The organism is Streptomyces sp. NPDC033178, assembly GCF_055577685.1.
On the sequence record NZ_JBVIPT010000017.1, the window covers coordinates 170,702 to 226,938 of the forward strand.

51 protein-coding genes and 1 tRNA gene (1 of these 52 cut by a window edge) are annotated in these 56,237 nt (G+C 70.6%); 25 read left to right on the forward strand and 27 right to left on the reverse strand.

Annotated features, from left to right (window positions below; genetic code table 11):
- The 6 genes from ACZ5VQ_RS35620 to ACZ5VQ_RS35645 all read left to right on the forward strand — a co-directional run.
- On the forward strand, positions 1-2,266 hold the 3' portion of the coding sequence (locus ACZ5VQ_RS35620; protein ID WP_469108545.1) for a bifunctional SulP family inorganic anion transporter/carbonic anhydrase. 110 nt of this gene lie to the left of the window's left edge; the window shows 2,266 of its 2,376 coding nt (coding positions 111-2,376); its start codon lies off the left edge, out of view; the stop codon is at positions 2,264-2,266.
- Positions 2,267-2,570: 304 nt separating this feature from the next.
- The gene (acs, locus tag ACZ5VQ_RS35625; protein ID WP_469108546.1) at positions 2,571-4,586 is read left to right on the forward strand and encodes an acetate--CoA ligase; all 2,016 of its coding nucleotides are present in this window, start codon (positions 2,571-2,573) and stop codon (positions 4,584-4,586) included.
- A gap of 246 nt (positions 4,587-4,832) precedes the next feature.
- Positions 4,833-6,239, forward strand: coding sequence for a Na+/H+ antiporter NhaA (gene nhaA / locus ACZ5VQ_RS35630; protein ID WP_469108626.1), 1,407 nt, complete (start codon positions 4,833-4,835; stop codon positions 6,237-6,239).
- A gap of 137 nt (positions 6,240-6,376) precedes the next feature.
- Positions 6,377-6,865: a phage holin family protein gene (locus tag ACZ5VQ_RS35635; protein ID WP_469108547.1), complete on the forward strand. Its 489-nt coding sequence runs from the start codon at positions 6,377-6,379 to the stop codon at positions 6,863-6,865.
- Positions 6,862-7,812, forward strand: a complete 951-nt coding sequence (locus ACZ5VQ_RS35640) for an alpha/beta fold hydrolase (RefSeq protein WP_469108548.1) — start codon at positions 6,862-6,864, stop codon at positions 7,810-7,812. The genes ACZ5VQ_RS35635 and ACZ5VQ_RS35640 overlap by 4 nt, the downstream gene beginning before the upstream one ends.
- A 165-nt stretch (positions 7,813-7,977) precedes the next feature.
- Entirely contained in the window at positions 7,978-8,157 is a 180-nt protein-coding gene (locus ACZ5VQ_RS35645) for a hypothetical protein (RefSeq protein WP_079053496.1), read from the forward strand.
- 73 nt (positions 8,158-8,230) lie between these two features.
- On the opposite strand, the gene ACZ5VQ_RS35650 is transcribed toward ACZ5VQ_RS35645, so the two are convergent.
- The 3 genes from ACZ5VQ_RS35650 to nth form a co-directional block, all read right to left on the reverse strand.
- The gene (locus tag ACZ5VQ_RS35650; protein WP_469108549.1) at positions 8,231-9,430 is read right to left on the reverse strand and encodes a MarP family serine protease; all 1,200 of its coding nucleotides are present in this window, start codon (positions 9,428-9,430) and stop codon (positions 8,231-8,233) included.
- A gap of 119 nt (positions 9,431-9,549) precedes the next feature.
- A complete protein-coding gene (locus ACZ5VQ_RS35655) occupies positions 9,550-10,254 on the reverse strand; it encodes an NUDIX hydrolase (RefSeq protein ID WP_469108550.1) in 705 nt (234 codons plus the stop codon).
- A 52-nt stretch (positions 10,255-10,306) separates the two neighbouring features.
- Positions 10,307-11,362, reverse strand: coding sequence for an endonuclease III (gene nth / locus ACZ5VQ_RS35660; RefSeq protein ID WP_469108551.1), 1,056 nt, complete (start codon positions 11,360-11,362; stop codon positions 10,307-10,309).
- Positions 11,363-11,402: 40 nt separating this feature from the next.
- Here nth and ACZ5VQ_RS35665 point away from each other — a divergent pair, with 40 nt between their 5' ends.
- The 4 genes from ACZ5VQ_RS35665 to ACZ5VQ_RS35680 all read left to right on the forward strand — a co-directional run bounded on the left by ACZ5VQ_RS35665 (position 11,403) and on the right by ACZ5VQ_RS35680 (position 14,834).
- A complete protein-coding gene (locus ACZ5VQ_RS35665; protein ID WP_469108552.1) occupies positions 11,403-11,966 on the forward strand; it encodes a hypothetical protein in 564 nt (187 codons plus the stop codon).
- 192 nt (positions 11,967-12,158) lie between these two features.
- Positions 12,159-12,833, forward strand: coding sequence for a Crp/Fnr family transcriptional regulator (locus tag ACZ5VQ_RS35670; RefSeq protein ID WP_016642758.1), 675 nt, complete (start codon positions 12,159-12,161; stop codon positions 12,831-12,833).
- 729 nt (positions 12,834-13,562) lie between these two features.
- Complete coding sequence (locus tag ACZ5VQ_RS35675) at positions 13,563-13,991, forward strand: hypothetical protein (RefSeq protein ID WP_469108553.1); 429 nt, start codon at positions 13,563-13,565, stop codon at positions 13,989-13,991.
- A 36-nt stretch (positions 13,992-14,027) separates the two neighbouring features.
- Positions 14,028-14,834: a nucleotidyltransferase gene (locus ACZ5VQ_RS35680; protein ID WP_469108554.1), complete on the forward strand. Its 807-nt coding sequence runs from the start codon at positions 14,028-14,030 to the stop codon at positions 14,832-14,834.
- 48 nt (positions 14,835-14,882) lie between these two features.
- Here the strand turns inward: ACZ5VQ_RS35680 and ACZ5VQ_RS35685 are convergent, their stop codons facing one another.
- The 4 genes from ACZ5VQ_RS35685 to ACZ5VQ_RS35700 all read right to left on the reverse strand — a co-directional run bounded on the left by ACZ5VQ_RS35685 (position 14,883) and on the right by ACZ5VQ_RS35700 (position 17,486).
- Entirely contained in the window at positions 14,883-15,722 is an 840-nt protein-coding gene (locus ACZ5VQ_RS35685; RefSeq protein WP_469108555.1) for an MBL fold metallo-hydrolase, read from the reverse strand.
- Positions 15,719-16,588, reverse strand: coding sequence for an NUDIX hydrolase (locus ACZ5VQ_RS35690; protein ID WP_469108556.1), 870 nt, complete (start codon positions 16,586-16,588; stop codon positions 15,719-15,721). Before ACZ5VQ_RS35690 ends, ACZ5VQ_RS35685 begins: the two co-directional genes overlap by 4 nt.
- Positions 16,589-16,860: 272 nt before the next feature.
- Entirely contained in the window at positions 16,861-17,328 is a 468-nt protein-coding gene (locus ACZ5VQ_RS35695; RefSeq protein WP_143640281.1) for a RidA family protein, read from the reverse strand.
- Positions 17,325-17,486 (reverse strand): DUF4177 domain-containing protein, encoded by a 162-nt coding sequence (locus ACZ5VQ_RS35700; RefSeq protein WP_107099910.1) that lies wholly within the window; start codon positions 17,484-17,486, stop codon positions 17,325-17,327. Before ACZ5VQ_RS35700 ends, ACZ5VQ_RS35695 begins: the two co-directional genes overlap by 4 nt.
- A 142-nt stretch (positions 17,487-17,628) precedes the next feature.
- Here ACZ5VQ_RS35700 and bagA point away from each other — a divergent pair, with 142 nt between their 5' ends.
- Both bagA and bagB read left to right on the forward strand, forming a co-directional pair.
- Positions 17,629-18,606, forward strand: a complete 978-nt coding sequence (gene bagA, locus ACZ5VQ_RS35705) for an ATPase BagA (protein ID WP_189843232.1) — start codon at positions 17,629-17,631, stop codon at positions 18,604-18,606.
- Positions 18,603-20,081, forward strand: a complete 1,479-nt coding sequence (bagB, locus tag ACZ5VQ_RS35710; RefSeq protein WP_469108557.1) for an ATPase BagB — start codon at positions 18,603-18,605, stop codon at positions 20,079-20,081. The genes bagA and bagB overlap by 4 nt, the downstream gene beginning before the upstream one ends.
- A 130-nt stretch (positions 20,082-20,211) precedes the next feature.
- Here bagB and wblA read toward each other — a convergent pair whose 3' ends face one another.
- Positions 20,212-20,550 (reverse strand): transcriptional regulator WblA, encoded by a 339-nt coding sequence (gene wblA, locus ACZ5VQ_RS35715; RefSeq protein WP_055515737.1) that lies wholly within the window; start codon positions 20,548-20,550, stop codon positions 20,212-20,214.
- Positions 20,551-20,958: 408 nt separating this feature from the next.
- Here wblA and ACZ5VQ_RS35720 point away from each other — a divergent pair, with 408 nt between their 5' ends.
- Entirely contained in the window at positions 20,959-23,253 is a 2,295-nt protein-coding gene (locus ACZ5VQ_RS35720; protein WP_469108558.1) for a transglycosylase domain-containing protein, read from the forward strand.
- A gap of 191 nt (positions 23,254-23,444) precedes the next feature.
- On the opposite strand, the gene ACZ5VQ_RS35725 is transcribed toward ACZ5VQ_RS35720, so the two are convergent.
- Complete coding sequence (locus ACZ5VQ_RS35725) at positions 23,445-23,909, reverse strand: GatB/YqeY domain-containing protein (protein WP_200397394.1); 465 nt, start codon at positions 23,907-23,909, stop codon at positions 23,445-23,447.
- 153 nt (positions 23,910-24,062) lie between these two features.
- Between ACZ5VQ_RS35725 and ACZ5VQ_RS35730 the strand changes: the two genes are divergently transcribed.
- The 3 genes from ACZ5VQ_RS35730 (at position 24,063) to ACZ5VQ_RS35740 (ending at position 26,281) form a co-directional block, all read left to right on the forward strand.
- Positions 24,063-24,995, forward strand: coding sequence for a metallophosphoesterase (locus tag ACZ5VQ_RS35730; RefSeq protein WP_469108559.1), 933 nt, complete (start codon positions 24,063-24,065; stop codon positions 24,993-24,995).
- Positions 24,996-25,352: 357 nt separating this feature from the next.
- Complete coding sequence (locus ACZ5VQ_RS35735; protein ID WP_469108560.1) at positions 25,353-26,156, forward strand: Pr6Pr family membrane protein; 804 nt, start codon at positions 25,353-25,355, stop codon at positions 26,154-26,156.
- A gap of 51 nt (positions 26,157-26,207) precedes the next feature.
- Positions 26,208-26,281, forward strand: a tRNA-Pro gene (locus tag ACZ5VQ_RS35740).
- 271 nt (positions 26,282-26,552) lie between these two features.
- Here ACZ5VQ_RS35740 and ACZ5VQ_RS35745 read toward each other — a convergent pair.
- The 4 genes from ACZ5VQ_RS35745 to ACZ5VQ_RS35760 form a co-directional block, all read right to left on the reverse strand.
- The gene (locus ACZ5VQ_RS35745) at positions 26,553-27,542 is read right to left on the reverse strand and encodes an SMP-30/gluconolactonase/LRE family protein (protein WP_469108561.1); all 990 of its coding nucleotides are present in this window, start codon (positions 27,540-27,542) and stop codon (positions 26,553-26,555) included.
- 151 nt (positions 27,543-27,693) lie between these two features.
- Complete coding sequence (locus tag ACZ5VQ_RS35750) at positions 27,694-28,629, reverse strand: TIGR03943 family putative permease subunit (RefSeq protein WP_469108562.1); 936 nt, start codon at positions 28,627-28,629, stop codon at positions 27,694-27,696.
- Positions 28,626-29,636, reverse strand: a complete 1,011-nt coding sequence (locus tag ACZ5VQ_RS35755) for a permease (protein ID WP_469108563.1) — start codon at positions 29,634-29,636, stop codon at positions 28,626-28,628. Before ACZ5VQ_RS35755 ends, ACZ5VQ_RS35750 begins: the two co-directional genes overlap by 4 nt.
- 159 nt (positions 29,637-29,795) lie before the next feature.
- Positions 29,796-30,314, reverse strand: coding sequence for a spore germination protein GerW family protein (locus ACZ5VQ_RS35760; RefSeq protein WP_469108564.1), 519 nt, complete (start codon positions 30,312-30,314; stop codon positions 29,796-29,798).
- 183 nt (positions 30,315-30,497) lie between these two features.
- Between ACZ5VQ_RS35760 and ACZ5VQ_RS35765 the strand changes: the two genes are divergently transcribed.
- Both ACZ5VQ_RS35765 and ACZ5VQ_RS35770 read left to right on the forward strand, forming a co-directional pair.
- Complete coding sequence (locus tag ACZ5VQ_RS35765) at positions 30,498-32,627, forward strand: potassium channel family protein (protein ID WP_469108565.1); 2,130 nt, start codon at positions 30,498-30,500, stop codon at positions 32,625-32,627.
- Between the two features lie 75 nt (positions 32,628-32,702).
- Positions 32,703-33,089 (forward strand): DUF6191 domain-containing protein, encoded by a 387-nt coding sequence (locus tag ACZ5VQ_RS35770; protein WP_469108566.1) that lies wholly within the window; start codon positions 32,703-32,705, stop codon positions 33,087-33,089.
- 28 nt (positions 33,090-33,117) lie between these two features.
- Here the strand turns inward: ACZ5VQ_RS35770 and ACZ5VQ_RS35775 are convergent, their stop codons facing one another.
- Complete coding sequence (locus tag ACZ5VQ_RS35775) at positions 33,118-33,501, reverse strand: nuclear transport factor 2 family protein (RefSeq protein WP_362087103.1); 384 nt, start codon at positions 33,499-33,501, stop codon at positions 33,118-33,120.
- A 161-nt stretch (positions 33,502-33,662) separates the two neighbouring features.
- Between ACZ5VQ_RS35775 and ACZ5VQ_RS35780 the strand changes: the two genes are divergently transcribed.
- Together ACZ5VQ_RS35780 and ACZ5VQ_RS35785 are read left to right on the forward strand one after the other, a co-directional pair.
- On the forward strand, positions 33,663-35,531 hold the full coding sequence (locus ACZ5VQ_RS35780) for a S9 family peptidase (protein WP_469108567.1): 1,869 nt from the start codon (positions 33,663-33,665) through the stop codon (positions 35,529-35,531).
- 85 nt (positions 35,532-35,616) lie between these two features.
- Entirely contained in the window at positions 35,617-36,492 is an 876-nt protein-coding gene (locus ACZ5VQ_RS35785; protein WP_469108568.1) for an SURF1 family protein, read from the forward strand.
- Between the two features lie 41 nt (positions 36,493-36,533).
- Here the strand turns inward: ACZ5VQ_RS35785 and ACZ5VQ_RS35790 are convergent, their stop codons facing one another.
- The 4 genes from ACZ5VQ_RS35790 to ACZ5VQ_RS35805 all read right to left on the reverse strand — a co-directional run bounded on the left by ACZ5VQ_RS35790 (position 36,534) and on the right by ACZ5VQ_RS35805 (position 41,341).
- The gene (locus ACZ5VQ_RS35790) at positions 36,534-37,898 is read right to left on the reverse strand and encodes a hypothetical protein (RefSeq protein WP_469108569.1); all 1,365 of its coding nucleotides are present in this window, start codon (positions 37,896-37,898) and stop codon (positions 36,534-36,536) included.
- Positions 37,895-38,563, reverse strand: a complete 669-nt coding sequence (locus ACZ5VQ_RS35795) for a SigE family RNA polymerase sigma factor (protein WP_079053095.1) — start codon at positions 38,561-38,563, stop codon at positions 37,895-37,897. Before ACZ5VQ_RS35795 ends, ACZ5VQ_RS35790 begins: the two co-directional genes overlap by 4 nt.
- Before the next feature lie 409 nt (positions 38,564-38,972).
- Positions 38,973-40,067 carry an aspartate-semialdehyde dehydrogenase gene (locus ACZ5VQ_RS35800; RefSeq protein WP_469108570.1) on the reverse strand — a complete coding sequence of 365 codons (1,095 nt, stop codon included), beginning with the start codon at positions 40,065-40,067 and terminating at the stop codon, positions 38,973-38,975.
- The gene (locus ACZ5VQ_RS35805) at positions 40,067-41,341 is read right to left on the reverse strand and encodes an aspartate kinase (RefSeq protein ID WP_200397355.1); all 1,275 of its coding nucleotides are present in this window, start codon (positions 41,339-41,341) and stop codon (positions 40,067-40,069) included. Before ACZ5VQ_RS35805 ends, ACZ5VQ_RS35800 begins: the two co-directional genes overlap by 1 nt.
- 286 nt (positions 41,342-41,627) lie before the next feature.
- Between ACZ5VQ_RS35805 and ACZ5VQ_RS35810 the strand changes: the two genes are divergently transcribed.
- Together ACZ5VQ_RS35810 and ACZ5VQ_RS35815 are read left to right on the forward strand one after the other, a co-directional pair.
- Positions 41,628-42,377 carry a response regulator transcription factor gene (locus tag ACZ5VQ_RS35810; protein ID WP_469108571.1) on the forward strand — a complete coding sequence of 250 codons (750 nt, stop codon included), beginning with the start codon at positions 41,628-41,630 and terminating at the stop codon, positions 42,375-42,377.
- Positions 42,374-43,753: a sensor histidine kinase gene (locus ACZ5VQ_RS35815; RefSeq protein WP_469108572.1), complete on the forward strand. Its 1,380-nt coding sequence runs from the start codon at positions 42,374-42,376 to the stop codon at positions 43,751-43,753. The genes ACZ5VQ_RS35810 and ACZ5VQ_RS35815 overlap by 4 nt, the downstream gene beginning before the upstream one ends.
- Here the strand turns inward: ACZ5VQ_RS35815 and ACZ5VQ_RS35820 are convergent.
- On the reverse strand, positions 43,716-44,237 hold the full coding sequence (locus ACZ5VQ_RS35820; protein WP_469108573.1) for an SgcJ/EcaC family oxidoreductase: 522 nt from the start codon (positions 44,235-44,237) through the stop codon (positions 43,716-43,718). The two genes, ACZ5VQ_RS35815 and ACZ5VQ_RS35820, sit on opposite strands and share 38 nt — an antisense overlap.
- A 152-nt stretch (positions 44,238-44,389) precedes the next feature.
- On the opposite strand from ACZ5VQ_RS35820, the gene ACZ5VQ_RS35825 reads away from it, so the two are divergent.
- On the forward strand, positions 44,390-45,121 hold the full coding sequence (locus ACZ5VQ_RS35825) for a sulfite exporter TauE/SafE family protein (protein ID WP_469108574.1): 732 nt from the start codon (positions 44,390-44,392) through the stop codon (positions 45,119-45,121).
- Positions 45,122-45,312: 191 nt separating this feature from the next.
- On the opposite strand, the gene ACZ5VQ_RS35830 is transcribed toward ACZ5VQ_RS35825, so the two are convergent.
- The 3 genes from ACZ5VQ_RS35830 to ACZ5VQ_RS35840 all read right to left on the reverse strand — a co-directional run bounded on the left by ACZ5VQ_RS35830 (position 45,313) and on the right by ACZ5VQ_RS35840 (position 46,762).
- Positions 45,313-45,918, reverse strand: a complete 606-nt coding sequence (locus tag ACZ5VQ_RS35830) for an RICIN domain-containing protein (protein ID WP_469108575.1) — start codon at positions 45,916-45,918, stop codon at positions 45,313-45,315.
- Positions 45,919-45,944: 26 nt separating this feature from the next.
- Complete coding sequence (locus ACZ5VQ_RS35835; protein ID WP_469108576.1) at positions 45,945-46,310, reverse strand: peptidoglycan-binding domain-containing protein; 366 nt, start codon at positions 46,308-46,310, stop codon at positions 45,945-45,947.
- A gap of 89 nt (positions 46,311-46,399) precedes the next feature.
- On the reverse strand, positions 46,400-46,762 hold the full coding sequence (locus ACZ5VQ_RS35840) for a peptidoglycan-binding domain-containing protein (protein ID WP_469108577.1): 363 nt from the start codon (positions 46,760-46,762) through the stop codon (positions 46,400-46,402).
- A 264-nt stretch (positions 46,763-47,026) separates the two neighbouring features.
- On the opposite strand from ACZ5VQ_RS35840, the gene ACZ5VQ_RS35845 reads away from it, so the two are divergent.
- Positions 47,027-49,594, forward strand: a complete 2,568-nt coding sequence (locus tag ACZ5VQ_RS35845; protein ID WP_469108578.1) for an ATP-binding protein — start codon at positions 47,027-47,029, stop codon at positions 49,592-49,594.
- Positions 49,595-49,854: 260 nt separating this feature from the next.
- Here the strand turns inward: ACZ5VQ_RS35845 and ACZ5VQ_RS35850 are convergent, their stop codons facing one another.
- The 3 genes from ACZ5VQ_RS35850 to ACZ5VQ_RS35860 all read right to left on the reverse strand — a co-directional run bounded on the left by ACZ5VQ_RS35850 (position 49,855) and on the right by ACZ5VQ_RS35860 (position 51,693).
- Entirely contained in the window at positions 49,855-50,514 is a 660-nt protein-coding gene (locus tag ACZ5VQ_RS35850) for a DUF5063 domain-containing protein (RefSeq protein ID WP_362087138.1), read from the reverse strand.
- Positions 50,515-50,606: 92 nt separating this feature from the next.
- Complete coding sequence (gene recR / locus ACZ5VQ_RS35855) at positions 50,607-51,206, reverse strand: recombination mediator RecR (protein ID WP_055613476.1); 600 nt, start codon at positions 51,204-51,206, stop codon at positions 50,607-50,609.
- Between the two features lie 145 nt (positions 51,207-51,351).
- Complete coding sequence (locus ACZ5VQ_RS35860; protein ID WP_079053092.1) at positions 51,352-51,693, reverse strand: YbaB/EbfC family nucleoid-associated protein; 342 nt, start codon at positions 51,691-51,693, stop codon at positions 51,352-51,354.
- 326 nt (positions 51,694-52,019) lie between these two features.
- On the opposite strand from ACZ5VQ_RS35860, the gene ACZ5VQ_RS35865 reads away from it, so the two are divergent.
- Positions 52,020-52,880 carry an SLATT domain-containing protein gene (locus tag ACZ5VQ_RS35865; RefSeq protein WP_469108579.1) on the forward strand — a complete coding sequence of 287 codons (861 nt, stop codon included), beginning with the start codon at positions 52,020-52,022 and terminating at the stop codon, positions 52,878-52,880.
- Positions 52,881-53,081: 201 nt separating this feature from the next.
- On the opposite strand, the gene ACZ5VQ_RS35870 is transcribed toward ACZ5VQ_RS35865, so the two are convergent.
- Positions 53,082-54,593 (reverse strand): M20/M25/M40 family metallo-hydrolase, encoded by a 1,512-nt coding sequence (locus tag ACZ5VQ_RS35870; protein ID WP_469108580.1) that lies wholly within the window; start codon positions 54,591-54,593, stop codon positions 53,082-53,084.
- A gap of 73 nt (positions 54,594-54,666) precedes the next feature.
- The gene (locus ACZ5VQ_RS35875; protein WP_469108581.1) at positions 54,667-56,199 is read right to left on the reverse strand and encodes a substrate-binding domain-containing protein; all 1,533 of its coding nucleotides are present in this window, start codon (positions 56,197-56,199) and stop codon (positions 54,667-54,669) included.
- Between the last annotated feature and the right edge of the window lie 38 nt (positions 56,200-56,237).

The window sequence follows — 56,237 nt, forward strand, 5'->3', positions numbered from 1 at the left end:
CCCTCGGATCGCCGGCGCCGATCTGTCCGCCTCGATCGCCGTCTTCCTGATCGCCCTTCCCCTGTCCCTGGGCATCGCCCTCGCCACCGGAGCTCCGCTGCAGGCGGGGCTCGTCGCCGCCGCCGCGGGCGGACTGGTGGTCGGCCGCCTCGGCGGCGCACCGCTCCAGGTGAGCGGCCCCGCCGCCGGGCTCACGGTGGTCACCGCCGACCTCATCCAGAAGTTCGGCTGGCGCACGACCTGCGCCATCACCGTCCTCGCCGGTCTCGCCCAACTCGCCCTGGGCTTCCTGCGGGTGGCCCGTTCCGCCCTCGCCGTCAGCCCCGCGATCGTGCACGGAATGCTGGCCGGCATCGGCATCACCATCGCCGTCGCCCAGCTGCACATCGTGCTCGGCGGCTCCCCCGACAGCTCCGTCATCGACAACATGCGTGAGCTTCCCGCCCAGTTGGCCGACCTCCACGGGGCGGCGCTGTCGATGAGCGCCCTCACCCTGACCCTCCTGCTGGTGTGGCCGCGCATTCCGGGCCGGGCCGGGCGCATGCTCCGTACGGTCCCCGCCGCGCTCGCCGCCGTGGCGGCGGCCACGGCCGTCGCGGCCCTCGCCGGGCTGCGGCTGCCCCGGGTCGACCTGCCCTCCTGGAGCAGCCACACCCTCGCCGGGCTGCCGGAAGGACCCGTCCTCGGCATCGTCGCCGCCGTCCTGACCATCGCCCTGGTCGGCAGTGTCGAGTCGCTGCTCTCCGCCGTGGCCGTCGACAAACTGACCGCCGCCCGGGGGCGCGGGCCGCGCATCCCGCGTGCCGACCTCGACCGCGAGCTGCGCGGACAGGGCGCGGCGAACATCGTCTCCGGAGCGCTCGGCGGACTGCCCGTCACGGGCGTGGCGGTGCGCAGCGCGGCCAACGTCCAGGCGGACGCCGTGAGCCGTGCCTCCACCATGCTGCACGGCCTGTGGATCGTGGTCGCCGCCCTGCTGCTGGTTCCCGTGCTCGACCTGATCCCCCTCGCCGCGCTCGCCGCACTGGTGATGGCCGTCGGCGTACAGATGGTGTCGATCAACCACATCCGTACGGTCACCCGCCACCGCGAGATTCCCGTGTACGCGGTCACGACGGCCGGAGTCGTGTTCTTCGGTGTCCTCGAAGGCGTGGCGATCGGTGTCGCCGTGGCCGTGACGGTGGCGCTGCACCGGCTCACCCGCACACGGATCACCCACGAGGAGGACTCGGAGGGCGTCCACCACGTACGCGTACGCGGGCAGTTGACCTTCCTCGCCGTGCCGCGCCTCAGCCGGACACTGCATCTCGTGCCCCAAGGGGCCGATGCCGTGGTCGAGCTGGACGGCTCCTTCATGGACCACGCGGCGTACGAGTCGTTGCACGACTGGCAGAGCGCGCACATCGCGCAGGGCGGCTCCGTCGAGCTGACCGGACGCACCGGAGCCAGGCTGGCCGCGCCCCATGTCCAGGGGGGCACCGGCGAGACCTCGCACTGCCATTGCCGACCCTGGACACCCTGGCGCAACCACCACTGCGAGCGCCCCGAGAGCACACCGCAGGGCGCCCGCCCGAGCGGGCATCAACTGGCCAGCGGCATCAGCTCGTTCCAGCGCAACACCGCGCCCCTGGTGCGCGGCGAGCTGGCGCGGCTCGCGCGGGAGGGGCAGCAGCCTTCCCAGCTCTTCCTGACCTGCGCCGACTCCCGGCTGGTCACGTCGATGATCACTTCCAGCGGCCCGGGCGACCTCTTCGTCGTACGGAACGTCGGCAATCTCGTACCGCCCCCCGGCGAGGAGAGCGCCGACGACTCGGTCGCGGCCGCCATCGAGTACGCGGTGGAGGTGCTGCAGGTGCGGTCCATCACCGTCTGCGGGCACTCCGGCTGCGGGGCGATGCAGGCGCTGATGAACACCGAACCGGGCGGCGCGCAGACGCCGTTGAAGCGGTGGCTGCGGCACGGGCTGCCGAGTCTGGACCGGATGGCCGCCAAGGACCGGCCCTGGACACGGATCGCCGGACGGGCACCCGCCGACGCCGTCGAGCAGCTCTGTCTGACCAACGTGGTGCAGCAGTTGGAGCATCTGCGGGCGCACGACTCCGTGGCCCGGGCGCTGCAGGAGGGCGCGCTCGAACTGCACGGGATGTACTTCCACGTGGGCGAGGCCCAGGCGTACCTCCTCACGGAGCGCGCTCACCCCGAGGAGCCGGACGGCGAGGTCTTCGATCGGGTCGCGGCGACCGCACTGCACGACACACCTGCCTGAACCGCCCGTTCCGGGGCCCGCGGGCCCACTCCCAGGAGCCCGCGGGCCCACTCCCGGGGGTCCGCGGCCCCACTCCCGAGGGCCCGTCCAGCGCCCTGCCACGGGTTCCGTTCGGCGCCCCGTCACGGGGCCGTTCGGACACCTGCCACGGGCCCGTCCCACCCGCGAGCCTGAACCGCGCCCCTCTCCCGTCCGTGAGAACGTGTGGCCCCCCGTATCCGCGGGAGGCCGCACGCACACATGATCCTGCCCACAGGTCTAAACCAATTCCCGGACGGCCCTTGTCACCAGGGGTCCGCGTCTGATGAGCTGTGGCCTGGGACACAACGGGTCGCCCCCGACACAGCGCCGTAAGGGAGATGTCGTGAGCAACGAAAGCCTGGCCAACCTGCTGAAGGAAGAGCGCAGGTTCGCGCCGCCCGCCGACCTGGCCGCGAACGCCAACGTCACCGCGGAGGCGTATGAGCAGGCCAAGGCTGACAGGCTCGGCTTCTGGGCCGAGCAGGCCCGCCGGCTGACCTGGGCCACCGAGCCGACCGAGACCCTGGACTGGTCGAACCCGCCGTTCGCCAAGTGGTTCAAGGACGGCAGGCTCAACGTCGCGTACAACTGCGTGGACCGCCACGTCGAGGCAGGGAACGGCGACCGCGTCGCCATCCACTTCGAGGGCGAGCCGGGTGACGGCCGCGCCATCACCTACGCCGAGCTGAAGGACGAGGTCTCCCGGGCGGCCAACGCCCTGACGGAGCTCGGGGTCGAGAAGGGCGACCGGGTCGCCATCTATCTGCCGATGATTCCCGAGGCCGTCGTCTCGATGCTGGCCTGCGCCCGCATCGGCGCCGCGCACTCCGTGGTCTTCGGCGGCTTCTCGGCCGACGCCATCGCCACCCGCATCCAGGACGCCGACGCCAAGCTGGTCATCACCTCGGACGGCGGCTACCGCCGAGGCAAGCCCTCCGCGCTCAAGCCGGCCGTCGACGAGGCGGTCTCCCGGGTCGACGGCGTGGACAAGGTGCTCGTCGTGCGCCGTACGGGCCAGGACGTCGCGTGGACCGAGGGCCGTGACGTCTGGTGGCACGAGATCACGGCGAAGCAGTCCGCCGAGCACACCCCCGAGGCGCTCGACGCCGAGCACCCGCTGTTCATCCTCTACACCTCGGGGACGACGGGTAAGCCGAAGGGCATCCTGCACACCTCCGGCGGCTACCTCACCCAGGCCGCGTACACCCACCACGCCGTCTTCGACCTCAAGCCGGAGACCGACGTCTACTGGTGCACGGCCGACATCGGCTGGGTCACCGGCCACTCGTACATCACGTACGGGCCGCTGGCGAACGGCGCGACGCAGGTGATGTACGAGGGCACGCCGGACACCCCGCACCAGGGGCGCTTCTGGGAGATCGTGCAGAAGTACGGCGTGACGATCCTCTACACGGCGCCGACGGCCATTCGTACGTTCATGAAGTGGGGCGACGACATCCCCGCGAAGTTCGATCTCAGCAGTCTGCGGGTGCTGGGGTCCGTCGGTGAGCCGATCAACCCCGAGGCGTGGATCTGGTACCGCAAGCACATCGGCGGCGACCACACCCCGATCGTGGACACCTGGTGGCAGACCGAGACCGGCGCGATGATGATCTCGCCGCTGCCGGGTGTCACCGAGACCAAGCCGGGGTCCGCGCAGCGCGCGCTGCCGGGCATCTCGGCGACCGTCGTCGACGACGAGGCGCGCGAAGTGCCCGACGGCGGCGGCGGGTACCTCGTGCTCACCGAGCCGTGGCCGTCGATGCTGCGCACCATCTGGGGCGACGACCAGCGGTTCCTCGACACGTACTGGTCGCGCTTCGAGGGCAAGTACTTCGCGGGCGACGGCGCCAAGAAGGACGACGACGGCGACATCTGGCTGCTCGGCCGGGTGGACGACGTGATGCTCGTGTCCGGGCACAACATCTCCACCACCGAGGTCGAGTCGGCGCTCGTCTCGCACCCGTCGGTCGCCGAGGCGGCGGTCGTGGGCGCGGCCGACGAGACGACCGGCCAGGCGATCGTGGCCTTCGTGATCCTGCGCGGTACGGCGTCGGAGACCGAGAGCCTCGTGGGCGACCTGCGCGACCACGTCTCGAAGGCGCTGGGCCCGATCGCCAAGCCGAAGCGGATCCTGCCGGTGGCCGAGCTGCCCAAGACCCGTTCGGGCAAGATCATGCGCCGGCTGCTCCGTGACGTCGCGGAGAACCGTCAGCTCGGTGACGTCACCACGCTCACCGACTCCACGGTGATGGACCTCATCCAGACCAAGCTCCCGGCGGCGCCCAGCGAGGACTGACGTAGGGACTGACGTACGGCTCGAAGAGGGCACCCGGCGCCGGACGCGCCGGGTGCCCTCTTCGCGTCTAGCGTGAAGATCACCGGACGGGTCCGGCCGTATCTTGGGTAGGCTGAGCAACGCGTAAACAACGCGACAAGAGAAACGCGACAAAGAGAACCCAGAGATCCCAGAGATCTCAAAAGGTGCGCCGGGAAGTCTGGTCGGCAAGTGCTCAGTGATGCCTACCGACCGGAGGTCGTTCTCGTGCCCGCGCCCGCTCCCAGCAAGAACCACAAGGTCCTCGGACGGCTTTCCCTGCCCGAGCGGACCTTCGTCGCGGACGCACTGCGCACCGAGACGGTCGGCGGCGTCCTCCTGCTCGCCGCCGCGATCGCCGCGCTGATCTGGGCGAACACCCCGATCCGGGAGAGCTACGAGTCGGTCAGGGACTTCCACGTAGGACCCGCCTCGCTCGGCCTGGACCTCTCCATCGAGCACTGGGCCGCCGACGGCCTCCTCGCCGTCTTCTTCTTCGTCGCGGGCATCGAGCTCAAGCGCGAGCTGGTCGCCGGTGATCTCAGGGACCCGCGGGCCGCCGCGCTCCCGGTCGTCGCCGCGCTGTGCGGCATGGCCGTGCCCGCGCTCGTCTACACCCTGGTCAACGTCACCGGTGGCGGCTCGCTCGACGGCTGGGCCGTACCGACCGCGACCGACATCGCCTTCGCGCTCGCCGTCCTCGCCGTCATCGGTACGTCGCTGCCGAGCGCACTGCGCGCCTTCTTGCTGACACTCGCCGTCGTCGACGACCTCTTCGCGATCCTGATCATCGCGGTGTTCTTCACCGAGAACCTGAACTTCGCGGCGCTCGGCGGCGCCGTCGTCGGCCTCGCCGTCTTCTGGCTGCTGCTGCGCAGGGGCGTACGCGGCTGGTACGTGTACGTGCCGCTCGCCCTGGTGATCTGGGGGCTGATGTACAACAGCGGCGTCCACGCCACGGTCGCCGGTGTCGCGATGGGTCTGATGCTGCGCTGCACCACCCGCAAGGACGAAGGCGAGCGGCGTTCTCCGGGCGAGCGCATCGAGCATCTCGTACGTCCCCTGTCGGCGGGCCTCGCCGTACCACTGTTCGCGCTGTTCAGCGCCGGGGTCGCGGTGTCGGGCGGCGCGCTCGGCGATGTGTTCACACAGCCGGAGACCCTCGGTGTCGTACTCGGTCTGGTCGTCGGCAAGACGGTCGGCATCTTCGGCGGCACCTGGCTGACGGCCCGCTTCACCAGGGCCTCGCTCTCCGACGACCTGGCCTGGCCGGACGTGTTCGCGGTGTCCTCGCTCGCCGGCATCGGCTTCACCGTCTCGCTGCTCATCGGGGAACTCGCCTTCGGGGGCGACAAGGCGCTCACCGACGAGGTCAAGGCCGCCGTCCTGCTGGGCTCCCTGATCGCGGCCGTCCTGTCGGGCGTCCTGCTGAAGATACGCAACGCCAAGTACCGCAGGCTGTGGGAGGACGAGGAGCGCGACGAGGACCTCGACGGCATCCCCGACATCTACGAGCAGGACAACCCCGCCTACCACCTGCGGATGGCCGAGATCCACGAGCGCAAGGCCGCCGAGCACCGAAGGCTTGCCGAAGTGACGGGCGGGGCAAGCGAGGAGAACGACGGTCCGGCATGATCTGACACGCACGGTCCGTTACGCACGTTCCGATACGCCCGGTCCGGCACGTACGGTCCACACGTACCCAAAACGTGCACAGCTCCACGACGACAGACGACGCAAGACAACGGCGACAAGACAACAGGGAGAACGCGATGAGCGCACCCGACGGCAGCCCGGTCGGCGCCGAACGCAGCATCGGCCAGCTGTTCGCCTCGGCGACGACCGAGATGTCCGCGCTGGTGCACGACGAGATCGCACTGGCGAAGGCGCAGCTCAAGCGGGACGTCAAGCGCGGAGCGGTCGGCGGCGGCGCGTTCGCGGCCGCCGGTGCGGTACTGATCTTCTCCCTGCCCATGCTGAGCTTCGCCCTGGCGTACGGCATCCGCACCTGGAGCGCCTGGAATCTGGCGGTCTGCTTCCTGCTGTCGTTCGCCGCGAACGTGGTGGTCGCGGGCGTCCTCGCGCTGATCGGCGTGATCTTCGCGAAGAAGGCCAAGAAGGGCCAAGGCCCGCAGAAGACGGCCGCCTCGGTCAAGGAATCGGCGGCCGTACTGCAGAACGTGAAGCCGCACCCCCGTGAGGTGACCGCGGCCGACCCGGTCGGTGACACCGTCAAGGCTGTGGCACGCTCGTCCTCATGACGGATCCCGCCTCATCCTCGGCGCAACCCACCTCGGTCGTACGGCTCGACGTGCCCGGCGGGAAAAAGGTGACCCACCGGGACGTCGCGGCCAACGGCGCGCGCTTCCACATCGCCGAGATGGGCGACGGGCCACTGGTCCTGCTGCTGCACGGCTTCCCGCAGTTCTGGTGGACCTGGCGGCATCAGCTGGTGGCTCTCTCCGACGCGGGCTTCCGCGCGGTCGCGATGGATCTCCGGGGCATCGGCGGCAGCGACCGCACCCCGCGCGGCTACGACCCCGCGAACCTCGCCCTCGACATCACCGGCGTCGTACGGTCCCTCGGCGAGCCCGACGCCGCGCTGGTCGGCCACGACCTCGGCGGCTATCTGGCGTGGACCGCGGCCGTGATGCGCCCCAAGCTGGTCCGCCGGCTCGTGGTCTCCTCGATGCCGCACCCCCGGCGCTGGCGCTCCGCGATGCTCTCGGACATGAAGCAGACCGCGGCCGGCTCGTACATCTGGGGCTTCCAGCGGCCCTGGATCCCCGAGCGCCAACTGCTCGCCGACGAGGGGGCCCTGGTCGGCGAGCTCATCCGGGACTGGTCCGGGCCGCGGCTGCCGGACGACGAGGCCGTGGAGGCGTACCGGCGGGCGATGCTGATCCCGTCGACGGCGCACTGCTCGCTGGAGCCGTACCGGTGGATGGTCCGCTCGATGGCCCGTCCCGACGGTATTCAGTTCAACCGCCGTATGAAGCGGCCGGTGCGGGTGCCGACGCTGCATCTGCACGGCTCGCTCGATCCGGTGATGCGCACGCGGAGCGCCGCGGGGTCCGGGGAGTACGTCGAAGCGCCGTACCGCTGGCGCCTGTTCGACGGGCTCGGGCACTTTCCCCACGAGGAGGATCCCGTGGCTTTCTCGACCGAATTGGTGAACTGGCTGAAGGACCCCGAGCCGGACCGCTGAGGGCATCGCGCCGCAGGTCGGGGGCCGTTCGGCGAGGCACTGGCACCACGCGCCACACCCGTCTCGGGAACGCCTGTTCTACGAACGGCCAATTGCCCGACGCATAGGCCGATTGGGGGGCGTGGGGGCGGTTATCGACCTTGGGGCAGGGGCAGACGTCGGGGTATGGGCTGGACGCACGACTACAGTGACGCAGCACGAAACCGCCGCTCGGCCAGTGGCCTGAGCTCCCACCAGAGGGGAGCCCCGCAGCTGCAGGGCACGGATCCTCGGCTGGGAATCCCGCACATTCTGAAGCGCCGTGCCCGCTGGGTCTCGGCGCGCCTGCGTCACCCGCGCGACTGACGACGCGCGCGGCCGGGCCCCTCGGACCCTCGCCCGCGCGCTCCCGTCGGCCGGGCCCCTCCGCGCACCCGGACTACAGCGCGCAGCTGTCGCTGCCCACCTGCTGGTTGGCGGTACGACCCTTGGTGATGTCCTCCTGGACCTCGTCCACGGTCAGCGCGTACCCCGTGTCGGGGTCGTCGAGGGACTTCGCGAACACCACGCCGTACACCTCGCCGGTCGCGGTGAGCAGCGGGCCGCCGGAGTTGCCCTGGCGCACGGTCGCGAACACGGAGTAGACCTTCCGCTGCACGGTGCCCCGGTGGTAGATGTCCGGGCCGTTGGCCGTGATGGGTCCGCGCACCCGCGCCGGGTTGACCGTGTACGAGCCGTTCTCCGGGAAGCCCGCGACGATCGCGTCGTCCCCCCTGGTCGCTTCCTTGGTGGTGAACTTCAGGGCGGGCGCGTTCAGATCGGGCACGTCGAGTACGGCGATGTCGCGCTCCCAGTCGTAGAGCACGACCTTCGCGGCGTACCGCTTGCCCTCGCCGCCTATCTGGACGTACGGCTCGTTCACGCCGCCCACCACATGGGCGTTGGTCATCACGCGGCGCGGGCCGAAGACGAAGCCGGTGCCTTCGAGGACCTTGCCGCAGCTCTGGGCGGTGCCGGTGACCTTGACGATGGAGCGCTGGGCGCGTGCGGCGACCGGGCTGCTCGCGAGGGCGGGGTCGGGGGGATCCACCTCGTTGATGGGCTCGTTCGAGAACGGGCTGAAGACCTGCGGGAAGCCGTTCTGCGCGAGGACCGAGGAGAAGTCCGCGAACCATGTGTCGGCCTGGTTGGGCAGCGCCCGGTCCACGCCGAGCATCACCTTGGAGTTGCGGACCTCCTTGCCGAGCGTCGGCAGTGTCGTACCGGCCAGGGCCGAGCCGATCAGCCAGGCGACGAGGAGCATCGCCACGACGTTGACGAGGGCGCCGCCCGTGGCGTCCAGGGCGCGGGCCGGGGACCAGGTGATGTACCGGCGCAGTTTGTTGCCGAGATGGGTGGTGAGGGCCTGGCCGACCGAGGCGCAGACGATCACGACGACCACCGCGACGACGGCGGCGGTCGTGCCGACCTCCGCGTCGTCCGTCACCGCGCCCCAGATGACCGGCAGGAGGTAGACCGCGACGAGACCGCCGCCCAGGAATCCGATCACCGACAGGATGCCTACGACGAACCCCTGGCGATAGCCCACGATCGCGAACCACACGGCGGCGACCAGCAACAGGATGTCCAGCACGTTCACTGCTTCAAGCCTCGCCTCATCACTTTGCGGTGGCCGTGCCTCGGCCGGGGGTCCGGGGACACCCGGCGCAGCCGCTCATGTCGCGGCCCCCGGAAAGACACAGCACGGGTGCCACCCTGTCATGCGCGCCAGTCGAGCGGCACCTGCTTGTCGCGGTCCCAAGGTCGTTCCCAGCCCGCGTAGTGCAGGAGGCGGTCGATGATTCCGGCCGTGAAGCCCCAGACCAGGGCGGATTCGACCAGGAATGCCGGACCTGCGTGGCCGCGCGGGTGCACGGCCGTCGCGCGGTTGCCGGGGTCCGTGAGATCCGCCACGGGGACCGTGAAGACACGGGCCGTCTCCGCCGGATCGACCACGCCGACCGGTGTCGGCTCGCGCCACCAGCCCAGCACCGGGGTGACCACGAAGCCGCTCACCGGGATGTAGAGCTTCGGGAGCACGCCGAAGAGCTGGACACCACTGGGGTCGAGCCCGGTCTCCTCCTCGGCCTCGCGGAGAGCGGCCCGCAACGGCCCGTCGGCCTTCGGGTCGCCGTCCTCGGGGTCGAGGGCGCCGCCGGGGAAGGACGGCTGCCCGGCATGCGACCTGAGCGAACTCGCCCGCTCCATGAGCAGCAGCTCGGGGCCGAGCTCCCCCTCACCGAACAGGATCAGCACGGCCGACTGGCGCCCGCCGCCGTCCTCCGGCGGCAGGAAGCGGCTCAGCTGGAGCGGCTCCACCGTCTCCACGGCCCGCACCACCGGGTCCAGCCAGCCCGGCAGGCCGTCCTTCGTCAGGACCAGATCGCCGTCCTGAATGTCGTGCGTGCGACTCGCGCGCGTCATCGCCACCCCCGTTCTGCTGCTCTCAACGCCCGCGGGTCCACAGATCGTTCCGTCATCCGGCCTCCCGCGCGGGTGAACCGGGCGCGGGGGCTTCAGAGGCGGGTGCGCCGGGGGCGGAGGCACCGGACGCGGGCGCGCCGGGCACGGAGGCGCTGGGGATGGTCGCTCCCAGTGGGGGTGCGGGGAGGCCGCCCGCGTCGAGGTACGACTGCGGAGGGTTGAGGCGCTGGCCCGGGAAACCGCCCTTCTCGTACTTCAGGAGCTTCTGGGCCTTCTCCGGGTCCGTCTCGCCCTCTCCGTACGCCGGGCAGAGCGGGGCGATCGGGCAGGCACCGCAGGCGGGCTTGCGGGCGTGGCAGATACGGCGGCCGTGGAAGATCACGTGGTGCGAGAGCATCGTCCACTCGCTCTTCGGGAAGAGCCCGCCGATGGCCGCCTCGATCTTGTCGGGCTCCGTCCGGTCGGTCCACTGCCAGCGTCGTACGAGCCGCTGGAAGTGGGTGTCCACGGTGATCCCGGGGCGGCCGAAGGCGTTGCCGAGGACGACGAAGGCGGTCTTGCGGCCCACGCCGGGCAGTTTGACGAGGTCTTCGAGGCGGCCGGGGACCTCGCCCCCGAAGTCGTCCCGCAGAGCCCTGGAGAGCCCTATCACCGACTTGGTCTTGGCCCGGAAGAACCCGGTCGGCCGGAGGATCTCCTCGACCTCCTCCGGGTTCGCCCCGGCCAGGTCCTCGGGCGTGGGGTACTTCCCGAAGAGGGCCGGCGTCGTCTGGTTCACCCTCAGGTCGGTCGTCTGCGCCGACAGAACCGTGGCGACCACCAGCTGGAAGGGGTTCTCGAAGTCCAGCTCCGGGTGTGCGTACGGGTACACCTCGGCGAGCTCACGGTTGATACGGCGCGCCCGCCGGACGAGGGCCGTGTGCGACTCGTTCCGGGGAGGCTTGGTGGGGGCGACTTTGGTGGGGGTGGCTTTGGCCGGGGCTGCTTTGGCTGCTTTGGCGGGCGTGGCTTTTGCGGGGGTCACTGCGACGGGTGCGGCTTTCTTCGCGGGTGCGGGTTTCTGGGCGGGGGTGGGCTCTTCGGCAGGCGTGGACTTCCTGGCGGTCACCTTCGCAGGCGAGCGCTCCGCCGCGGACAGGCTCCCCGCCGTGGACGGGTTCTTCGCCACGGGCGCCCTCGACGCCGAGGCCTTCTTGGCCGGCGCCGTGGACGGTGCGCTCTTCGCGGCAAGCACCTTCGCAGGCGAGCGCTCCGCCGCGGGCGCGCTCTTCACCGCGGGTGCCCTCGACGTCGAAGCCTTCTTGGCCGGTGTCGTGGACGGTGCGGTCTTCTTGGCGAGCGCCTTCGCCGGCGCAGTCTTCTTGGCAAGCGCCCTCGCCGGTGCGCTCTTCTTGGCGGCCCCCTTCGAGGCGGCCGCCTTCTTGCTAGCGGCGGCAGCCTTCCTGCTCGGGGCGGCAGCCTTCCTGGCGGACGCGGCTCTCCTGACGGCGGCGGCCTTCTTCGCGGTCGCGGCCATCTCCGAGGCCGCAACCCCCGCGGCCTTCCCGGCGGCTCCGGCCGACCTCTTGGCCGGCCCGCCCCCTGCCGCATTTGTCGTTTTCTTCGCTCCGTCGGGGTCCTGTTCGCCCACAGCGGAATCGCGACGTGCAACCACCCGTCCAGCCCCCTTGGCCTGTGCTCTCACCGGCGATTTGGACACCCGGCCAGCCTAAAGCCCACCAGTGACATCCGCCCCGGCCCTCGGAGATCGGCCCCCAATTGGCCCCCTGCCGCACTGCGGGACACACCTGTACGGCAGACTTGTGACTGATCACACTGTTTGGACCGTCCGGCAAGATGGGGAACACGGTCCCCGGCACACGGGGGAGCAAGATCCCCTGAGCAGGTCGACAAGGAGAGAACTCGTGGACGACGTTCTGCGGCGCGCCCCGCTCTTCGCGGCGCTCGATGACGAGCAGGCCGCGGAGCTCCGCGCCTCCATGAGTGAGGTGACCCTCGCGCGCGGAGACGCGCTCTTTCACGAGGGCGACCCCGGAGACCGCCTGTACGTGGTCACCGAGGGCAAGGTGAAGCTCCACCGCACATCCCCCGACGGCCGGGAGAACATGCTGGCCGTCCTCGGCCCCGGCGAACTCATCGGCGAGCTGTCGCTGTTCGACCCGGGCCCTCGCACGGCGACCGCCTCCGCGCTGACCGAGGTCAAGCTGCTCGGCCTCGGCCACGGCGACCTCCAGCCCTGGCTGAACGCGCGGCCCGAGGTGGCCGCCGCTCTGCTGCGCGCCGTCGCCCGGCGTCTGCGCAAGACCAACGACCAGATGTCCGACCTGGTCTTCTCCGACGTGCCGGGCCGCGTGGCCCGCGCGCTCCTGGACCTCTCGCGCCGCTTCGGCGTGCAGTCCGAGGAGGGCATCCACGTCGTGCACGACCTGACCCAGGAGGAGCTGGCCCAGCTGGTCGGCGCCTCCCGCGAGACGGTCAACAAGGCGCTCGCCGACTTCGCGGGCCGCGGCTGGCTCCGTCTGGAGGCCCGCGCGGTCATCCTGCTGGACGTGGAGCGCCTCGCGAAGCGCTCGCGCTAGCCAGTACGTCACGTCTTCCGAAGAAGGGCCCTGCCACACGGTGGGGCCCTTCTTGTTGTCGCAGGCCGGCCCAGAGGGTGGGGATGTACGAGGACGCGGGGCCGTCCGAAGACATGGGGACGTACGAGGACAGAGCACCGGAGTCGGTCTGGAGCAGGGCGAAGGCCTTGGTGGCGCCGGGGGCCCGCGTCGGCGCCGAGGCTGTGGAAGTACCCGCGGGAGAAGGGAGGCCCCGGCGCACCGCTGAGCACCTGGGCGGTCGACGGAACCCTCGCCATGGCCCGCTCCGACCGGGTGGAGGCGTACGGCCTGACGACCGGTGCCCCCTGTGGACGTGGCAGCCGCCCGTCGGCGAGGTGCTGGCCCACGCCTCGCCGGACGCACCGGACGGCGTGGGCGTCGTACTGCACCACGCCGACGGGGACGGCGGCGCGGGGCACGTCCGCCTCACGGGGCTCGACGTCGGCTCGGGCGAGGCCCTCTGGTCGCGCGAGCAGCGCGCCGACGCCCTCGGATCCGTCGGCGGGCACGCGCGCGTGGTGGCCCTCGGCGGCGGCCGCGTCGCGACCGCCCGTCCCCGTCACGGGGACGGGCCACCCGTGCTCCGGGCGATCGACGCGCGCCGGCGCCCTCCCGTGGGAGCGGCCGGTCCCGAGCGGTGGGGGCACGTCTCCGTCGTGCGGGCCCGCCCTGTCGTCGTGGCGCGAGGGTGCTCCCAGGCGGCTCCTCGTGGTGGGCGGGGAAACGGAGCGGGAGATCGAACTGCCCCGCTGGGCCAGGCAGTTCGGAGATGACGTGGCCGTGGTCGGCGACACGCTCGTGGTCGAATGCCTCGGCACGCCGACCCCCGACGGCGAGGAGGCCACTGGAAGCACGCTCAACGCGTTCTCCGTCACCACGGGTGTCCTCCGCTGGACCTGGAGCAGCACGTACGGGGCCACCCTCTCCCCGCTGGCCCACCGGGGTCACCTCATGGTCCTGAACGGCCACGGGGACCGTGCGACCGTGCTTGATCCCGCGGACGGCCGGGTCGTGGCCGAGCGCGCCCTGCCCGGCCACAGCCACCGGGCCCGCCCGGCCACGGCCGGGGACTGCCTCGCCATGGTCTGCACGGCGGAGGGCCCCCTCCACCGGCTGCGCGTGTTCCGCTGGAAATGACATGAACCCGCGGCCCGGTCCATGCAGAGTGTTCCCATGCCGAACAAGGGGCTCGACGCCCGGGGATACATCGAACGCGAGGGATCTCTGGGGCTGATCCCACGCGCGCTCCGGCCCGTCGTGGCCACGGCCCGCGACCGAGTGCTGGACGTCTTCGGGGCGCGGCTGCACAGCGCGTACCTGTACGGGTCGATTCCGCGCGGCACCGCGCGCGTGGGCCGTTCCGACCTCGATCTGCTGCTCGCCCTGCGCGAGGAGCCCACGGACGCGGACCGTACGGACGCCCGCTCGCTCGACGAGGCGCTCGACAAGGAGTTCCCGCAGATCGACGGGTCGGGGACGCTGCTGGTCGGCCGGGCACAGGTGCTGAGCGACCTGGAGAGGCACGATCTCGGCTGGTTCGTCGCCTGCCTCTGTACGCCGCTGCTGGGCGAGGATCTCGCCGAGGACCTGCCGCGCTACCGGCCCGACGCGCTCCTCGCCCGGGAGACGAACGGCGACCTCGCGCTGTTCCTTGCGCGGTGGCGTGAGCGGATCGCCGAGGCGGACGACTCGGAGGAGGCCCTGCGGCCCCTCGTGCGCTTCATGTCACGTCATCTCGTCCGCACCGGCTTCACCCTCGTCATGCCCCGCTGGAACGGCTGGACGAGCGATCTGGCGGAGATGGCCGAGGCGTTCGGCGCGTACTACCCGGAGCGGGCCGCACAACTGCGGGAGGCGGCCGTCCTCGGGTACGAGCCGAGGGGCGACGCCGCCGTCCTGCGGTCGTACGTCGACGATCTCGGGCTGTGGCTCGCCGAGGAGTACGCGCGCGTGCACGGCATCAAGAAACCGCGCCCCTAGGGAGGGCGTTTTCGAACCGTGCCTCCTAGGAGGCACGGTTCCGGCTTCTCAGGCCTCCCCGATGAGCCCGTGCTCCTGGAGATAGTCCAGCTGCGCCAGCACGGACAGCTCCGCCGCCGGCCACAGGGAGCGGTCGACGTCGGCGTAGACGTGGGCGACGACCTGGGACGGGGTCGTGTAGCCGTCCTCGACCGCCGTCTCGACCTGGGCGAGGCGGTGGGCGCGGTGGGCGAGATAGAACTCGACAGCGCCCTGGGCGTCCTCCAGGACGGGCCCGTGGCCCGGCAGGACCATGTGCACACCGTCGTCGACCGTCAGGGACCTCAGGCGCCGCAGGGAGTCCAGGTAGTCGCCCAGGCGCCCGTCGGGGTGCGCGACGACCGTGGTGCCCCGGCCCAGGATCGTGTCGCCGGTCAGGACGGCCCGGTCGGCGGGCAGATGGAAGCAGAGCGAGTCGGCGGTGTGGCCGGGGGTGGACACGACGCGCAGCTCCAGGCCGCCCGTGGTGACGACGTTCCCGGCCGCCAGGCCCTCGTCACCGAGCCGCAGCGCCGGGTCGAGCGCCCGCACCTTCGTACCGGTCAGTTCCGCGAACCGTGCAGCGCCCTCCGCGTGGTCCGGGTGCCCGTGCGTCAGCAGCGTCAGCGCGACCCGCTTGCCGGCCTTCTCGGCGGTGTCGACGACGTTCCGCAGGTGTACGTCGTCCAGGGGCCCCGGGTCGATCACCACCGCCAGCTCGGAGTCCGGCTCGGCCACGATCCAGGTGTTCGTGCCGTCCAGGGTCATCGCGGAGGCGTTGGGCGCGAGCACGTTGACGGCACGCGCGGTGGCGGGGCCGGAGAGCACCCCGCCCCGTGGCTGGCCGGGAAGGGCGGCGGCGTCGGTCATGCGGAGGCTCCACCGGTCGGGATGTGCTTGGTGAACTCGTCGTGGCCGGGCCAGCTGAGTACCAGCTCGCCGCCTTCCAGGCGGGCCTGGGCCAGGACGGGCGTCATGTCGCGCTCCGGCGCCGCGGCGAGGGCCTCGGCGGCGGTGACGTACGCGCCGAGCTGGCGCAGGGTCGCGATGGTGGGCGGCATCATCAGGAGGTCGCCCTTGTCGTAGCCGTCCCTCGCGTCCGCGGGGCGGATCCAGACGGTGCGGTCGGCCTCCGTGGAGGCGTTGCGGGTGCGCTGGCCCTCCGGCAGCGCGGCCACGAAGAACCAGGTGTCGTAGCGGCGGGGCTCGAACTCCGGGGTGATCCAGCGGGTCCAGGCGCCGAGGAGGTCGGAGCGCAGGACGAGCCCGCGGCGCTCCAGGAACTCCGCGAAGGACAGGTCACGGGCGACCAGGGCGGCGCGGTCCGCCTCCCACTCCTCGCCCGTGGTGTCGCCGACCACGGTGTCCTCGGTGAGGCCCGCGAGCAGGACGCCCGCCTCCTCGTACGTCTCGCGCACCGCCGCGCAGACGATCGCCTGGGCGGTGGTCTCGTCGACGCCGAGCCGGGACGCCCACCACGCGCGCGTGGGGCCCGCCCAGCGGATCTGCCGGTCGTCGTCCCTGGGGTCCACACCGCCGCCGGGATACGCGTACGCGCCTCCGGCGAAGGCCATGGAGGCGCGTCTGCGCAGCATGTGCACGACGGGGGTGGAGTCGGTGTCCTTGAGCAGCATGACGGTGGCCGCCCGCCTGGGGGCGACCGGTGTGAGCGTGCCCTCCGCGAGCGCGCGGATTCTCTCGGGCCACTCGGGGGGATACCACTGCCCATTCGCCATGGGCGGAGGCTATCCCGGAGTGGGCTGATGTTCGAGAGGCAACGATCGCCTCCCCAGGAGGCCCTCCCCACGCCATACCGGCAGGCCCGGGCCCAGAAAGCGCCGTCCGTGCCACGGCGGGACGGCGTGCGGCCCCGGCGGAAGCCCTACCCACGGCGGAACGCCTGCCCCGGATGCGGAACAGGCGCAACAGACCGATGCCCGGAGCCACGACGGACGGGCTCACACCGTGGCCGGCCGAAGGCCACACGCACGCCCCGGCGGCGATCCGCCTACGCGTGTGTCAGCTCGACCAGGACCTCGACCTCGACGGGCGCGTCCAGCGGCAGCACCGCCACGCCGACCGCGCTGCGCGCGTGCACACCCTTCTCGCCGAGGACCTCGCCGAGCAGTTCGCTCGCACCGTTCAGCACCGCGGGCTGGCCCGTGAAGTCGGAGGCCGAGGCGACGAAGCCGACGACCTTCACCACGCGCGCGATGCGGTCGAGGTCACCCACGACCGACTTGACCGCCGCGAGGGCGTTCAGCGCGCAGGTGCGGGCCAGCTCCTTGGCCTCCTCCGGCGTGACCTCCGCGCCCACCTTGCCGGTGACCGGAAGCTTGCCGTCCACCATCGGGAGCTGGCCGGCCGTGTACACGTACACACCCGACTGCACCGCGGGCTGGTACGCGGCCAGCGGCGGAACGACGTCCGGCAGGGTCAGTCCGAGTTCGGCAAGCTTCGCCTCGACGGCGCTCATGCGGCCTTCTCGCGCTTCAGATAGGCGACGAGCTGCTCGGGGTTGTTCGGCCCGGGCACGACCTGGACGAGCTCCCAGCCGTCCTCGCCCCAGGTGTCCAGAATCTGCTTCGTGGCGTGGACGAGCAGCGGCACGGTTGAGTATTCCCACTTGGTCATGAGGGCGACTGTATCCGCTGCCGCACACGCCCTTCAGCGGGCCTCGTCGGGGGCTTCGTCGGTGGCCTCGCCCGGCACCTCGCGCACAGCTTGTCCACAGCCTCCTGCGTACTTCCGCGGCCGACTGGTTAGGCTCGAAGACGTGAGCAGGCTCCAGGTCGTCAGCGGCAAGGGCGGTACCGGCAAGACCACGGTCGCCGCAGCACTCGCGCTCGCCCTAGCGACCGAGGGCAAACGTGCCCTTCTGGTCGAGGTCGAGGGCAGGCAGGGCATCGCGCAGCTATTCGAAGCGCAGGCACTGCCCTACGAGGAGCGGAAGATCGCCGTCGCTCCAGGTGGCGGGGAGGTGTTCGCCCTGGCCATCGACCCCGAACTGGCCCTTCTGGACTACCTCCAGATGTTCTACAAGCTCGGCAGCGCGGGACGCGCGCTGAAGAAACTCGGCGCCATCGACTTCGCGACCACCGTCGCGCCGGGCCTCAGGGACGTACTCCTGACGGGCAAGGCCTGCGAGGCCGTGCGCCGCAAGGACAAGCGCGGGCGCTTCGCGTACGACTACGTGGTGATGGACGCGCCGCCGACCGGCCGGATCACCCGCTTCCTGAACGTGAACGACGAGGTGGCCGGGCTCGCCAAGATCGGCCCGATACACAATCAGGCGCAGGCCGTCATGCGGGTGCTCAAGTCGCCCGAGACGGCCGTGCACATGGTGACGCTCCTGGAGGAGATGCCCGTCCAGGAGACCGCGGACGGCATCGCCGAGCTGCGCGCCGCGCGGCTGCCGGTGGGGCGGATCATCGTGAACATGGTCCGGCCCTCGATCCTCGACGAGACCGATCTGGCGCTCACCCGCGAGGCACCGCGCACGGCCATCGCCAAGTCGCTGTCCGCCGCCGGACTCGGTGGCGCGCGCCGCGGCGGGGTCGCCGAGCGGCTGGTGGAGCCGCTGCTGACCCAGGCCGACGAGTACGCCGAGCGGCACGCGTTGGAGCGCGACCAGCGGGCCGTGCTCCAGGGCCTGGACCTCCCCCTGCACGAACTCCCGCTGCTCGCCGAGGGAATGGACCTCGGGGGCCTGTACGAACTCGCCAAGGAACTGCGTCAGCAAGGGATCTCATGAGCCAGGACCCGGCCCGCGCACACGACGACCCCGCCCGCGCCATGGACGCCGCCCCCGTCCTGGACGTCGATCCACTGATCGACGACCCGAAGACCCGTATCGTGGTCTGCTGCGGCTCGGGCGGCGTCGGCAAGACCACCACGGCGGCGGCCCTCGGGCTGCGCGCGGCCGAGCGCGGCCGCAAGGTGGTCGTCCTCACCATCGACCCGGCGCGCAGGCTCGCCCAGTCGATGGGCATCGACGCGCTGGACAACACCCCTCGCCGAGTGAAGGGCGTCGACGACTCCGCGGACGGCGAACTGCACGCGATGATGCTCGACATGAAGCGCACCTTCGACGAGATCGTCGAGGCGCACGCGGACCGCGAGCGGGCGGCCGCGATCCTCAGCAACCCCTTCTACCAGTCACTTTCGGCGGGCTTCGCGGGCACGCAGGAGTACATGGCGATGGAGAAGCTGGGCCAGTTGCGGGCCCGCGAGGAGTGGGACCTCATCGTCGTCGACACCCCGCCCTCGCGCTCGGCGCTCGACTTCCTGGACGCCCCGAAGCGGCTCGGGTCGTTCCTGGACGGCAAGTTGATCCGGCTGCTGACGGCTCCGGCGAAGCTGGGCGGCCGGGCCGGGATGAAGTTCCTGAACGTCGGGATGTCGATGATGACCGGCACCCTCGGCAAGCTGCTGGGCGGCCAGCTCCTCAAGGACGTCCAGACGTTCGTGGCCGCCATGGACACCACCTTCGGTGGTTTCCGTACCCGCGCGGACGCCACGTACAAGCTGCTCCAGGCGCCCGGGACGGCGTTCCTGGTCGTCGCGGCCCCGGAGCGGGACGCGCTGCGCGAGGCGGCGTACTTCGTGGAGCGGCTGGCCGCCGAGGACATGCCGCTCGCGGGGCTCGTGCTGAACCGCGTACACGGCAGCGGCGCGGCCCAGCTGTCGGCGGAGCGGGCACTGGCCGCCGCGGAGACCCTCGGCCTCGCCGCTGATCCGGCCGAGGCGGGTACCGATCCCGCCGAGCCGGGTACGGGTCCGGCCGAACCCGGTGCCGATCCGGCCGCCGAGGAAAATCTTGACGAGGCCCGCATTGTGGATCAGTCGGGCGGGAAAGCTGGACTTCGTAACTCTCCCGAAACGTACGGCAGTTCAGAATCACCCGCTACCCAGACCACCGTCCCCGAGGCTCCCGCGCCCGACGCAGGCTCCCCCGCCGCGGACCGGACCACCGCCGAAGGAGCCGGGACGGACGACCCGGACAACCGCACCGTCGAACAACTCACGGCAGGCCTGTTGAGGCTGCACGCCGAGCGCATGCAGCTGCTCTCCCGCGAGCAGCGCACACGTGACCGCTTCGCCGCACGCCACCCCGAAGTGGCGGTGGCCGAAGTGGCCGCGCTGCCCGGCGATGTGCACGACCTCGCAGGGCTGCGGAACATCGGGGAGCGGCTCGCGGCCGGTACCTCGCCGGCCGGAGCTGCGTAGCCTCTCGGGGCCACGGTGGCCCCAGTTGCGTGCGGACGCCGTGTACGACGCCGTGCGGGGTCGCGTGTACGTCACGTGGCCCCTGACGCATACGGGGCCGATGGGACCCCGGTTGCGTGCGGAGAGGCGGTCAGCCCACCGCCGCGTAGTTCTCGTACACCTCTTCCTCGTCGAGAGGCAGAATGCCTGCCCCTCGCTCGTACTCGGTACGCGCGGTTTCGAGCAGCCTGCGCCAAGAGGTGACGGTGGGCCGCCTGCGCAGCAGTGCGCGGCGCTCCCGCTCCGTCATTCCTCCCCACACGCCGAACTCGACGCGGTTGTCCAGCGCGTCGGCCAGGCACTCCGTGCGTACCGGACACCCGGTGCACACCGCCTTGGCCCTGTTCTGCGCTGCTCCTTGAACGAACAGTTCATCCGGATCGGTAGTGCGGCAGGCCGCCTGCGCACTCCAGTCGGTTACCCAGCCCATACCGGCGCCGTCCTCTCCCGAATCGAGGCTCCCCCACGGCGGCAGCGGCATATTCACCGCCGCCAGTTGAGGACGTTACGGAAGGTGGGCACAGTCAACCAGCCCCTTCGGGCCCAATCTTGAATGGCCCGAATGGACTATGGGTACGCGACAGATCACCCAACGGAGTGACCCGGCGACATGCGTGACCTTCCCGGCAAACCGGGGCAGTTGAGTTGCGTCACATCGGACACCAACTGACACATGAGGCGGATTCGGGCACGTGCTCAACAAAAAAGTTGAGTTCCGACCGAAACGATTCGGGGTCGCCGGACGTATTGATACGTAGCCCTACTGCTGTGACAGTTGAGAGCAGCTTAGGCCAAGGCCTATACGTGTGTCCGGCGAATGAGAACGTAGGCTGCCCTCATGCCAAAGAAGCGCTCGGGCGGGGGTCTGTCGCCAACGCAGCAGGCCGCCAAGTTCCTCGGTGTCAGTGTGCTCGCGGGAGCCGTCATGGCCGGAATCGCCGTTCCGGCGTTCGGCGCGCTCGGTCTCGCGGCCAAGGGTTCGGTCGAGGGGTTCGACGAGATCCCGACCAACCTGAAGCGGCCACCACTGAGCCAGCGCACGACAATCCTGGACAACAAGGGCGGCCAGATCGCCACGGTCTACTCACGTGACCGCACGGTGGTCGACCTCAAGGACATCTCGCCGTACATGCAGAAGGCGATCGTCGCGATCGAGGACTCGCGGTTCTACGAGCACGGCGCGGTCGACCTCAAGGGCGTCCTGCGCGCCCTCAACAAGAACGCGCAGAGCGGCGGCGTCTCGGAGGGCGCCTCCACGCTCACGCAGCAGTACGTGAAGAACGTCTTCGTGGAGGAGGCCGGCGACGACGCGACGCTGGTCGCCCAGGCCACCCAGCAGACCCTCGGCCGGAAGGTCCGCGAGCTGAAGTTCGCGATCCAGGTCGAGGAGGAGCTCGGCAAGAAGAAGATCCTCGAGAACTACCTGAACATCACGTTCTTCGGCCAGCAGGCGTACGGCGTCGAGGCCGCGGCCCAGCGTTACTTCTCCAAGTCCGCCAAGGACCTGAAGGTGGAGGAGGCCGCGCTGCTCGCCGGCATCGTCCAGTCGCCGAGCCGGTACGACCCGGTCAACGACGAGGAGGAGGCCGTCAAGCGGCGCAACACCGTGCTGCAGCGGATGGCCGACGTCCACGACATCTCCCGGGCGGAGGCCGCCAAGGCCAAGAAGAAGCCGCTCGGCCTCAAGGTCAGCAAGCCCAAGAACGGCTGCATCACGGCGGTCAAGGGCGCCGGCTTCTTCTGTGACTACGTCCGCGAGGTCTTCCTGAACGACCCGGTCTTCGGCAAGACCCAGAAGGCCCGGGCCAAGATCTGGAACCAGGGCGGTCTGACGATCAGGACGACGCTCGACCCGCAGTCGCAGGAGTCGGCGCAGGCCTCGATCAAGGACCACGTCTACAAGAACGACGACGTGGCCACGGCCGCCACCATCGTCGAGCCCGGCACCGGCAAGATCCTCGCGATGGGCCAGTCGCGTCCGTACGGCGTCGACATCAAGAAGAACGAGACGCAGATGAACCTGTCCGTGGACGCCAACATGGGCGGCGGCGCGGGCTACCAGCCGGGTTCGACGTTCAAGCCGATCGTGGCCGCGGCCGCCATCGAGGGCGGCAAGCCGGCGAACCAGGTGTACTCGTCGCCGTACGAGATGCCGTACCCGAGCCCGGTCTCCGCGTGCGACGGCAAGGTCTGGAAGAACGACCCGGCCAATCCCGCCAAGCTCACCAACGAGAACGAGACCGAGGTCGGCCCGTACGACATGAGGGACGCGACCGCGAAGTCGGTCAACACCTACTACGTGCAGCTGATCAGTGACATCGGCATCTGCCCGGTGACCGACATGGCGGCCAAGATGGGCGCCGAGCGCGCCGACGGCGACAAGATCGGCCAGAACCCGTCCATCGCGCTCGGCACGCAGGAGATGTCCCCGCTGACGATGGCGAGCGCGTACGCGACCTTCGCCACCCGGGGCACGTACTGCTCGCCGATCGCCATCGAGTCGATCCGGCAGACCGTCGGCGGCCAGAAGAAGTCCCTGCCGGTCCCGAAGTCGAAGTGCTCGCGCGCGATGTCGGAGAACACCGCCGACACGATCAACACGCTCCTCAAGGGCGTGGTCGAGGACGGTACGGGTTCCGAAGCGGGCCTCGACAGCCGGGCGAGCGCGGGCAAGACCGGTACGACGGACGAGCGCTACGCGGCCTGGTTCGTGGGCTACACGCCGAACATGGCCGGCGCGGTCTGGGTCGGCGACCCGGCCCACAAGCGGCGGATGACCAACATCACCATCGGCGGCGTCCCGTACGACAAGGTCTTCGGTGGCAAGGTCCCCGGCCCGATCTGGCGCGACATGATGGCCGGCGCCCTGGAGGGCAAGGAAGCGCCCCAGTTCAACCTCGTCTCCATCCCGCCCGGCGACACCGGCAAGGAAGACGGCCGCGGCGACGAGGACGACGGTGACGAGGACGGCAACAACGGGGACAACGGCGGTAACGGCGGTAACGGTGACGGCAACAACGGCGGGAACGGCAACCCGCAGATCCCCACGCCGTCCTTCTCGATCCCCGAGGAGTGGACGATCAGCGGGAACGAGAACGGTGGGGGGAACGGGAACGGTGGGAACTTTCCGTAGGCCGGGGTTCGGCAGGCCGTAGGTTCGGCAGGCCCTGGGTTCGGCAGGCCGTAGGCCTTGGTCTGTAGTTGTACGCCGATGGGGGCGCCCCTAGTGACTAGGGGCGCCCCCATCGGCGTATGGCGTGCGGCGTGCGGCGTGCGGCGTGCGGCGTGCGGCGATGATCGGGGCCGTCTCGGCGGCCCCGGGGCTCAGCCCGCGAGCAGCTTCTTGACCACCGCGGCGACGCGGCCGCCCTCGGCCAGGCCCGCCACCTTCGGGTTCACGATCTTCATGACCTGGCCCATGGCGCGCGGGCCCTCGGCACCGGCGGCCTTCGCCTCCTCGACCGCCTGCGTGACGATCTGCTGGAGTTCGTCGTCGGAGAGCTGCTTGGGCAGGTACTCGGCGAGGACCACGCCCTCCGCCTTCTCGCGCTCGGCCGACTCCGCGCGGCCGCCCTGCGCGAAGGCCTCGGCCGCCTCGCGGCGCTTCTTCGCCTCCTTGGCGATCACCTTCTGCACCTCGTCGTCGGAGAGCTCGCGCTTCGACGTACCCGCGACCTCCTCCTTCTGGATGGCGGCGAGGGTCAGCCGGAGCGTCGAGGAGCGGAGCTCGTCGCGCTCCTTGATGGCGGCGTTGAGGTCTGCCTGCAGCTTCGACTTGAGCGTGGTCATGGGGTGATTGTCGCAGGTGTGGTGCGACGGCTGCCCATGGATTTCGGGCGCCCCCTCCGATGCCCCTCCCACGCCCCTCCCATGCCCCTTCGATGGTCCTCCGATGGTCCTCCGATGGTCTTACGAGTGTGTGGGGTCTGACACGATGGGCTTATGCGCGCGCGATACGGAGTACCTCTGGGAATCGCGGCGGCTGGCGCCGCCGGTCTGCTCTACTCGGCGGGTTTCGAAGCCCGCTCCTTCCGTCTGCGGCGGGTGACGGTCCCGGTGCTGCCACCCGGGATGCGACCGCTGCGCGTGCTCCAGGTCTCCGACATCCACATGGTGAGCGGCCAGCGCAAGAAGCAGCGCTGGCTGCGGTCGCTGGCCGGGCTGCGTCCCGACTTCGTCATCAACACCGGGGACAACCTGTCCGACCCGGAGGGCGTGCCCGAGGTGATGGACGCCCTCGGTCCGCTGATGGAGTTCCCGGGCGCGTACGTGTTCGGCTCGAACGACTACTACGGGCCCAAACTCCGCAACCCCGCCCGCTACTTGTTCGAGAAGGCGCAGGGCAGGCACGGGCTGAACGGCAACGCGCCCGCGGTCGGCGTGATCCACAACCCGTGGGAGCCGCTGCGCGACGGCTTCGACGCGGCGGGCTGGCTGAACCTGACGAACGCCCGGGGTTCGCTGAAGATCGACGGCTTCGAGATCGAGCTGACCGGGCTCGACGACCCGCACATCAAGCGCGACCGCTACGCGCGCGTGGCGGGTGGCCCGTCCGACTCGGCCGACCTCTCGATGGGGATCGTGCACGCCCCGTACCTGCGCACGCTGGACGCCTTCACCGCGGACGGCTATCCCCTGATCCTGGCCGGCCACACCCACGGCGGCCAGCTGTGCATCCCCTTCTACGGCGCCCTCGTCACCAACTGCGACCTGGACACGGAACGGGTGAAGGGCCTGTCCACGCACACGGAGGCGGAGTCCGGGCGGACGGCGTACATGCACGTGTCGGCGGGCTGCGGGACGAACAGGTACACACCGGTACGGTTCGCGTGCCCGCCGGAGGCGACGTTGCTTACGTTGGTGGGGCGGGGTTGAGGGGACGGACGGGTTCTGAGGGCCGAAGCGGTTCTGAGGGCCGGAGGGGGTCTGAGGGCCGAAGGGGGTCCGGAAGTCGAGGGGGTTGCCGGGAGTCGAGGGGGTTGCCGGAGCTGAAGGGGCCGAGGCGGTTGATGGGGATCGGGTGGCGGGACAGTCCGGGCGCTGACGCGTAGGAGGCGGCGGGACGAGGGTGCCGCGCAAGGGTGCGTCATGGGGCTGCGTGGGGCACGTGAAGGTGATTCGGGCGGCGGGGACACGTGAGGGCGCGTCGGGCACGTGAGGCGTGTGAGGCTGCACCGCCCGACCGGTTCAACCCGCCTCGCCCCTTTTGTCCGACCCGCTTAACGTGAGGGGATGACCGCCCCTCTGCCCGCAGACATCCCGGACATACCCGTCCTCCCAGGCGTGGCCGCCAACGCCGCCGCCATCGTCCCCGTCGTCCCGGCGGACGCGGTGGTCCCCCGCGTCCGCCGCCCCCTGGCAGCCGCCTTCCGCCTCCTCGTCGCGCTGACGGCGACCGCAGGTGTGGTGCTCGCGCTGGTCCTGGGCACCCCGTCCCGGGTCATGGGCCACTTCACGATCCTGAGCAGCGTCGCGGTGGCCGCGGTGTTCGCCGTCTCGGCCTGGCGGGCATGGACGGCCCGTCGCCCCGTACCGCCGTCCGTCACCGCCGGCACGATGCTGTACGCGGTGGGTGCGGGCCTGATCCAACACGTGATCCTGGCGGACGGTGCGAGCGCTTTCGCAATGGCGGGCGACACCGGGACGCTCACCGGCTGGCCCGCCCTCACGAACCACCTCCTGCACACGGCGGTCCCGGTCATGGCCGTACTGGACTGGTTCCTGCTGACCCGCCCGGGCCCACTGCGACTCCACACAGCGGCCGCCTGGCTAGTGCTGCCCGCCGCGTACTTGGCCTTCACACTCGCCCGGGGCGCAGTACTGCCTCCCAACGCGCAGGACCGCTACCCGTACCCCTTCCTAGACGTCTCCCAACACGGCTACGTAGAGGTCCTCGGCAACGCCACCGTCCTGGGCCTCGCCTGCTACGCACTGGCCCTCCTCCTCGTCGCCCTCGACCACATCCGCCCCGTTCTGCGCCGCCACCGACCCCCCGAAAACCGGATTTCGTCTCCGGCCACCGGTGGGCTAAAGTAAACGACGTCGCCACGAACAGGACCCACGCGAGTGGCCTGCTCCAAGCGACATCGGGGTGTAGCGCAGCTTGGCAGCGCGCTTCGTTCGGGACGAAGAGGTCGTGGGTTCAAATCCCGCCACCCCGACAGCTAAGTAGCAGATCAGAGGGCCCTTACCGGGTAGGTAAGGGCCCTCTGGCGTTATTGCGTGGCTACCGCTCCGGGTCCGCATCGGCATTGATCCCGTCGGCATCCTTGAGCGCCTGGCGGACAGGCACCCGAACTCGGTAACACTCCGAGGAGGGCGGAAGCATGGGAATTCAGCAAACGGAGCGGGGCAGGGGATCCTGCCGGCCCCTGCCCCATCCGTACTCGTACTCGTGCTTGTCCCGTACTCGTACTCGTCCTGCCCTCCGCGTCAGATCGGGACCGCCACTCCCGTGAACGTCGTCTCCGGTGTCTGTGGGCTCGTGAAGCGGGCGTTGACCAGGTAGAGGCGGTTGCCGAAGCGGGCTGCGGTTGTGGGGACGTCGAAGCGGGGGTCCGTGATCGTGGCGGTCAGGGTGGCGGTTGTGGCCTTGGAGTTGAGGCGGAACACGCTGATGAGGTTCAGGCGGTTCTGGACCACGTACAGGGTGCGGCCGATGCGGTAGAGGCCGTCGCCGTTCACGACGTCGGTCGCGCCGATCAGGGTGATCTTGGTGGCGTGGCCCGTCCTGAGGTTCACGTTGTAGAGCTCGCCGGGAGTGCTCTTGACGACGATCAGGGCTCGGCCGTCGGGGGTGCCGACGATGCCGTTCGCGTTGTTGACGTTGGGGAGCTGGACCCAGTCGCCGGTGAGGGGCAGGGTGCGTACGGTTCCGGTTCGGCCTCGCGGTACTCCGTAGAGCGCGGCGGCGCGTGAGTCGGTGAACCAGGCCCGGTCGCCGAGGAGTGTGACGTCGTTGATGAAGTGGCCGGTCGGTTCCGTCAGTTGATGTGTTGCGACCACTTCGCCCGTGCGGGAGTCATGGGTACGGGCCACACCTGTGTTGCCGGCCACGTACAGGAGGCCGTCGTGGTCGAGCTTCAGGCCGACGGCCACCAGGCCGGTGCCGCCCGCGAAGAGGATCCCGCCCTCGCCGGTGCGCAGGTCGGTGCGGTAGAGGGCGCCGTTGGCGCGCGAGCCCATGTACGCGTACGGCTTTCTGCCGATGGCTATGCCCTCGGGGAGGAAGCCGTTGGGGAGCGGGAACTCGGTCGGCCACGTGCCGCCGCCGGTGGCCGTCGTCGCGGTCCTGGTGCCGGTGGCTGCGTTCGCCGTACCTGCGCCTGCGCCCGTCGCCACCGCGAACGCGGTGAGGGCGGCGCCGCCCAGGAGGGCGCGTCGGGAAGGGTGGGAGTGCGGGTGCGGGTGACTGCGGGTCATGGTTGCGGGCCTCCGGGAAGAGTGGGGTGAGAGCCTTCAACTCGCTCATCCTGGCCCACTCTTGACCGCCGCTCCCCCGGTACGCCGGCTATCGACAGAGGATCGACAGGTTCCACGGCGAAGTCGGCGGCGTCGGAGACCTACGCCCGGTTCAGCCGTTCCAGCTCTCGTCGTACGGGTCCCGCGGTGCCTTGACCGGTTTCACCTCGGTGACGTCGAGGAACGGGATGATCCCGTCGTTCACCGGGTCCTTGGTCTGCTTGGTGGTGTACGTGCCGGTGACCTCCAGCCAGCTGTCCGGTCGCAGGACGGGAGGGATCCGGCCGGTCAGGCCGATCTTCACCGGCTGGGCGTCGGCGGCACAGCAACTGAGTGCCATGCGGACCAGGTACGGGGTGCCGTCGTGGTCAAGGGCCAGCAGGCCGGCGATCTTGATGTGGCGGTGGTCGAGGGAACGCCCGTGGTCGTACGCCGCCCTGCCCGCGTAGTCGACGAGGTTGAGCCGGATCGTGTCGCCGGCGGGGAGGTCCGCGAAGCCCCAGGGCTGCTTCTGCAGGGCCGTGCCGGTGCGCATCGCGCTGTAGGAGCCGAGGGCCGGCGGGGCCACGAGGATTAGGGCGAGGAGGGGGAGCACCAGGAGCCAGGAGATACGGGGTTCGCGGTGTGCATGTGCATGTGCATGTGCGTGGGCGTGGGCGTGGGCGTCGTCATGGCCATGGTCATGGGCACTGGGGGCGGCGGGGATGCCGACTTGAGCCGGGGCTTCAGCGGCTGCGGCGGCGGCTGCGTCCACGGCCTCGTCTGTGTCTGTGTTCCTGCCTGCGGCCGCCCCGTGGTGGTGCTCGGTCTCCGGCCCGTTCCCGGTGCGTGGTCGCGCCGAGTCACCCCCGCTCCCGGCGGACGTACGCGCCGCCTGCCGCTCGTACCAGACCGTCGCGACCGCCGTGGCGATCAGGACGACCCCCGCCGCCAGCAGCAGCGGCTGCAACCCGGCCTTGACGTACCGTAGATAGAGGTCGGTGAGGGCTGCGTGCAGGATCGCGCCGCCGGTGAGGAAGAGGACGGCTGCCTGGGCCTGGCGGTTCACAGCAGCACCGCCCCGACCAGGGCCGAGACCAGGACGGCCAGGGCGAAGGTGGCGGGCGCGAAGCGCAGGGCGAACTCCCGGCCGAACGTGGCCGTCTGCATGGCGAAGAGTTTCAGGTCGATCATCGGGCCGACCACGAGGAACGTCAGCCGGGCCGTGAGCGAGAACTGGGTCAGGGACGCCGCCACGAACGCGTCCGCCTCGGAGCAGATGGAGAGCAGCACGGCCAGGACCGCCAGGGCGAGGACCGACACCACCGGGTTGTCGGCCGCGAGGCTCAGCCACTCCTCCGGGACCACGGCCTTGAGCGTGGCCGCGGCCATCGCGCCCACGACCAGGAAGCCGCCCGCGTGCATCACGTCGTGCCGTACGGATCCCCAGAACGCCGCGCCCTTGCCGAGGCCGTCGGACGCCGGACGGGACGGTGGGCGCAACCAGTCGGCGCGGCCCAGCCGTTGCCACAGCCAGCCCATCGTGCAGGCCACCAGCAGGCTCGCCACGAAACGGGCCACGACCATCTGAGGTTCCCCGGGGAACGCGACGGCGGTCGCGGTCAGCACGATCGGGTTGATCGCCGGCGCGGACAGCAGGAACGCCAGCGCCGCCGCGGGCGTGACACCCCGGCGCACCAACGCCCCGGCCACCGGCACGGACGCGCACTCGCAGCCCGGCAGCACCGCCCCGGCCATCCCCGCGACCGGCACCGCGAGAGCGGGCCGCCCCGGCAGCGCACGGGCGAAGAACGACGGCGGAACGAACACCGCGATGACCGCCGACAGCAGCACGCCGAGCACGAGGAAGGGCATCGCCTGCACCATCACCGCGACGAACACGGTCATCCAGCTCTGCATCACCGGCGCGGACAGCGCCCCGCGGATCGGGCCCTGGAGCACGATCCCCACGAGCAGCAGCATGGTCAGGACGAGGGGCGAGTTGAACTGCCAGCCCTTCCGATCGTCCGTCTCGCGGTCCTCAACCCCGGGCGGCGCTGTGTCGGTTGTGGTCACGGGAGAGGTACCTCCGGTAGGGAAGGGCTTCGCGGGTGGGTTGCCCTCCACCTTCAGTACGCCCGTTCCGGCACAGCTTCTCATCCTGATGTTCCGGCCGGGCGCGCCCGTGTTCCGGTCAGGGCACGCCCGCCTTCCGGCCGAGGCGCGCCCGAGCCGTCACTTCCTGCGGCGCAGCGCCCCGATGATCCCGGGAAGCGCACTGCCGAGTGCGACCACCGCCAGCGGGACGAAGACATCGACCCAGGGATCGCGGATCGGGCGGTACGTGGCGAAGCCCTCCTGGATCTCGATGAAGCCGATGGGCTTCGCGCCCACGCCGCCGCCTCCGCCACCGCCCTCGCCGGTCTTGGCGGCGCCGGCCTCGCGGCCCACACCGGCCCCGAAGCCGAATCCGACCTTGGCGACGGGGATGACCGTGACGCCGTGCCTGGTCACGGGTTCGCCGTAGACGGCGGACACCGAGGCCCGCCCGCCGAGCTTCTCGGCCAGCCGCTCCAGCAGCAAGACAGCAGGGTTGCCCTTGGGTATCTCCGTAAGGACATCCGCGGGGACGCCCTCCGGCGGCTGCGCCGATGTGGTCTCCACCGGTTTCACGGGCTCCACCGGTTTCACGGGCTCCGCGGGCTTCACTAACTCCGCCGGCTCCACCGGCTGTACGGGCTCTTCGTCGGGCATCACTCGTCACCATCCTTCTGGCAGTGCGGTCTACGGTCGGTTCGGGCGGCCAGTGTCCCGCGGAACCCCTGCCTCAACTCCCTTGCGGCAGGCCCCTGTGCAACCGTCCGTGCCGGTGAGGCACTCTGTGCTGTTGTGGCGAGCCTTCCTAATCAGAGCGGGTCGGACGATCGCGGTGCGCACATGGTGGTGTGCGGGGACGATGCCCTCGCGCACCGGCTGGCGGCCGAGTTGCGTGGTGTCTACGGGGAACGGGTGACGCTGGTCGTGCCGTCCGCCGAGGGCACCGTACGTCCGCCGGTCGTCGGGCGGGCCCGTGCCTCGGCGCTGCTCGACCGGGTGTCGGCGGCGGTGACCCGGGCGACGGCCAACGGCGGCATTGGCGGCGGCAGCGGCAACAGCGGTGGCACCGGCGGAAGCGGGGGCGGAAGCGCCGGTGAGGGCACGGCAGGCCGAGGCACCGTCTCCTTGACTCGCGGAGCCACGTCGTCGCCCCGCGGAGCCACCACCTCGGCAAATCGGTCCGCCACCTCAGAAGATCCCCGCCCCGCCCGCGTGTTGGAGGCCCCCGTCCTGACCGAGGCCGTGCTCGCCGAAGCCGGTGTCGAGCATGCCGCCGCGTTGGCGCTCGTCCATGACGATGACGAGACGAACATCCGCGCCGCGCTGATGGCACGCCGCCTCAACCCCCGTCTGCGCCTGGTCGTCCGCCTCTACAACCGCCGTCTCGGCCAGCACATCGAGGCCCTCCTCGACCAGGCCTCCGCCCTGGCCATGGCGGGTATGGCGGACGCCGGAGAGGGCGCCGGAGCGAATGCCGGAGGAGACGGCGGAGGGAACGGCACAGGGAACGGCGGTCCACCCGGTCCCGTACTCTTCGACGCCTCCACGACCGTGCTCTCCGACGCGGACACCGCCGCGCCCGCGCTGGCGGCGACCGCGGTGGCCGGGACCAGCAAGGTCGTACAGACCGACGGGCTGATGCTCCGGGCCGTGGAACGGCAGCCCCCGGGCCCCGGGGAGGTCGCCGACCCCGGCCTGTGCACGCTGGCCCTGCTCTCGGCCACCACCAACGACCCGGCCGGCGCGGACGGTTCGGAGAGCAGCGGTGAGCACGGGCCGCGGCTCCTGCCCGACGAACGTTCCGTGGCCGCCGCGACCGGCCGCGGCACCGTCGTCCTGGAGACGGTGTCGTACTCCGGTCCGCCGCTCCCCGCCGGACGCAGTGTCCTGCCCTTCGGCAGGCTGTTCTCCCGGCGGCTGCGCTGGTCGTTCGCGGGCCTGGTGGCCTGTGTGGTGGCGCTCGCGGTCGCGTCCATGGTGACGACGGGCGACCATCCGCTGCACGCCACCTATCTGACCCTCCTCGATCTCTTCGCCATCAACGAACCCGCGCTCGAAGAACCTCTCGGCCGCCAGATCCTCCAACTCCTCTCCGGTCTCGTCGGGTTGCTGCTGCTCCCCGTGCTCCTCGCCGCCGTGCTGGAGGGCCTCGGTACGTTCCGCAGCGGGACCGCGCTGCGGAAGCCGCCCCGGGGGCTCTCCGATCACGTCGTGCTCCTCGGGCTCGGCAAGATCGGCACACGTGTCCTCGCCCGCCTGCGCGAACTGCACATCCCCGTCGTGTGCGTCGAGGCCGACCCCGAGGCGCGCGGGCTCGCGCTCGCACGCCGACTGCGCGTGCCCGTCGTCCTGGGTGACGTCACCCAGGAAGGCGTCCTGGAAGCCGCCAAGATCCACCGCGCGCACGCCCTGCTCGCCCTGACCAGCGCGGACACCACCAACCTGGAAGCCTCCCTGTACGCCAGGTCGGTGCGGCCCGATCTGCGCGTGGTGCTGCGGCTGTACGACGACGACTTCGCCACCGCCGTCTACCGCACGCTCCGCGCCACCCACCCGCACGCGCTCACCCGCAGCCGCAGCGTCTCCCATCTGGCCGCGCCCGCCTTCGCCGGAGCGATGATGGGCCGCCAGATCCTGGGCGCGATCCCGGTCGAACGCCGGGTCCTGCTCTTCGCCGCCCTGGACGTCGCCGGGCATCCGCACCTGGAGGGCCGTACGGTCGCCGAGGCGTTCCGCGCGGGAGCGTGGCGGGTGCTCGCCCTGGACAGCGCCTCCCCCGAGGAGCGCCGGCCCGACCTGGCCACCGCCCCCGCGCCTGCCCCGGGCTCGCCCGAGCGCCCGTCGGGCCTGGTCTGGGACCTGCCTCCCACCTACGTGCTCGGCTCCGAGGACCGCGTGGTCATCGCGGCCACCCGACGGGGCCTCGCCGAGCTGCTGGGACGACGCCCGCGGGACCGTACGGGCGCGTAATCCCAGGACCGTACGGGTGCGTAGTCCCGGGTCCGGGGGCTGTCCCCGCGGCGCGCCCCGCCTCACAATGGGCCGATGGAATTCGCCGTGTTCGCCTCCCTCCCCGGGCTGGTCATCCTGCTGACGGTCATCGCGTTCGTCGATCAGTTGATGCTGCGGGCCGGGCGGGCCGGGGTACTGCCCTGGCGCAACGGGGCGCGGGTCGGACAGGTGTCGGCCACCGGCTTCGAGCAGCTGCACGGCGCGCTGTCACCGGGCAAGCAGAACGAACTCAGGGAGCGGGAGTCCGCCCTCGTGCTCCGGGACGACGAGGAGGACGGCGCGCCTCCCCACCGGACACGCGTCGACCTGGACAGCGGTATAGCGGTGATGGTGATGCGCATGCCGGCCCAAGCCGAAGCCCGACGCGAAGCCCGGGCCCCAGCCCCAGCCCGGAACGACGGAGACGGCTCGTCTCAGTAGCGCTCCACCGATCAGTAACGCTCCCCGATCAGTAGCGCTCCACCAAGTGCTCCCGCCCCACCGGAGGTTCGTACGGCTCGGGCCAGAAGTCCGTGATCGTCAGGACGCGGCCCTCCGCGTCACCCGTGAAGAACGAGATCCCGTACATCTCGTCCAGGCCCACCGTGAAGTGGACCCAGGTGACGACCTGGCCGGGCTCGGCGACTATGCGCTCGATCCTCAGATGCCAGTCGCCGGGATACTCGCGGTTGAACTCGACGTACCTCTCCCGCCCGCTGACGCGCTCGCGCGTCTGGGGAAGGGTGTAGACGACGTCCTCCGCGAGGGTGTCCGCGAAAGCCGTCCAGTTCCTGTCCTCGGCCGTGGCCCAGAAGCTCTCCACTGTCTTGCGCAGATCGGTCGATGAGGTCATGGCGCCATAGTGCACCCGGCCACTGACAATCGGCCCTGACCTGCACGGACCCGGACATTGCCCCTGCCGCGACGGACTCGGAGCGGGCTCGGCCCGCGGAGTTTTCCACAGGCTGAGGACCCCGGGAGCGCAATGTCGTCCAGTGCGGGCAGTATGGGGCCATGACTGAGAGCAACGGGTCCGTCCCGCACGAGGGAAGCATGCCGGACTGGGAGAAGCGCTTCCGGGCGCCGCGGGTGTCCTTGCCCGACTGGGCGGAGGACGCACCGCACCGGTCCTTGTTCGTGTCGAACGCGACAGGGACGTACGAGTTGTACGCGTGGGACCGCGAGACGGGCGACCAGCGCCAGGTCACGGACCGGCCCAACGGGACGACGGACGGCGTGATGTCGCCGGACGGCGAGTGGATCTGGTGGTTCGACGACAAGGACGGGGACGAGTTCGGGATCTGGCGACGACAGCCGTTCGCCGGGTCCGGCGACAAGGGTGAAAAGGGCGGCAAGGGTGGCGAGGGCGGTTCGCCCGTTGCCGACGAGCCCGCTGCTCCCGGGCTCGACCCCTCCTATCCCGCGGGGCTCGCGCTCGGCAGGGACGGACGGACGGCGATCGTCGGCCGGTCGACCGACGAGGACGGCTCGACGATCTATGTCAGCCGGACCGGCGAGGACCCCGTCGAGGTCTACCGGCACCGCGAGTCGGCGGGTGTCGGCGATCTCTCGCACGACGGATCGCTGATCGCGATCGAGCACACCGAGCACGGTGACGCGATGCACTCGGCGGTGCGGGTGCTGCGGATGGACGGCTCGACGGTCGCGGAGCTCGACGACACCAAGGGCGGCACGGCCGAGCTCGGCCTGGAGGTGCTCGGCTTCGCCCCTGTCGACGGCGACACCCGGCTCCTCGTCGGGCATCAGCGGCGCGGCCGCTGGGAGCCGATGGTGTGGGACGCGGCGTCCGGCGAGGAGACGGACCTGGCGCTGGCCGCCCGCCTGGACGGCGACCTGAGCGCCGAGTGGTATCCGGACGGTTCCGCGCTGCTCGTGGTGAACAGCTTCGAGGCCCGCAGCCAGCTGTGGCGGTACGACCTGGCGACCCGCGGCCTGGAGCAGGTGCCGACGCCGAGGGGCACGGTGTCGGGGGCGACGGCCCGCCCGGACGGCAGCGTGGAGTTCCTGTGGTCGTCGGCAGCCGAGCCGCCGGTGGTCCGCTCGACGTCCGGCGAGGTCGTCCTCGACCCGCCCGGCATGAAGGCCCCGGCGTCGGTGTCCGTCCAGGACGAGTGGGTGACCGGTCCCGGCGGCCGTATCCACGCCCTCGTCCAGCGGCCGGCCGGGGTGACGGGTCCGCTGCCCACCGTCTTCGACATCCACGGCGGCCCGACCTGGCACGACAGCGACTCGTTCGCGGCGGGCCCGGCGGCCTGGGTGGACCACGGGTACATGGTGGTCCGGGTCAACTACCGCGGTTCCACGGGCTACGGGCGCGAGTGGACGGACGCGCTCAAGCACCGGGTCGGCCTGATCGAGCTGGAGGACATCGCGGCCGTACGGGAGTGGGCGGTCTCGTCCGGTCTCGCCGACCCGGACCGGCTGATCCTCACCGGCGGCTCCTGGGGCGGCTATCTCACGCTGCTCGGCGTCGGTATGCAGCCCGAGGCGTGGGCGCTCGGCATCGCCGCGGTGCCGGTCGCGGACTACGTCACGGCGTACCACGACGAGATGGAGGCCCTGAAGGCGATGGACCGCACGCTGCTCGGCGGCACACCGGAGGAGGTCCCGGAGCGCTTCGAGGCGTCGTCCCCGCTGACGTACGTCGACGCGGTGAAGGCTCCGGTCTACATCTCCGCCGGGGTCAACGACCCGCGCTGCCCGATCCGTCAGGTCGAGAACTACGTGACCAGACTCGCCGCGCGCGACGCCGTCCACGAGGTGTACCGCTATGACGCGGGGCACGGTTCGCTGGTCGTGGACGAGCGGATCAAGCAGGTCCGTCTGGAGCTGGACTTCGCGGAGCGACACCTGGGCAGGTGAGCGCACCGGGTCCCCTGCGGGGCGGGTCGGCCGAGAGGCACCCCCTCGGCCGAGCCCCCCGCAAGGGCCCCGTACCTTTGAGGTTGTGTACCGGTTCCTGCTGACGCCCCGCTGGTGGGGGATCAACGTCTTCGTGCTGTTGGCCATCCCTTTCTGCATCTTCATGGGGTCATGGCAGTTGAGCCGGTTCGAGGACCGGGTCCAGGACCACCGCGACGCGGGCGAGCAGGCCACGGCGGCCAGGACGGATCCGGCCAGACCGCTCGCCGAGCTGCTGCCCGTGGACAAGGAGACGTCCGGCAAGCAGACCACGGCGACGGGCCGGTACGGGAAGCAGCTGCTCGTGCCGGACCGGGAGCTGGACGACAAGCGAGGCTTCTACGTTCTGACGTTGCTGCGCACCGACGACGGCAAGGCACTGCCGGTGGTCCGGGGCTGGCTCCCCGGAGACGCGGACCCCGCGAAGGCCCCGGCCGCTCCGACCGGTGAGGTCACCGTGGCCGGCGCGCTGCAGGCGTCGGAGACACCCGGTTCGAACGGCGTGCCCGCGGCCGGTGGTCTCCCCGTCGGCCAGACCGGTGCGATCAGCTCGGCGACGCTGGTGAACCTCGTGCCGTACGACGTGTACGACGCCTGGGTCACCCTCGCCAAGGCGGACGCGGGGATGAAGGCGGTGCCCGCGGCGGCTCCGGCGGACACGGGCCTGGACCTGAAGGCGTTCCAGAACCTGGGCTACACCGGCGAGTGGTTCGTCTTCGCGGGCTTCGTGGTCTTCATGTGGTTCCGGCTGATGCGGCGCGAGGTGGAGTTCGCGCAGGACGCGGAGCTGGGCCTTGTCGAGGGCACTCCCCCGGACGGCGGGAAGCAGGACGGGAACGAGGCGGACCAGGACAGGACCGGCGAGGACACCGCCACCGTCACCGCCGACAGCACGAAGGTGTCGGCCTCTCCCACGGCCTGACCCGAATCAACCCTCAACCGGCCGTGCGGGACCCCCGTCCCTCAGGACCCGGCCAGTACCCCGGTCCGGTAGACCGTGCCGGCGCAGGCGTTGGACACGGTCGTGGAGACCGTCGGGCCGCCGCCCTCCGCCGAGTAGGAGACGACGACGCTTCCGTCGGCGGACCCGTCCTCCTTCATGAGCTGCGAGCTCACGCCGCTGGTGCCCTCCGAGGTCGTACCGCCGCTGTCGCCGGTGGTGCCGGTCGGCGTCGGGTCGGGCGAGGGTTCCCCGCCGCCGGTGCTGCCACCGGTGGTCGGACAGGTGCTGGACGGCACCCAGGCGAACTCGACCTCGTACGCCGAGCCCGGCTGGAGCACCAGCGCGGCCGCGTACGTGGACTGGTCGGGCAGTCCGGCCGCCGCGTCACCCGTCGCGTGGAGGGCCGTGCCGATCGCGGACGGGCTCGCCGCGCCCTGGGCGGCCAGGACGACCGAGCCGTCGCCGGAGACCGTACAGCTGGCGGCGGAGACGTTGGTGACCCGGAAGGAGCCGTAGACCGCGCCGTTGGCGTCGGGTGAGCCGGCGCTCCCGGAGGCGCTGCCGAGCTGCAGGGACGTACAGGCGGGCACGTTCGCGGCGGATGCCGACGGCTGGGTGCCGGTGGTGCCGCCGCTGGCCCCCTTGCCCTTGTCGGGCTTGTCCGTCTTGTCGTCCTTGCCCTTGTCGTTGTCCTTGCCCGAGGAGCCGCCGGAGCCGCCCCCGGTGCCGGCCTGCTTGCCCTCGTTCGCGCCGCCCTGAGTCTCCGAGCTGTTGGCCGCGATGGTCGGGTCGGCGTTGGGGCCGGTGGAGTTCGAGACATGAATGAGGGCCGGGACGGCCGTGCCGATGAAGAGTGCGGCGGCCGCCATGCCGACGACGGCCTGGCGCTTGCGTGCCCGCCTGGCCGGTACCGCGCGCCGCAGATGGTCCAGCGTGCCGTCGGTCGGCTCGATCTCCTCGACCGCCTGGTGCAGGAGCCGCCGCAGGGCCAGTTCGTCGGACCCGAGCACCCCCAGAGCGAAGCCGTCGGCGCCGAAGCCGCCCGTGTCACCCGGCTCCGGGCCCGCGGCGTCCGCGTCCGAGCGGACCGAAGGAGCCGAGTGGACCGATTGTGCCGAATCCGCCGACTGGGCCGAACGAGTCGGCTCGGCCGAAGATTCCGACTGTTCCGCCGCGCCCGAAGGGCTCGACGAGCGCGGCGAAGCACCGGACGGGCGGTCCGCCGAGCGGCCGTCCGTGTCCGAGACGCCCGATTCTTCCGGGCCCGAGTTCCCCGAGGGGCCGTGATTCACAATTCCGTTCCCAGCGTGCTGGTCGTGCTCGTTGTCGTCGCCGTAACCGCGACCGTACTCATCATGGCGTGCCCGCTCGTCCTTCGCGCTCATGCCGGCGCCTCCATGGCGACACGGAGCGCCGCGATGCCGCGCGAGCCGTACGCCTTCACCGAACCCAGCGAGATGCCGAGCGTCTCGGCGACCTGCGCCTCGGTCATGTCCGCGAAGTACCGAAGCACGAGGACCTCGCGCTGGCGCCTCTGGAGGCCCTTCATCGCCTTGATCAGGGCGTCGCGCTCCAGCAGGTCGTACGCGCCCTCCTCCGCGCTCGCCATGTCGGGCATCGGCTTGGAGAGGAGCTTGAGACCGAGGATGCGCCGGCGCAGGGCCGAGCGCGAGAGGTTGACGACGGTCTGCCGCAGATAGGCGAGCGTCTTCTCCTGGTCGCGCACGCGCTTGCGCGCCGAGTGCACCCGGATGAAGGCCTCCTGGACGACGTCCTCGCAGGAGGCGGTGTCGTCGAGGAGGAGCGCCGCGAGACCGAGGAGCGATCTGTAGTGGGCGCGATAGGTCTCGGTGAGATGGTCGACGGTGGTGCCGGCCGCCAGGGCTTCGTCAGCGCCCTCGCGCTGGTTCGGGATGCGGGTCGGCCGCGCTGCGGGCATGGGGGCGATCACCGGCATGCCGCCGCCGGACGCGCCGGACATGCGGGGTCGGCGGGGCGGGCGCAGGGTCGTGCCCCGCGCCGCCACAGTGAATTCGAGTACCTCAGCCACGCCAGTTGGACACGCGTCCCCCCATTGGGGTTGTACGCGACAGGCATCACTTTTGCGTCAGGCTCAGGCTGCACGCCAGACAGTGCGTCAAATGCCCTCATACGTAAAAGCTCATCCCCTATGCCCCATATGAACGTGGCGTCCGGACGCCCCTGAAGGGCGACCGCAAAGACGCTCCCCGCCCTCCGCGCGGTTGCGGAGAACGGGGAGGAAAATCTTCGAACGCCAGAAGCCTCGATCGTCAGAAGCCTCGATTCAAGTGGTCCGGACCATCATCCGACCATGAAAGTCACACAGATCCTACAAACGATTCAACTTTCGACCAGAAAATTTCCGGCCAGGAGCCGTTCGCACCGCTGTGACGTGGCACGGAGGCGCGCACGACGGCACAGCGGCAGCCGCACCCGAGTCACCTTCCACCCAGCTCGGCCGCCACCAACTCGGCGATCTGGGCCGTGTTCAGCGCGGCCCCCTTGCGCAGATTGTCCCCGCAGACGAAGAGCTCCAGCGCCGTCGGATCGTCGAGCGCCCGCCGCACCCGGCCCACCCATGTGGGGTCCGTGCCCACCACGTCGACCGGTGTCGGGAACTCCCCCGCCGCCGGATTGTCGAAGAGCACGACGCCGGGTGCTGTGGCGAGGATCTCCCTCGCCCGGTCCACCGTCACCTCGCCCTGGAAGCGGGCGTGGACGGTCAGCGAGTGCGTGGTGACGACCGGCACACGTACGCAGGTGACGGCGACGGGCAGGTTCGGCAGTCCGAGGATCTTGCGGGACTCGTCCCGCACCTTCATCTCCTCCGAGGACCAGCCGTCCTCCCGCACGGTCCCGGCCCACGGCACCACGTTGAGCGCCACCGGCTCCGGGAAGGGGCCCGTGTTGTCGCCCACCGCCCTGCGTACGTCACCGGGGGTCGTCCCCAGTTCCGTACCGGCGACGAGCGACAGCTGCTGGCGCAGGGTGTCGACACCGCGGCGCCCGGCCCCGCTCACCGCCTGGTACGAGGAGACCACCAGCTCGCGCAGACCGAACTCGGCGTGCAGCGCGCCCAGGGCCACGATCATGGAGAGGGTCGTGCAGTTCGGGTTCGCGATGATGCCGCGCGGCCGGACCCGGGCGGCGTGCGGATTGACCTCGGGCACCACCAGCGGCACCTCGGGGTCCATCCGGAAGGCGCCGGAGTTGTCGACGACGATCGCGCCCTTGGACGCGGCCAGCGGCGCCCAGCGCTCGGCGACCTCGTCGGGTACGTCGAACATGGCGACGTCGACCCCGTCGAAGGCCTCCTCCGTCAGGGCCACCACCTCGACCTCCTCGCCGCGCACGGCCAGCTTGCGGCCGGCCGAGCGCGAGGAGGCGATGAGGCGGATCTCGCCCCAGATGTCCGCGTGCTGGGACAGGATCTGGAGCATGACGGTGCCGACGGCCCCGGTCGCTCCCACGACCGCGAGCGTCGGCCCTACGGACCCGGGTCGCACGGTCCCGGGTCCCACAGTCCTGGCCATCAGCGGCCGGTGCCTCCGTAGACGACGGCCTCGTCGCTGTCGGAGTCGAGCCCGAAGGCGCTGTGCACGGCGCGCACGGCCTCGTTGACGTCGTCCTGGCGGGTCACCACCGAGATGCGGATCTCGGAGGTCGAGATCAGCTCGATGTTGACGCCCGCGTCGGACAGCGCCTGGAAGAACGAGGCGGTGACGCCCGGGTTGGTCTTCATCCCGGCGCCGACCAGGGAGATCTTGCCGATCTGGTCGTCGTAGCGCAGCGAGTCGAAGCCGATCGCGGTCTTCGCCTTCTCCAGTGCCTCGATGGCCTTGTGGCCCTCGGTCTTGGGGAGGGTGAAGGAGATGTCGGTGAGGCCCGTGGAGGCCGCCGACACGTTCTGCACGATCATGTCGATGTTGATCTGGGCGTCCGCGATGGCGCGGAAGATGACCGCGGCCTCGCCCGGCTTGTCCGGGACGCCGACGACCGTGATCTTGGCTTCGGAGATGTCGTGCGCGACTCCGGAGATGATGGCGTGCTCCACCTGCGCGTCCCCTTGCGGATTCTCGTTGCTGACCCAGGTGCCCGGCAGTCCGGAGAAGGACGAGCGGACGTGGATCGGGATGTTGTAACGGCGTGCGTACTCGACGCAGCGGTGCAGCAGCACCTTGGAGCCGGAGGCGGCGAGCTCCAGCATGTCCTCGGAGGAGATCCAGTCGATCTTCCGGGCCTTCTTCACCACGCGCGGGTCGGCGGTGAACACACCGTCGACGTCCGTGTAGATCTCGCAGACCTCGGCGTCGAGGGCGGCGGCAAGGGCGACGGCGGTCGTGTCGGACCCGCCGCGTCCCAGCGTGGTGATGTCCTTCTTGTCCTGGCTCACGCCCTGGAACCCGGCGACGATGGCGATGTTGCCCTCGTCCAGCGCGGTCCTGATGCGGCCGGGCGTGACATCGATGATGCGCGCTTTGTTGTGGACGGAGTCGGTGATCACGCCTGCCTGGCTGCCGGTGAAGCTCTGGGCCTCGTGGCCCAGGTTTTTGATCGCCATCGCCAAAAGGGCCATGGAGATCCGCTCTCCCGCGGTCAGCAGCATGTCGAACTCACGCCCGGCAGGGATCGGGGATACCTGCTCGGCGAGATCGATCAGCTCATCCGTCGTGTCACCCATCGCCGACACCACGACAACGACCTGATGGCCGTTCTTCTTGGCGTCGACGATCCGCTTGGCGACACGCTTGATGCCCTCGGCATCGGCTACGGAGGAGCCTCCGTACTTCTGCACGACAAGGCCCACGTGCGCTCCTCGCTCAATCCGTCTCGTACCGCACGACTGCGGTCGGCTCAGTCTAACGAGCGGCCGAATTCCACCCCGGCGATATCGCATCGTGAGATGTCCCGCTCACGAGTTGATCACCCTGGTCCGTCCGGCTTTCGGTCGTCCGATCGGTCGGCGTCCGTCGGCCGGCCCTCCGGCCGCTCCAGGACCGCATCTGCCCTGCCCGGGAGCACCTCACTCGGAAAGTGCGCCGCGTCACACTCACGAGCCGTCACGTTAAATTTCAAGCATTAGGGTTCCGCTTGTGCGCGTACTCCTGGTGGAAGACGACGAGCCGGTAGCCCAGTCGCTCCGGCGCGGGCTGCTGCGTTACGGCTTCGAGGTGGCCTGGGTCGCCACGGGCGGTGACGCCCTGGCCCACGAGGACCCGTACGACGTCGTGCTGCTCGATCTCGGGCTGCCCGACACCGACGGTCTGGACGTCTGCAAGGCGCTGCGCGGGCGCGGTGACGTGCCGATCATCGTCATCAGCGCGCGCAGCGACGAGACGGACCGGGTGGTCGGCCTGGAGCTCGGCGCCGACGACTACGTCACCAAGCCCTTCGGGGTGCGCGAGGTCATCGCGCGGATAAGGGCGGTGATGCGGCGCGCCCAGCCGCGTACGGCAGCCGAGGCCGCGGCGGCGGGACCCGACCGATACGGGTCGCGGCTGACGATCGACCGCAAGGCGGCCCGCGTCCGGCTGGACGGCGAGGAGGTCGCCCTCGCGCCCAAGGAGTACGACCTGCTGGCCTTCCTCACCGAGGAACCGGGCGCGCTGATGTCGCGCGAACAGATCATGGAAGCGGTCTGGGACGCGAACTGGTTCGGGCCGACCAAGACGCTGGACGTCCATGTGGCGGCGCTGCGGCGGAAGCTCGCGGGCGCGATCACGATCGAGGCGGTCCGCGGGGTCGGCTTCCGCCTGGAGATCGACAAGGACGGAGACCAGGGCGACGACGGCGCGAGCGGCGGCAGCGGAAGCAGCGGCGGCAAGGGTGAAGCCGCCTCATGATCCGGCAGCTGATCGTCAGTTACGTACTTCTGGTGGCGGTCGCGCTGGCCGCCTTCACCGTGCCGGTGGCCTTCACGCTGACCGCGCAACTGCGCGGGGACACCGAGGAGTCGGTGGAACGCGAGGCCACCACGATGGCGCTGCTGCTGGGCGAGGGGGACGCGTCCTCGCGGCAGGCGCTCGTGCGGATGGCCGGTGCCTACTCCCAGGACACCCCCGGCACCGTCCAGGTGACCGACTCCAGCGGCACGGCGGTGGCCTCGCTCCCTCTCCCCGCGGACGACAGGGCGATCACGCAAGCGCTGAAGGAGCGCAGGACGACGGTCGACTGGGGTTCCTCCTTCGTCTGGGGGCGGCACCTGGTGGTGACCGTGCCCGCCGAGTCGGCGGAGGACAAGGACCGGATCGTGGGCGCGGTACGCATCAAGTACGCGACCTCCGACCTCAGCAGCCGGCTGTGGAGCATCTGGGGCTTCCGGGCCATACTCGCGGTCAGCGTGCTGGCCGTGGCCGCCTTCATCGGCGCCTTCGTGGCCCGCCGCCTCACCCGCCCGCTGCGCCAGCTCAACGACATGGCGACCCGGTTCAGCGACGGCGACCTCACGGCCCGCTCACCCGTGACGGGCCCGCACGAGACCCAGCAGCTGGCCCGCACGCTCAACTCGGCCGGTGAACGCCTCGACAGCCTGGTCGCCGCCCAGCGGATCTTCGTCGCCGACGCCTCCCACCAGCTGCGTACGCCGCTGACGGCACTGCGCCTGTCCCTGGACAACATCGCGGACGGGACCGACGACGAGTTCGTACGGGAGGACGTGGAGCAGGCCACCTCCGAGGTGGTCCGGATGAGCCGCCTGGTGAACGGGCTGCTGGTGCTCGCGCGCGCGGAGGCGAAGGTGTCCGCCGCCGAAGCGCTGTCGCTGCTCGACGTGATCGAGGAGCGCTTCTCGGTGTGGAGGCCGGCCGCCGACGAGCGCGGGGTCACCATCGCTCTGGGGGGAGTTGCCGGCGGCCGGCCGCTTGTGCTGGCCAGTCCGGGCCACCTTGACCAGGTCCTGGACAACGTTCTGTCGAATGCGCTGGAGGTCTCGCCGGACGGCGGGACGATCACCGTGGAGGTGTCGTCCCACCCCGACGAGGTGGTGATGTCGGTGCTGGACCAGGGGCCCGGCATGTCAGACGCGGACAAGTCCCGCGCCTTCGACCGCTTCTGGCGCGGCCAGGGCCTGACGGGCCGGGCCGGCTCGGGGCTCGGCCTGGCCATCGTCAAGCAGCTGGTCACCGATGACGGCGGTGCGGTGGTGCTGCGGGACGCCCCTGGTGGGGGGCTGTGCGTCCGGTTCAGCTTGCGGCGGGCAGCACCGAGGAGTGGTGGTTGACGATCAGCCACTTGCCGCCGCGCTTCTCGTACTCGTACGTGTAGCGGGCCTCGACGTCCTTCTTCTCACCGGTCTTCGGGTCGGTGAGCTGGAAGACGTACAGTCCGGCGTCGATCGCCGAGTTGCTGTCCAGGACGTTGATCACGGACCTGATCTTCGTGCCCTTGGGCTTGTTCAGCAGGAAGTGGTCGAAGTAGTCGACGATCCCGGCGCGGTCCGTGCGGATGACGGGTGAGGCGGTGGGGAGGAGTACGGCGTCCTTGGCGTATCTGTCGGCGACCTTCTTCGAGTCCCCGGTCTGCAGGGCCTTGTTCCAACCGTCGAACAGCGCGGCGATCTGCTTCTTGGTCGGCTTCGCGGCCTGGCTCGCCGCGGGCTTCGACCTGTGCTCCGGGGCGGCCTGGCTGACGCCGACGGTGACGGCTCCGGCGGCTACCAGGGCGACGGTGACGATCGCTGCGCGGGACCGTATGTGACGCTTCATCACAACTCCTGTGTGGTGGGGTGGACTTGCTCCCCTGGGGGAGTGATCCAACCTTCGCTTCACACCGGTTAGGCCCCGTGCAGCGCAGATGCAGCGCACGGACAACGTTCGTACAAAACAGCGAAGCCCCAGGTCCCGGGGAGGGTTTGTCCATGGCAGGTGGCTGGGAAGCCGGCTTGTTGCTCGGCGGCATCGTGCTGCTCGGTTCCTGTGTGCAGTGGCTCACCGGCATGGGCTTCGCGCTCGTCGCCGTGCCCGCGCTGGTGCTGCTGCTCGGCCCGGCACAGGGCGTCGTCCTCGCCAACTGCGTCTCGGGCGCCATCTGCCTGGTCGGCCTCGCGGGCGGCCTGCGCGAGGTCCGGCTGCGCGCGATGGTGCCGCTGTGCGCCGCGGCGGCCTGCACGGTCCCACTGGGCACCTGGCTGGCCCGCCGACTCCCCGAGCCCGTCCTGCTGGCTTCCATGGGCGCCCTGGTGACGGTCGCCGTCCTCCTGGTGATGCGGGGCGCCCGGGTACCCGCCCTGCGCGGAGGCGGCGGTGCGGTGGCCGCGGGCGCGGTGGGCGGTTTCATGAACTCGGCGGCGGGCGTCGGCGGCCCACCGATATCCCTGTACGCGGTCAACGCGGGCTGGACAGTAAGGGAGTTCGTGCCGAACGCGCTGTTCTACGGGGTGGTGGTGAACGCGTTCTCCATCGCCGCGAACGGCGTGCCACAACTCAGCGCGCCTGTATGGGCGTTGGTGGTGGCGGGGATGGTGCTGGGCGGCTCGACCGGCAGGTGGCTCGCGGGGCGAGTGCCGGAGACACAGGCCCGCCTGCTGATGCTGCTGCTGGCGTTGGTGGGCGGGCTCACGACTTTGGGGAAGGGGTTGTGGGGCCTGTAACCCCCGGCCAGGAAGTGCACTCGCTGAAGTGCACAGAGCGACTTCGTACCCCCAGAGGTTGATCGCCTCGCGCTCGTACTCCACAGGGCGAACGTCACCGGAGAGCCCGCCGCGGTGACGTTCGCCCTGTGGGTTCGGGAGGAGGCCGCCGGGAAGAGGAGCAGCTCCGCGGGATGAAGGGGACCGGTGCGCTACGGGCGGTACCACCACTGATCGGCGAATTCCGAATGGCAGTCGAACTGGAATGCCCTTGAGCCGTTGGCGGTTCCCTGTACGACGAGGCACTTCCCGCTGTTCACGTTCTGCAACATCATGTAATTGCCGGTGGTATCGATGACGGGCCACCAGTACTGGTCCACGAAGGAAGCGCAGTCGAACTGGAATCCCTGCGAACCGTTATTCGATCCCTGGACGACCAGGCACTTGCCGCTGTTGTAGTTGCGGATCCGAAAGGCTGTGTATCCGCCGTGCGTGCCCACGGATTCGAGCTGCCAGTACTGGTCTATGAAGGACGCGCAGTCGGTCTGGAATGCCGGCGCGCCGTTGTTCGGCCCCTGTGCGACGAGGCACTTGCGACTGTTGTAGTTGGCGATGCGCAGGTACGCGGCGGCCGAGACGTCGCCCGCTTCCACCCGGCCGCTGACTACGGGAACGTCGCCGCCTTCCTCTGTTGTCGCGGCGTGAGCGGTCGGTGCCGTGAGCGACAGCGCCAGGGCGAGTATCCCGATCAGTACCCAAAGGGACTTCAGGCGATGGGGTTGCTCTGCTGAAGACAGAATGGCTCTTTGATGCGACACGTTCTCTCCCTCTTTCGCGTCGTGTCTCAGATGGCGCGCAGGTGGCTCCAGGTGAGCGGGCCGACGATGCCGTCCGCCCCGATGCCCATGGCTCGCTGGAATTCCAGCACCCAGGCCAACGTCTCGGGGCCGAAGATGCCGTCGACCGGCAAGGGGTCGCCGTCGACGATCCAGTAGTTGAGGATGCACTGCAGTTCGCGCACCGCGTCGCCCCTGCTGCCTTGCCTCAGTGGTGGGGGCGTTCCCCAGTAGTAGCCGCAGTAGTACTGCGGTCCCGCCACGGTCTGTGCGTCCGACGGCGCGGCCTGCGCGGCGGAGGGTGCGATGGCCAGAACGCCCCCCGCCATGACGGCGGCGGTGGCAAGGGCTGCGATTCGGCGACGGATGGTCATGGAAATGTTCCCCCTTCGTGGTGCCGCCGGTATGCCCCCTCCGCCGTGGAGGGGGCACATATGGGCGCGTACGGGCGGTACTTCGTGGCTCAGACGGCGCGCAGCCGACCCCACGTCTCCGGGCCGACGATGCCGTCGACGCCGATGTTCTGGACGTCCTGGAAGACCCTCACCCAGGCTTCGGTCTGCGCGCCGAAGATGCCGTCGACCACCAGGGGGTCCTGGCCGACCACCCAGACGTTGATGATGCACTGAATCTCGCGCACCGCGTTGCCCGTGCTGCCGCGCCGCTGGGTCGCGCTGCCGTTGTAGTAGCCGCAGTAGTACTGCGGTCCCGCCACGGTCTGTGTGTCCGACGGCGCGGCCTGCGCGGCGGAGGGTGCGATGGCCAGAACGCCCCCCGCCATGACGGCGGCGGTGGCAAGGGCTGCGATTCGGCGACGGATGGTCATGGAAATGTTCCCCCTTCGATATGGGTCGGTACGTCCAACCGATTGCTGTGTCTCGGCTCGGTTTCCGCACAAGGAGTCTGTGGACCCGCAGGAAACCGGGGCAACGTCGGACGGCTGTTCCGAACAGCTCGTACAGGGTCCGGGCCGATCACGGACGTGTCCGGATTTCTGTTCCGGACACAGCCCGCAACGCGACCGGCGACGGACGGCAGGTGTCCGGAACCCGTGTTGCCAAGGGGCTTGACCGGAGTCACCATGACTCCCATGGGGGACCACGGGGGAATGGCGCCTCATGAGGCGCCGGATGCGGCTGCATTCGTCGCCTCGTTGCGGCGGTTGAAGGAATCGTCCGGGCTGACCTACCGGCAGTTGGAGGCACGGGCATCCGATCGTGGTGCCGTGCTGGCGCACAGCACCCTGGCCGGCGCGCTGAATCGCGTGTCGCTGCCGCGCGCCGAACTCGTGTCGGCCTTCCTGCACGCCTGTGGCTGCTCGGCGGAGGAACGCGGGGCCTGGCTGGCCGTGCACCGGCGGCTCGACGGGGGCCGTGTTCCCTCCCGGCCACCCGGTCCCGCTGCGCCGCCCCCACCGCCTGTCGCGCCACCACAGCACCCGACGAGTCCTGCGCACTCCCCGCGCCTCCCAGCCGTCCCTGCTCAACTGCCCGCGGACTCACCGGTGTTCACGGGCCGCCACACGGAACTCGACCAGCTTCTCCTCCTCAGACCCGATGGACCCGACAGGCCCGATGGACCCGACAGACCCGGCCAGGACTCGGCGGCGCCGACGATCGCCGCAATCGACGGCATGGCGGGCGTCGGAAAGACCGCTCTCGCGCTCCACGTCGCGCACCGGCTCGCTCCCGACTTACCCGACGGCCAGCTCTTCGTCGATCTGCACGGCTACACGCAGGGCGTCGAACCCATGGACCCCGCCCTCGCGTTGGAGGGCCTGCTGCGTGCCCTCGGAATCCCGAGCGAACACATCCCACCCGGCCGCGACGAGCGCGCCGCGCTCTACCGCACCCGGCTCGCCGGCACGCGCACCCTGATCGTGCTGGACAACACGGGCAGCGAGGACCAGGTCACACCTCTGCTGCCGGGTGCGCCAGGCTGTCTGGTCCTGATCACCAGCCGTCGGCGCCTCCTCGGCCTCCCCGACGCCCGGCACGTCTCGTTGGACGTCCTGCCGCCCGCCGACGCGATCGCCCTGTTCACCCGCCCGCTCGGCGCCACGCGGCTCGCCGCCGAACCGCCCCGGCGCCTCACCGAGGTGGTCGAGTTGTGCGGACGACTCCCGCTGGCCCTGCGCATCGCCGCCGCCCGGCTCAACTCCCGGCCTGCCTGGACCCTGAGCGACCTCGCCGAGCGGCTCGCGCATCACCCCGACCGGTCCGGTGAACCGCAGGACGCCCGACGCAGCGTGAACGCCGCGCTGGATCTGTCGTACCGGCACCTCACTCCCGGACAGCGGCGCACCTACCGGCTGTTGAGCCTGCAACCCGGCGTCGACACCGACGCCCATGCCGCATCCGCTCTCGCCGACGCCGATGTGCCGCAGACCGTCCGGGTACTCGACGGCCTCGTCGATTCCCACCTGCTCACCGAACCCGCCCCGGGCCGCTACCGCTTCCACGATCTCGTCCGTGTCCACGCCACGATCACGGCCGCCGCGGAGGACCGCGAGACGGAACGTGACGCCGCACTCACGCGCCTCTTCGACCACTATGCCCACACCGCGTCGGTCGCGATGGACGCCGTGTACCCGCACGAATCCGACGAGCGGCCCGACACCCCGTCGACCGGCACGCCCGTCCCCGGCTTCGGCGCTCCCCAGCAGGCGGAGACCTGGCTGAACGACGAACTGGACAACCTGGTCGCCGCCGCCCATGCGGCCACGCACCGCCAACCGCGCCACACCCTGCACCAGTCGGTCACCCTGCACGGCCACCTCCGCGCCCGCGGCCGTTACGGCGATGCCGTCGCCCTCCATGAAAGCGCCATGGACGTCACCTCCACCGCGGCCACCGCCCCGGACACGCTGAACCACATCGGCGAGGTCCACTACATGCTCGGCCGGAACAACGAGGCCCTGCAGTGCTTCGAGCAGGCGCTAGACCTCGCCCGCGCCACGGGCGACCGCGACGGCGAGCTGCACGCGCTGTCCGGCTTCGGCTACACGCAGCGCATGCTCGGCCGCTACGAGGAGGCCGGGGACCATTTCGCGCGAGGCCTGGACCTCGCCTGCGCCACGGGCAACGGCAAGGCCGAACTGTTCGCTCTCATCGGCTCCGGGCAGTCCCATCTCGTCCTCGGCCGGTACGAGGACGCCGCGCGCTGTCTCAAGCAGGCGCTCGACCTGGCCTGTGCCGCGGCCGACCGCAGGAGCGAACTGTGGGTGCAGATCGGCCTGGGAGACCTCTGCCGGAGTCGGGACGGTCACCAGGAGGCCGCGGAGTACTACGGGCGAGCGATGCGGCTCGCCCGTGCCACAGGTGAGCACGACGGCGAGATCGAGGCCGGCTTCGGGCTGGGCCGGTGCCATCATGTCCTCGGCCGCCGACAGGACGCTCTCGCCTGCTACCGCACGGCACTCACCATCGGGACCGAACTGAGCCACCCCGACGACCAGGTCCGCGCCCACGACGGCCTGGCCCACGCCTGCCAGGCACTCGGTCACCGCGACCAGGCGCGCGAGCACTGGCGCACCGCCCTGGAGATCCTCACCAGGCGCGGCACCGACCACACCTGGGACCCGCGGGTGACCTCCATCGCGCTCCGCACCAACCTGGGTGTTCACTCCTCGGTTCGCTCCGGGGACCGGACGTTGTAGGAAAGGACGGCTCCGTCGCCGTGCTGCCTGGCGATGACGTCTTTTCGCGTGGCCGCCCGGCCGGACGCCGCCTGGGCGTTTCCGGCCGACCGACGTCACGGGAGCGGTGAACACCTCCGGCCCCGAGCGCCTCCGCATACGTACGCGTCGTCTCCAGGCAGTGCTCCCCGAGCGGGCGCCCCGGCACGGGACCGCTTTCCGTCAGGGCGAGGTCGCGGGGCATGTCGACGTGAAACGTGTGCGCCCCCACCGACCCGGCGTTACTTGACCTCGCGCAGGCCCAGCGGGCCCGCGATCTCCTCCGCCATCACCTTGCCGGCCGCCTCCGCGAGGGCGTCCTCGCTGAGGTCCTGGTCGGTGTCGAGGCCGTCCAGTTCCTCCAGGGGCTGGTTCAGGCGGACATGGGCGACCAGGGACTGGAGGGCGCGCAGGGTGGCCGAGGCGGTGGAGCCCCAGTTGGAGAAGTACGAGAACTGCCACCACCACATGGCCTCGGTGGTGCGGCCCGCCCGGTAGTGGGCCATGCCGTGACGGAGGTCCGTCATGACGTCGGCCAGGTCGTCCGAGATACGGGCCGGGACCGGGGGCTTGCGGGGCTCGTACGGGTCGAAGACCTCGGAGTAGACGTCGACCGGGTCGAGCATCTCCGCGAGGCGCTCGCGGATGTCGTCGACGTCCGGCTCGGGGCCCAGGTCGGGCTCGTAGCGCTCGTCGGGGACGATGTCCTCGTGCGCGCCCAGGCGGCCGCCGGCCAGCAGGAGCTGGGAGACCTCCAGGAGGAGGAAGGGGACCGCCGAGTCCGGCTCGTCGCCCTTCGCGACCTCTGTGACCGCTACGAGGAAGCTCTCCACCTGGTCCGCGATCTGGACCGCGAAGTCGTCGGGGTCCTGCCCCGTCGCGTGCAGCGTGGCGTCAGACATCTAGAAGCCGGCCTTCCTCAAGGACTTCGACAAGGACGTCGAGAAGAGCTTCGTCCCGTGCGTCTCGTGCATCTCGTGCGTCTACTACTCGTTCAGACATCCAGCAGCCGCCTTCCCTCGAAGGCGCGCCCCAGAGTGACCTCGTCGGCGTACTCGAGGTCACCGCCCACCGGCAGCCCGCTGGCGAGGCGGGTGACCCTGAGGCCCATGGGCTTGATCATGCGGGCGAGGTACGTGGCCGTGGCCTCGCCCTCCAGGTTCGGGTCCGTGGCCAGGATGAGCTCCGTGACCGTGCCGTCCGCCAGGCGCGCGAGCAGCTCTCTTATGCGCAGGTCGTCGGGGCCCACGCCCTCGATCGGGCTGATCGCGCCGCCCAGGACGTGGTACTTGCCCCGGAACTCACGCGTCCGCTCGATGGCGACGACGTCCTTGGGCTCCTCGACCACGCAGATGACCGTGAGGTCGCGGCGGGGGTCGCGGCAGATGTTGCACAGCTCCTCCTGCGCCACGTTCCCGCAGGTGGCGCAGAAGCGGACCTTCGCCTTGACCTCCATCAGGCACTGAGCGAGACGGCGTACGTCCGTCGGCTCGGCCTGGAGGATGTGGAAGGCGATCCGCTGCGCGCTCTTGGGACCGACGCCGGGCAGCCGCCCCAGTTCGTCGATGAGGTCCTGGACCACGCCTTCGTACACGGATTGCCTTCCTGTTCCTGCTCGTTGCGCCGCTCGTTCTACCGCTCGTTCGCTGCTCGCTCAGTACGTACCGTAGTCGGGCTCGCTCTCTTGGTACGTACGGTAGTTGGCGGTCGGCCGTCTTAGAAGGGACCGCCGGGTTGACTTAGAACGGCAGGCCGGGGATGCCGCCGCCGCCAAGCCCCTGGGCGAGCGGGCCGAGCTTCTGCTGCTGGAGGGTCTGGGCGTTCTCGTTCGCCGCCTGGACCGCCGCGACGATCAGGTCGGCGAGGGTCTCGGTGTCCTCGGGGTCCACGGCCTTGGGGTCGATGACCAGGCCGCGCAGCTCGCCGGAACCCGTCACCGTCGCCTTCACCAGGCCGCCGCCCGCCTGTCCTTCGACCTCCGTCCGCGCCAGCTCCTCCTGCGCGTTCGCGAGGTCCTGCTGCATCTTCTGGGCCTGCTGGAGCAGCTGCTGCATATTGGGCTGGCCACCACCGGGAATCACGATCAGCTCCTGGTTTCGTACGGCTGTGAGTACGGCTTGCGGGACGGCCGTGAGTACGACCGTCCGTACCGCTTGAGTACGGCTGTCCGGCGGGGTTTTCCCGCCTTGGGACGAGCCTACGTGGTCTGCCGAGCCGTCGCCCCAGCACTCTTTCGAGTGAGACGGCGGATTGGCCTATACCTGATCAACGCCCACGTCCGAGCGGAAAACCCCCGAAACCGGGTCCATCGCCACCCATTGGGAGGTAGTAAGAGTGCGGCGCAGCAGCATCTCGTGAACCTTGCGCCACGTTACCGTCACGCAACGTCACGAGTAGGGAGCGTCGGGTGAGCCAGCCGGACATGCAGCCCGAGGGGTCGGCCCAGGACGGGGACGGTCGGGGTGATGGTGCGCGGGCCGGTGGTCTGAGGCCGGGAGGGTTCGGACCCGGCGGGTCCGGCGGTCCCGGCGGGCCCGGGCGGAGCGGTCCGGGACGCGGTGTTCCCGGCCGGGGCGCACTCGGGCCCGGCGGGCCGAGGCCCAGCGATCTCATGGGGCGTACGTTTCCGCTCGGGGACTGGGGCGAGCCGGCCGAGCGGCTCCACGAGCTGTACCGATGGGTGGAGGCGGGGGCGCTGGCCACGGCGTCCTGGTATCTCGCCGAGCGGGTGTGGAAGCGGCGGGGGGCGCGGGCGTTGCGGGCGGGGGCCGCGGTGGGGGCTCTTGCCGGGGCCGCGTTGCCGCTGCTCGATGTCACCGGGGTGGTGGGCGGAGGCGCCGTGTGGGGGTATCTCGGGATGCTGGTCGGGGTCGCCTGTGTGGCGGGGGACCGTTTCTTCGGGGTGACGGCCGGGTGGATAAGGGATGTGGCCACGGCTCAGGCCGTGCAGCGGCGGTTGCAGGTACTTCAGTTCGACTGGGCGTCCGAGTGTGTGCGGGAGGTTCTCGGGCCCACCGAGGGGACTGCGGGGGAGGCTGCCGAGCGGTGTCTTGGGGTGCTTCGGCGGTTCTCCGAGGATGTGGCTGAGCTGGTGCGGGTGGAGACGGCGGACTGGATGGTGGAGTTTCGGACCGGGGCGGGGCCGCTTTCGATCCAGGCGGGGGTGGGCGGCGCCGCCCGTGTGGACGCGGCTCCACCGGGGCGGCCCCCGCTGCCCCCGGGCACCCGCCCGAACATGCCACGCCAGCGACCGCCTGAGCCCCGGTAGGCCTTTTCTCGCCCCCGCCGCCCCTTCCCGTCCCGTCCCTGGGGGCTCCGCCCCCAGACCCCGCATCGCGCTGAACGCGCTCGTCCTCAAACGCCGGACGGGCTGAAAATCAGCCCCTCCGGCGTTTGAGGAGCGGGGGTTCGAGGGCTGGCCCCCGAGTAGTGACGGGAACGGGTAGGGGCGGCGGGGGCGAATAACGCCCTATACCTGCGGCAGCGGGAACGCCACCGGTCCCCGCAACCCCGCTCGGTTGACCCCCCTCACCCCGAAGAAGACGTTGTCCTTGGACAGGTCGACCTCGTGGGAGGTCACGTCGCCGACCGGGATGACGTGGGTCCACTCGGGGGACGTGGTCTCGCGCCAGACGATCTCGTAGCCCGCCAGGTCGGGCTCGGAGCCACGGTTCCAGGTCAGCTCAGTGGAGTTCGTGAGCGCGGCCGTCAGGATCCTGGCGTTGCGCGGGGCGGCCGGAGCCTGGGCGAGGGTCCAGAGGGCGGCCGCGTTCACGCGGGCGACCCGGGCCGTGAACGGGAAGTCGCAGAACTCCGGCAGGTCCCCGTACTGCTTGCCGCCCTCGACCCGCACGTCCTGGTGCTGATGGGCGAAGTCCTCGGCCGGCTCGGTGAACCGGGCGGCCGCGTAGCCCTGTTCGAGGAAGGGGATGTGGTCGCCGCCCCGGCGGTACCGGTCACGACGGTAGACGACCCGTACGTGCATCCCCGTCGCCGAGTTGTCCCCGGTGTCACGCACGAAGCGCGCCAACTGCCGTGACCGGGAGTCGTTCTCGCCGCCCACCGAGCGGCGCGTCGCCGCCTGCTCCGCGGTCTCCGACGTGGGCACGCCCTCGGCGAAGAGACGGATCGTGTACGGGTCCTTCGTCCCGTCGTCCGCCTTCGAGCTGCCCACGATGTCGTTCGTGAACATGGCCTGCACGTCCGTGCCGGCCGCCTTGAACCGGGACGCCATGTGGGCGGCCCCGTACAGCCCCTGCTCCTCCCCCGCGACCGCCGCGAACACGATCGTCGACGCCGGGCGGCGCTTCGCCATCACCCGCGCCAGTTCCATCGCCACGGCGACCCCGGACGCGTCGTCGTCCGCGCCCGGGGCGTCCGAGGTGGCGTCCATGACGTCGGTGACGCGGGAGTCGTAGTGGCCCGAGACGACGTACACCCGCTCCGGGGTGACCGAGCCGCGCAGGGTCGCCACCACGTTCGTGATGCGGGTCGCGGTCGGGATGCGGGACGCGGGTTCCTGGACGTACGACTGGAGTTCGGCCGTCATCCGGCCGCCGGACCCGGCGGCGTACGAGCGCATCTCCGCGAGGATCCAGTCGCGGGCCGCGCCGATGCCGCGGTCCGGGTCGTCCTGGGTGGAGAGGGTGTGCCGGGTGCCGAAGGAGACGAGTTTGCGGACCGTCGCCTCGATGCGGTCCGGGTCGATCTCCTTCAGCAGGGCACGCAGTTCACGGGAGGGGGCCTGCGCGGTGGCCGGCGGGCGCGGGCCCGGCCGTTCGGCCTCGGCCGCCGTCGCGGGCCTCGCGGGCGTGTCCACCAGCTCGGCCGTCGGCATGGCCGGAGCGGACGCCGCGGGCGCCGCGGACGGCCCCACCGTGACGGCTCCGGCGGCCGCCGTCGCGGCCAGGACGGTTCTTCTGCTGGGGCGTATGTGCGGGTCGGGGGGTGGGGTGGGGGATGAGGTGGGGGTGGGTGACATGGATCCATGGTTGTGCGCGTGTCCGGCGCACACAAGGGTCCCTGCCGTCACCCGGTGCCCGCGGCCGGTCGGTCTACCCCTCGGCGCAGATCTTCTGCCCCACCACCGTCGAGCACGGCAGATGACCGTGCGTACGGACCACGTCCTGGCCGCTCCCCCGGCTGATGTAGGTGAGGAAGCTGGAGACGAGCGAGTCGGCGGGCGGCTCGCCGTAGGTGTACGCGTACTCGATCTCGCGGTACGGGTACTCGCTGTTGCCGTGTTCGATCTCCTCGACCGACGGGTCGTGGCCGTCGAGGGTGACCCGGTGCACGCCCTCGTAGCCGGTGGCGAGGTTGAGCTCGCTGTAGCCGATGGCACCGGGGACGCGTGCGACCGTGCTCAGCACCTGGTCGGTGGAGAAGAGTTCACAGCGGATGACCGGGGCGGAGGAGTAGTCCTTGCGCTCGCAGTCGGAGGACGTGTTGGCTCCCTCGTTGCGTTCGAGGACATGGCGCTGGAAGACCTTGCGCGTACCGGAGTTGGCGTCGCGGCTGATCAGGTGCACGGGCAGGTCGGGGCCGCCGAGCTGCTTCCAGTTGCTGATCCGGTCGCTGTAGAGACGGCGTACGTCCGTGGTGGAGAGGTTCTTCACCGGGAGGCCGTCGTGGGCGACGAGCACGAAGACCGAGACGGCGACGCGGGTCTCGCGCAGGTCATTCAGCCCGCTCGGTTTGGGGCCGTCGGAGAGGGCGATCACCGGCGGGGAGCCGCCCTTGGACTTGGCTCCCTGGGCGGCGAGTTGCTGGACACCGGCGGTGGAGCCGTGCGCGTCCACCTCGATCGTCGAACCCTCGCAGTCCTTCTCGTACTTGTCCGCCAGCTCGCGCATCACCGGCTCGAACGCCGTCGACCCGGTGACGGTCAACTCGCCCTGCTCGCAGCCGATCGGCGGCGGGGTGTCGTCGCGGGCGACCACGATGACGGCGAGCGCGAGGACGCACAGCGTGAGCATCCCGGTGATCAGCCGCGAGGGTCTGCTGAACAGCGGCGGCTTCTCGTCCGGTGTCGCACTGCGGTTGGGGTGCACCTCGCCGTCGCGGATACCGCCGATGAGCCGTATCCCGCTGCCCACGTCACCGCCCGACAGGAGCACGAGAAGCTTGAAGTGCTCACCGCGGTTGAGCGGGACGCGCGGGATGCGCAGGGTGTTGTCCTGGTAGCCGAGGCCGTTCGACGGGGTGAAGTGGTCCATCAGGTGGTCGGTGTCGGGCGGCTGGGTGACCGACACCCCGCGGATGGTGCGGTCCGTGAACACCGCGGTCAGACCGTGGAGTTCGCGTCCCGTGTAGTCCATGTCGGCGATGCTCTGCGAGCCGTCGTTCTCGATCCGGAGGAGGACGAGGGTCGCGTCCGCCATCCCCGGCGCCTCGTCGAACAGCCCGAGCCGCACGTTGGCTCTGCCGAGACGGACGTCGTCCCCTATCGGGTTGTCCATCTGTACGCGGTAGCCGATGCGCTTTCGGCGCGGCACCCGGCGCTCGTACCAGACCATGACTCCCGAGGCCACGATGCCGACGACCGCCGTGCCCACGGCCACCACGTTCTCTGCGCTCAGCCACTCCACTGGGTGCCCCCACCACTCCCGGAGTCCGACGGTTCGGA

Coding starts and splice junctions, on each gene's coding strand:
- acs (WP_469108546.1), top strand. CDS start 2,571: ATGAGCTGTGGCCTGGGACACAACGGGTCGCCCCCGACACAGCGCCGT.
- ACZ5VQ_RS35635 (WP_469108547.1), top strand. CDS start 6,377: ATGAGCGCACCCGACGGCAGCCCGGTCGGCGCCGAACGCAGCATCGGC.
- ACZ5VQ_RS35640 (WP_469108548.1), top strand. CDS start 6,862: ATGACGGATCCCGCCTCATCCTCGGCGCAACCCACCTCGGTCGTACGG.
- ACZ5VQ_RS35645 (WP_079053496.1), top strand. CDS start 7,978: ATGGGCTGGACGCACGACTACAGTGACGCAGCACGAAACCGCCGCTCG.
- ACZ5VQ_RS35655 (WP_469108550.1), bottom strand. CDS start 10,254: ATGACGCGCGCGAGTCGCACGCACGACATTCAGGACGGCGATCTGGTC.
- ACZ5VQ_RS35680 (WP_469108554.1), top strand. CDS start 14,028: ATGCCGAACAAGGGGCTCGACGCCCGGGGATACATCGAACGCGAGGGA.
- ACZ5VQ_RS35685 (WP_469108555.1), bottom strand. CDS start 15,722: ATGACCGACGCCGCCGCCCTTCCCGGCCAGCCACGGGGCGGGGTGCTC.
- ACZ5VQ_RS35690 (WP_469108556.1), bottom strand. CDS start 16,588: ATGGCGAATGGGCAGTGGTATCCCCCCGAGTGGCCCGAGAGAATCCGC.
- ACZ5VQ_RS35695 (WP_143640281.1), bottom strand. CDS start 17,328: ATGAGCGCCGTCGAGGCGAAGCTTGCCGAACTCGGACTGACCCTGCCG.
- ACZ5VQ_RS35700 (WP_107099910.1), bottom strand. CDS start 17,486: ATGACCAAGTGGGAATACTCAACCGTGCCGCTGCTCGTCCACGCCACG.
- bagB (WP_469108557.1), top strand. CDS start 18,603: ATGAGCCAGGACCCGGCCCGCGCACACGACGACCCCGCCCGCGCCATG.
- wblA (WP_055515737.1), bottom strand. CDS start 20,550: ATGGGCTGGGTAACCGACTGGAGTGCGCAGGCGGCCTGCCGCACTACC.
- ACZ5VQ_RS35720 (WP_469108558.1), top strand. CDS start 20,959: ATGCCAAAGAAGCGCTCGGGCGGGGGTCTGTCGCCAACGCAGCAGGCC.
- ACZ5VQ_RS35725 (WP_200397394.1), bottom strand. CDS start 23,909: ATGACCACGCTCAAGTCGAAGCTGCAGGCAGACCTCAACGCCGCCATC.
- ACZ5VQ_RS35730 (WP_469108559.1), top strand. CDS start 24,063: ATGCGCGCGCGATACGGAGTACCTCTGGGAATCGCGGCGGCTGGCGCC.
- ACZ5VQ_RS35735 (WP_469108560.1), top strand. CDS start 25,353: ATGACCGCCCCTCTGCCCGCAGACATCCCGGACATACCCGTCCTCCCA.
- ACZ5VQ_RS35745 (WP_469108561.1), bottom strand. CDS start 27,542: ATGACCCGCAGTCACCCGCACCCGCACTCCCACCCTTCCCGACGCGCC.
- ACZ5VQ_RS35760 (WP_469108564.1), bottom strand. CDS start 30,314: ATGCCCGACGAAGAGCCCGTACAGCCGGTGGAGCCGGCGGAGTTAGTG.
- ACZ5VQ_RS35765 (WP_469108565.1), top strand. CDS start 30,498: ATGGTGGTGTGCGGGGACGATGCCCTCGCGCACCGGCTGGCGGCCGAG.
- ACZ5VQ_RS35770 (WP_469108566.1), top strand. CDS start 32,703: ATGGAATTCGCCGTGTTCGCCTCCCTCCCCGGGCTGGTCATCCTGCTG.
- ACZ5VQ_RS35775 (WP_362087103.1), bottom strand. CDS start 33,501: ATGACCTCATCGACCGATCTGCGCAAGACAGTGGAGAGCTTCTGGGCC.
- ACZ5VQ_RS35780 (WP_469108567.1), top strand. CDS start 33,663: ATGACTGAGAGCAACGGGTCCGTCCCGCACGAGGGAAGCATGCCGGAC.
- ACZ5VQ_RS35790 (WP_469108569.1), bottom strand. CDS start 37,898: ATGAGCGCGAAGGACGAGCGGGCACGCCATGATGAGTACGGTCGCGGT.
- ACZ5VQ_RS35800 (WP_469108570.1), bottom strand. CDS start 40,067: ATGGCCAGGACTGTGGGACCCGGGACCGTGCGACCCGGGTCCGTAGGG.
- ACZ5VQ_RS35815 (WP_469108572.1), top strand. CDS start 42,374: ATGATCCGGCAGCTGATCGTCAGTTACGTACTTCTGGTGGCGGTCGCG.
- ACZ5VQ_RS35820 (WP_469108573.1), bottom strand. CDS start 44,237: ATGAAGCGTCACATACGGTCCCGCGCAGCGATCGTCACCGTCGCCCTG.
- ACZ5VQ_RS35825 (WP_469108574.1), top strand. CDS start 44,390: ATGGCAGGTGGCTGGGAAGCCGGCTTGTTGCTCGGCGGCATCGTGCTG.
- ACZ5VQ_RS35835 (WP_469108576.1), bottom strand. CDS start 46,310: ATGACCATCCGTCGCCGAATCGCAGCCCTTGCCACCGCCGCCGTCATG.
- ACZ5VQ_RS35840 (WP_469108577.1), bottom strand. CDS start 46,762: ATGACCATCCGTCGCCGAATCGCAGCCCTTGCCACCGCCGCCGTCATG.
- ACZ5VQ_RS35845 (WP_469108578.1), top strand. CDS start 47,027: ATGGGGGACCACGGGGGAATGGCGCCTCATGAGGCGCCGGATGCGGCT.
- ACZ5VQ_RS35850 (WP_362087138.1), bottom strand. CDS start 50,514: ATGTCTGACGCCACGCTGCACGCGACGGGGCAGGACCCCGACGACTTC.
- ACZ5VQ_RS35870 (WP_469108580.1), bottom strand. CDS start 54,593: ATGTCACCCACCCCCACCTCATCCCCCACCCCACCCCCCGACCCGCAC.